The organism is Litchfieldia sinesaloumensis (assembly GCF_900156865.1).
In the GTDB taxonomy this organism is placed as follows: Bacteria; Bacillota; Bacilli; order Bacillales; family Bacillaceae_L; genus Ferdinandcohnia; species Ferdinandcohnia sinesaloumensis.
On the sequence record NZ_LT732529.1, the window covers coordinates 1151769 to 1208832 of the forward strand.

The 57064-nt window shown below is 37.4% G+C and carries 64 protein-coding genes, 1 tRNA gene and 2 riboswitches (2 of these 67 only partly in view); of the genes, 23 read left to right on the forward strand and 42 right to left on the reverse strand.

All coding sequences use genetic code 11. The features are described 5' to 3' along the window. The 4 genes from htpG to selB all read right to left on the reverse strand — a co-directional run. Nucleotides 1-750 carry the 5' end (the start) of a molecular chaperone HtpG gene (gene htpG, locus CZ490_RS05630; protein ID WP_077617980.1) on the reverse strand. It extends 1131 nt beyond the left edge of the window, so only the first 750 of its 1881 coding nucleotides appear in the window; its start codon is at nucleotides 748-750; the stop codon falls past the left edge of the window. A 114-nt stretch (nucleotides 751-864) separates the two neighbouring features. After that, the gene (locus tag CZ490_RS05635; protein WP_077617981.1) at nucleotides 865-1791 is read right to left on the reverse strand and encodes a CBASS cGAMP-activated phospholipase; all 927 of its coding nucleotides are present in this window, start codon (nucleotides 1789-1791) and stop codon (nucleotides 865-867) included. A gap of 94 nt (nucleotides 1792-1885) precedes the next feature. Continuing rightward, on the reverse strand, nucleotides 1886-2119 hold the full coding sequence (locus tag CZ490_RS22770) for a SelT/SelW/SelH family (seleno)protein (RefSeq protein ID WP_077617982.1): 234 nt from the start codon (nucleotides 2117-2119) through the stop codon (nucleotides 1886-1888). 13 nt (nucleotides 2120-2132) lie between these two features. Beyond that, on the reverse strand, nucleotides 2133-4004 hold the full coding sequence (selB, locus tag CZ490_RS05645) for a selenocysteine-specific translation elongation factor (protein WP_077617983.1): 1872 nt from the start codon (nucleotides 4002-4004) through the stop codon (nucleotides 2133-2135). Between the two features lie 130 nt (nucleotides 4005-4134). On the opposite strand from selB, the gene CZ490_RS22280 reads away from it, so the two are divergent. The 9 genes from CZ490_RS22280 (at nucleotide 4135) to CZ490_RS22775 (ending at nucleotide 10704) form a co-directional block, all read left to right on the forward strand. Then, nucleotides 4135-4231, forward strand: a tRNA-Sec gene (locus tag CZ490_RS22280). Between the two features lie 54 nt (nucleotides 4232-4285). Beyond that, nucleotides 4286-5338: a selenide, water dikinase SelD gene (gene selD / locus CZ490_RS05655; protein WP_077617985.1), complete on the forward strand. Its 1053-nt coding sequence runs from the start codon at nucleotides 4286-4288 to the stop codon at nucleotides 5336-5338. A 77-nt stretch (nucleotides 5339-5415) separates the two neighbouring features. Beyond that, entirely contained in the window at nucleotides 5416-6300 is an 885-nt protein-coding gene (gene phnD, locus CZ490_RS05660) for a phosphate/phosphite/phosphonate ABC transporter substrate-binding protein (protein WP_407639804.1), read from the forward strand. Between the two features lie 11 nt (nucleotides 6301-6311). Beyond that, entirely contained in the window at nucleotides 6312-7067 is a 756-nt protein-coding gene (gene phnE, locus CZ490_RS05665) for a phosphonate ABC transporter, permease protein PhnE (protein WP_077617986.1), read from the forward strand. 13 nt (nucleotides 7068-7080) lie between these two features. Then, the gene (gene phnC, locus CZ490_RS05670; RefSeq protein WP_077617987.1) at nucleotides 7081-7818 is read left to right on the forward strand and encodes a phosphonate ABC transporter ATP-binding protein; all 738 of its coding nucleotides are present in this window, start codon (nucleotides 7081-7083) and stop codon (nucleotides 7816-7818) included. An 86-nt stretch (nucleotides 7819-7904) separates the two neighbouring features. Next, entirely contained in the window at nucleotides 7905-9005 is a 1101-nt protein-coding gene (locus CZ490_RS05675; RefSeq protein ID WP_077617988.1) for an AI-2E family transporter, read from the forward strand. Between the two features lie 151 nt (nucleotides 9006-9156). Continuing rightward, complete coding sequence (locus CZ490_RS05680; protein WP_077620950.1) at nucleotides 9157-9588, forward strand: MarR family winged helix-turn-helix transcriptional regulator; 432 nt, start codon at nucleotides 9157-9159, stop codon at nucleotides 9586-9588. Nucleotides 9589-9644: 56 nt separating this feature from the next. Next, the gene (locus CZ490_RS05685; protein WP_077617989.1) at nucleotides 9645-10514 is read left to right on the forward strand and encodes a permease; all 870 of its coding nucleotides are present in this window, start codon (nucleotides 9645-9647) and stop codon (nucleotides 10512-10514) included. Between the two features lie 55 nt (nucleotides 10515-10569). After that, a complete protein-coding gene (locus CZ490_RS22775) occupies nucleotides 10570-10704 on the forward strand; it encodes a hypothetical protein (protein ID WP_268762020.1) in 135 nt (44 codons plus the stop codon). A gap of 45 nt (nucleotides 10705-10749) precedes the next feature. Here the strand turns inward: CZ490_RS22775 and CZ490_RS05690 are convergent, their stop codons facing one another. Continuing rightward, nucleotides 10750-11772, reverse strand: coding sequence for an LLM class flavin-dependent oxidoreductase (locus CZ490_RS05690; RefSeq protein WP_077617990.1), 1023 nt, complete (start codon nucleotides 11770-11772; stop codon nucleotides 10750-10752). 14 nt (nucleotides 11773-11786) lie between these two features. Further along, a complete protein-coding gene (locus tag CZ490_RS05695) occupies nucleotides 11787-12071 on the reverse strand; it encodes a DUF3219 family protein (RefSeq protein WP_077617991.1) in 285 nt (94 codons plus the stop codon). A gap of 198 nt (nucleotides 12072-12269) precedes the next feature. Between CZ490_RS05695 and CZ490_RS05700 the strand changes: the two genes are divergently transcribed. Further along, nucleotides 12270-12593, forward strand: coding sequence for a LapA family protein (locus CZ490_RS05700; protein WP_077617992.1), 324 nt, complete (start codon nucleotides 12270-12272; stop codon nucleotides 12591-12593). 32 nt (nucleotides 12594-12625) lie between these two features. On the opposite strand, the gene CZ490_RS05705 is transcribed toward CZ490_RS05700, so the two are convergent. Then, nucleotides 12626-14824 (reverse strand): ATP-dependent helicase, encoded by a 2199-nt coding sequence (locus CZ490_RS05705; protein WP_077617993.1) that lies wholly within the window; start codon nucleotides 14822-14824, stop codon nucleotides 12626-12628. A 146-nt stretch (nucleotides 14825-14970) separates the two neighbouring features. On the opposite strand from CZ490_RS05705, the gene fumC reads away from it, so the two are divergent. Next, nucleotides 14971-16359: a class II fumarate hydratase gene (gene fumC / locus CZ490_RS05710; protein ID WP_077617994.1), complete on the forward strand. Its 1389-nt coding sequence runs from the start codon at nucleotides 14971-14973 to the stop codon at nucleotides 16357-16359. 34 nt (nucleotides 16360-16393) lie between these two features. Here the strand turns inward: fumC and pepF are convergent, their stop codons facing one another. Beyond that, entirely contained in the window at nucleotides 16394-18184 is a 1791-nt protein-coding gene (gene pepF, locus CZ490_RS05715) for an oligoendopeptidase F (protein ID WP_077617995.1), read from the reverse strand. Nucleotides 18185-18320: 136 nt separating this feature from the next. On the opposite strand from pepF, the gene CZ490_RS05720 reads away from it, so the two are divergent. Further along, nucleotides 18321-19106, forward strand: a complete 786-nt coding sequence (locus CZ490_RS05720; RefSeq protein WP_077617996.1) for a hypothetical protein — start codon at nucleotides 18321-18323, stop codon at nucleotides 19104-19106. 27 nt (nucleotides 19107-19133) lie between these two features. Here the strand turns inward: CZ490_RS05720 and shc are convergent, their stop codons facing one another. Beyond that, nucleotides 19134-21014 (reverse strand): squalene--hopene cyclase, encoded by a 1881-nt coding sequence (gene shc, locus CZ490_RS05725; RefSeq protein ID WP_077617997.1) that lies wholly within the window; start codon nucleotides 21012-21014, stop codon nucleotides 19134-19136. Nucleotides 21015-21090: 76 nt separating this feature from the next. On the opposite strand from shc, the gene CZ490_RS05730 reads away from it, so the two are divergent. Both CZ490_RS05730 and CZ490_RS05735 read left to right on the forward strand, forming a co-directional pair. After that, nucleotides 21091-22233 (forward strand): DUF2515 domain-containing protein, encoded by a 1143-nt coding sequence (locus CZ490_RS05730; protein ID WP_234987173.1) that lies wholly within the window; start codon nucleotides 21091-21093, stop codon nucleotides 22231-22233. Next, nucleotides 22202-22618 carry a CBO0543 family protein gene (locus CZ490_RS05735; RefSeq protein WP_077620952.1) on the forward strand — a complete coding sequence of 139 codons (417 nt, stop codon included), beginning with the start codon at nucleotides 22202-22204 and terminating at the stop codon, nucleotides 22616-22618. The genes CZ490_RS05730 and CZ490_RS05735 overlap by 32 nt, the downstream gene beginning before the upstream one ends. A 16-nt stretch (nucleotides 22619-22634) precedes the next feature. Here CZ490_RS05735 and CZ490_RS22285 read toward each other — a convergent pair whose 3' ends face one another. From CZ490_RS22285 to CZ490_RS05755, 5 genes are all read right to left on the reverse strand, one after another. Continuing rightward, nucleotides 22635-22790 (reverse strand): hypothetical protein, encoded by a 156-nt coding sequence (locus tag CZ490_RS22285; protein ID WP_159439913.1) that lies wholly within the window; start codon nucleotides 22788-22790, stop codon nucleotides 22635-22637. 15 nt (nucleotides 22791-22805) lie between these two features. Next, nucleotides 22806-23252, reverse strand: coding sequence for a DUF5392 family protein (locus tag CZ490_RS05740; RefSeq protein WP_077617998.1), 447 nt, complete (start codon nucleotides 23250-23252; stop codon nucleotides 22806-22808). 252 nt (nucleotides 23253-23504) lie between these two features. Continuing rightward, on the reverse strand, nucleotides 23505-24086 hold the full coding sequence (locus CZ490_RS05745) for a DUF421 domain-containing protein (protein ID WP_077617999.1): 582 nt from the start codon (nucleotides 24084-24086) through the stop codon (nucleotides 23505-23507). A 120-nt stretch (nucleotides 24087-24206) separates the two neighbouring features. After that, entirely contained in the window at nucleotides 24207-24686 is a 480-nt protein-coding gene (ybaK, locus tag CZ490_RS05750; protein WP_077618000.1) for a Cys-tRNA(Pro) deacylase, read from the reverse strand. 45 nt (nucleotides 24687-24731) lie between these two features. Continuing rightward, complete coding sequence (locus CZ490_RS05755; RefSeq protein WP_077618001.1) at nucleotides 24732-25241, reverse strand: YfiT family bacillithiol transferase; 510 nt, start codon at nucleotides 25239-25241, stop codon at nucleotides 24732-24734. Nucleotides 25242-25369: 128 nt separating this feature from the next. Between CZ490_RS05755 and CZ490_RS05760 the strand changes: the two genes are divergently transcribed. Next, entirely contained in the window at nucleotides 25370-26617 is a 1248-nt protein-coding gene (locus tag CZ490_RS05760) for a TolB family protein (RefSeq protein ID WP_077618002.1), read from the forward strand. 24 nt (nucleotides 26618-26641) lie between these two features. Here the strand turns inward: CZ490_RS05760 and CZ490_RS05765 are convergent, their stop codons facing one another. The 5 genes from CZ490_RS05765 to CZ490_RS05785 form a co-directional block, all read right to left on the reverse strand. After that, nucleotides 26642-27037, reverse strand: coding sequence for a secondary thiamine-phosphate synthase enzyme YjbQ (locus CZ490_RS05765; protein WP_077618003.1), 396 nt, complete (start codon nucleotides 27035-27037; stop codon nucleotides 26642-26644). Nucleotides 27038-27060: 23 nt separating this feature from the next. Next, a complete protein-coding gene (locus tag CZ490_RS05770; RefSeq protein WP_077618004.1) occupies nucleotides 27061-27264 on the reverse strand; it encodes a zinc ribbon domain-containing protein in 204 nt (67 codons plus the stop codon). Between the two features lie 60 nt (nucleotides 27265-27324). Then, a complete protein-coding gene (locus tag CZ490_RS05775) occupies nucleotides 27325-28221 on the reverse strand; it encodes a TIGR01777 family oxidoreductase (RefSeq protein WP_077618005.1) in 897 nt (298 codons plus the stop codon). Nucleotides 28222-28362: 141 nt separating this feature from the next. Further along, the gene (locus CZ490_RS05780) at nucleotides 28363-28938 is read right to left on the reverse strand and encodes an ECF transporter S component (RefSeq protein WP_077618006.1); all 576 of its coding nucleotides are present in this window, start codon (nucleotides 28936-28938) and stop codon (nucleotides 28363-28365) included. A gap of 165 nt (nucleotides 28939-29103) precedes the next feature. Then, nucleotides 29104-29234, reverse strand: a riboswitch (FMN riboswitch). 118 nt (nucleotides 29235-29352) lie between these two features. After that, nucleotides 29353-30354, reverse strand: a complete 1002-nt coding sequence (locus CZ490_RS05785) for an LLM class flavin-dependent oxidoreductase (RefSeq protein ID WP_077618007.1) — start codon at nucleotides 30352-30354, stop codon at nucleotides 29353-29355. Between the two features lie 160 nt (nucleotides 30355-30514). Between CZ490_RS05785 and CZ490_RS05790 the strand changes: the two genes are divergently transcribed. Continuing rightward, a complete protein-coding gene (locus tag CZ490_RS05790) occupies nucleotides 30515-31930 on the forward strand; it encodes a Na+/H+ antiporter NhaC family protein (protein ID WP_077618008.1) in 1416 nt (471 codons plus the stop codon). A 39-nt stretch (nucleotides 31931-31969) separates the two neighbouring features. Here CZ490_RS05790 and thiW read toward each other — a convergent pair whose 3' ends face one another. The 6 genes from thiW to CZ490_RS05815 all read right to left on the reverse strand — a co-directional run bounded on the left by thiW (nucleotide 31970) and on the right by CZ490_RS05815 (nucleotide 35332). Further along, nucleotides 31970-32473, reverse strand: a complete 504-nt coding sequence (thiW, locus tag CZ490_RS05795; protein ID WP_077618009.1) for an energy coupling factor transporter S component ThiW — start codon at nucleotides 32471-32473, stop codon at nucleotides 31970-31972. Between the two features lie 17 nt (nucleotides 32474-32490). Further along, nucleotides 32491-33252, reverse strand: a complete 762-nt coding sequence (locus tag CZ490_RS05800; RefSeq protein ID WP_077618010.1) for a 3-oxoacyl-ACP reductase — start codon at nucleotides 33250-33252, stop codon at nucleotides 32491-32493. A gap of 88 nt (nucleotides 33253-33340) precedes the next feature. Next, a riboswitch (TPP riboswitch) is annotated at nucleotides 33341-33447 on the reverse strand. Nucleotides 33448-33533: 86 nt separating this feature from the next. After that, nucleotides 33534-34196, reverse strand: a complete 663-nt coding sequence (locus tag CZ490_RS05805) for a DNA alkylation repair protein (RefSeq protein WP_077618011.1) — start codon at nucleotides 34194-34196, stop codon at nucleotides 33534-33536. 112 nt (nucleotides 34197-34308) lie between these two features. Then, on the reverse strand, nucleotides 34309-34440 hold the full coding sequence (locus CZ490_RS22780; RefSeq protein WP_268762023.1) for a hypothetical protein: 132 nt from the start codon (nucleotides 34438-34440) through the stop codon (nucleotides 34309-34311). Nucleotides 34441-34538: 98 nt separating this feature from the next. After that, complete coding sequence (locus CZ490_RS05810; protein WP_077618012.1) at nucleotides 34539-34991, reverse strand: SRPBCC family protein; 453 nt, start codon at nucleotides 34989-34991, stop codon at nucleotides 34539-34541. Beyond that, on the reverse strand, nucleotides 34991-35332 hold the full coding sequence (locus CZ490_RS05815; protein ID WP_077618013.1) for a MerR family transcriptional regulator: 342 nt from the start codon (nucleotides 35330-35332) through the stop codon (nucleotides 34991-34993). Before CZ490_RS05815 ends, CZ490_RS05810 begins: the two co-directional genes overlap by 1 nt. Before the next feature lie 197 nt (nucleotides 35333-35529). Here CZ490_RS05815 and CZ490_RS22785 point away from each other — a divergent pair, with 197 nt between their 5' ends. Next, nucleotides 35530-35664 (forward strand): hypothetical protein, encoded by a 135-nt coding sequence (locus CZ490_RS22785; RefSeq protein ID WP_268762024.1) that lies wholly within the window; start codon nucleotides 35530-35532, stop codon nucleotides 35662-35664. Nucleotides 35665-35704: 40 nt separating this feature from the next. Here CZ490_RS22785 and CZ490_RS05820 read toward each other — a convergent pair whose 3' ends face one another. After that, nucleotides 35705-36154 carry an RlpA-like double-psi beta-barrel domain-containing protein gene (locus CZ490_RS05820; protein ID WP_077618014.1) on the reverse strand — a complete coding sequence of 150 codons (450 nt, stop codon included), beginning with the start codon at nucleotides 36152-36154 and terminating at the stop codon, nucleotides 35705-35707. Between the two features lie 115 nt (nucleotides 36155-36269). Beyond that, nucleotides 36270-36731 carry an RrF2 family transcriptional regulator gene (locus CZ490_RS05825; RefSeq protein WP_077618015.1) on the reverse strand — a complete coding sequence of 154 codons (462 nt, stop codon included), beginning with the start codon at nucleotides 36729-36731 and terminating at the stop codon, nucleotides 36270-36272. Between the two features lie 173 nt (nucleotides 36732-36904). Here CZ490_RS05825 and hmpA point away from each other — a divergent pair, with 173 nt between their 5' ends. Further along, nucleotides 36905-38125, forward strand: a complete 1221-nt coding sequence (gene hmpA / locus CZ490_RS05830; RefSeq protein ID WP_077618016.1) for an NO-inducible flavohemoprotein — start codon at nucleotides 36905-36907, stop codon at nucleotides 38123-38125. A gap of 44 nt (nucleotides 38126-38169) precedes the next feature. Here the strand turns inward: hmpA and CZ490_RS05835 are convergent, their stop codons facing one another. Next, complete coding sequence (locus CZ490_RS05835) at nucleotides 38170-39504, reverse strand: uracil-xanthine permease family protein (RefSeq protein ID WP_077618017.1); 1335 nt, start codon at nucleotides 39502-39504, stop codon at nucleotides 38170-38172. Nucleotides 39505-39766: 262 nt separating this feature from the next. Between CZ490_RS05835 and CZ490_RS05840 the strand changes: the two genes are divergently transcribed. Beyond that, nucleotides 39767-40744, forward strand: a complete 978-nt coding sequence (locus CZ490_RS05840) for an aromatic ring-hydroxylating oxygenase subunit alpha (protein WP_077618018.1) — start codon at nucleotides 39767-39769, stop codon at nucleotides 40742-40744. A gap of 86 nt (nucleotides 40745-40830) precedes the next feature. Here CZ490_RS05840 and CZ490_RS05845 read toward each other — a convergent pair whose 3' ends face one another. Beyond that, entirely contained in the window at nucleotides 40831-41097 is a 267-nt protein-coding gene (locus CZ490_RS05845; RefSeq protein WP_077618019.1) for a phospholipase A2 family protein, read from the reverse strand. Nucleotides 41098-41288: 191 nt separating this feature from the next. On the opposite strand from CZ490_RS05845, the gene CZ490_RS05850 reads away from it, so the two are divergent. Next, nucleotides 41289-42536 (forward strand): MFS transporter, encoded by a 1248-nt coding sequence (locus tag CZ490_RS05850; protein ID WP_077618020.1) that lies wholly within the window; start codon nucleotides 41289-41291, stop codon nucleotides 42534-42536. A 192-nt stretch (nucleotides 42537-42728) separates the two neighbouring features. Continuing rightward, the gene (locus CZ490_RS05855) at nucleotides 42729-42944 is read left to right on the forward strand and encodes a hypothetical protein (protein WP_077618021.1); all 216 of its coding nucleotides are present in this window, start codon (nucleotides 42729-42731) and stop codon (nucleotides 42942-42944) included. Between the two features lie 75 nt (nucleotides 42945-43019). Here CZ490_RS05855 and nadE read toward each other — a convergent pair whose 3' ends face one another. Genes nadE through CZ490_RS05870 form a run of 3 tightly spaced genes read right to left on the reverse strand, consistent with a single transcriptional unit; the run spans nucleotide 43020 to nucleotide 45936 of the window. Continuing rightward, nucleotides 43020-43838 carry an ammonia-dependent NAD(+) synthetase gene (gene nadE / locus CZ490_RS05860; protein ID WP_077618022.1) on the reverse strand — a complete coding sequence of 273 codons (819 nt, stop codon included), beginning with the start codon at nucleotides 43836-43838 and terminating at the stop codon, nucleotides 43020-43022. A 36-nt stretch (nucleotides 43839-43874) separates the two neighbouring features. Next, a complete protein-coding gene (locus CZ490_RS05865) occupies nucleotides 43875-45350 on the reverse strand; it encodes a nicotinate phosphoribosyltransferase (RefSeq protein ID WP_077618023.1) in 1476 nt (491 codons plus the stop codon). A 37-nt stretch (nucleotides 45351-45387) separates the two neighbouring features. Then, nucleotides 45388-45936: a cysteine hydrolase family protein gene (locus tag CZ490_RS05870; protein ID WP_077618024.1), complete on the reverse strand. Its 549-nt coding sequence runs from the start codon at nucleotides 45934-45936 to the stop codon at nucleotides 45388-45390. A gap of 198 nt (nucleotides 45937-46134) precedes the next feature. Here CZ490_RS05870 and CZ490_RS05875 point away from each other — a divergent pair, with 198 nt between their 5' ends. After that, nucleotides 46135-46419 carry a hypothetical protein gene (locus CZ490_RS05875; RefSeq protein WP_077618025.1) on the forward strand — a complete coding sequence of 95 codons (285 nt, stop codon included), beginning with the start codon at nucleotides 46135-46137 and terminating at the stop codon, nucleotides 46417-46419. A gap of 48 nt (nucleotides 46420-46467) precedes the next feature. Here the strand turns inward: CZ490_RS05875 and CZ490_RS05880 are convergent, their stop codons facing one another. The 4 genes from CZ490_RS05880 to CZ490_RS05895 all read right to left on the reverse strand — a co-directional run bounded on the left by CZ490_RS05880 (nucleotide 46468) and on the right by CZ490_RS05895 (nucleotide 50417). After that, the gene (locus CZ490_RS05880) at nucleotides 46468-46746 is read right to left on the reverse strand and encodes a DUF1292 domain-containing protein (RefSeq protein ID WP_077618026.1); all 279 of its coding nucleotides are present in this window, start codon (nucleotides 46744-46746) and stop codon (nucleotides 46468-46470) included. 358 nt (nucleotides 46747-47104) lie between these two features. Next, nucleotides 47105-48745, reverse strand: coding sequence for a long-chain-fatty-acid--CoA ligase (locus CZ490_RS05885; RefSeq protein WP_407639779.1), 1641 nt, complete (start codon nucleotides 48743-48745; stop codon nucleotides 47105-47107). A gap of 94 nt (nucleotides 48746-48839) precedes the next feature. Next, nucleotides 48840-49508 carry an N-acetylmuramoyl-L-alanine amidase gene (locus CZ490_RS05890; RefSeq protein WP_077618028.1) on the reverse strand — a complete coding sequence of 223 codons (669 nt, stop codon included), beginning with the start codon at nucleotides 49506-49508 and terminating at the stop codon, nucleotides 48840-48842. Between the two features lie 102 nt (nucleotides 49509-49610). Continuing rightward, nucleotides 49611-50417, reverse strand: a complete 807-nt coding sequence (locus CZ490_RS05895) for an RDD family protein (protein ID WP_077618029.1) — start codon at nucleotides 50415-50417, stop codon at nucleotides 49611-49613. Nucleotides 50418-50569: 152 nt separating this feature from the next. Between CZ490_RS05895 and CZ490_RS05900 the strand changes: the two genes are divergently transcribed. Further along, nucleotides 50570-51550, forward strand: a complete 981-nt coding sequence (locus CZ490_RS05900; RefSeq protein ID WP_077618030.1) for a stage II sporulation protein M — start codon at nucleotides 50570-50572, stop codon at nucleotides 51548-51550. On the opposite strand, the gene CZ490_RS05905 is transcribed toward CZ490_RS05900, so the two are convergent. From CZ490_RS05905 to CZ490_RS05930, 6 genes are all read right to left on the reverse strand, one after another. Beyond that, nucleotides 51528-52886, reverse strand: coding sequence for a DUF58 domain-containing protein (locus CZ490_RS05905; protein ID WP_077618031.1), 1359 nt, complete (start codon nucleotides 52884-52886; stop codon nucleotides 51528-51530). The genes CZ490_RS05900 and CZ490_RS05905 overlap by 23 nt on opposite strands. Next, nucleotides 52837-53766, reverse strand: a complete 930-nt coding sequence (locus CZ490_RS05910) for an AAA family ATPase (protein ID WP_077618032.1) — start codon at nucleotides 53764-53766, stop codon at nucleotides 52837-52839. The genes CZ490_RS05905 and CZ490_RS05910 overlap by 50 nt, the downstream gene beginning before the upstream one ends. Continuing rightward, entirely contained in the window at nucleotides 53763-54890 is a 1128-nt protein-coding gene (locus CZ490_RS05915; RefSeq protein ID WP_077618033.1) for a DUF4350 domain-containing protein, read from the reverse strand. Before CZ490_RS05915 ends, CZ490_RS05910 begins: the two co-directional genes overlap by 4 nt. After that, nucleotides 54877-55536, reverse strand: a complete 660-nt coding sequence (locus CZ490_RS05920) for a DUF4129 domain-containing protein (protein ID WP_234987292.1) — start codon at nucleotides 55534-55536, stop codon at nucleotides 54877-54879. The genes CZ490_RS05915 and CZ490_RS05920 overlap by 14 nt, the downstream gene beginning before the upstream one ends. Nucleotides 55537-55546: 10 nt before the next feature. Continuing rightward, a complete protein-coding gene (locus tag CZ490_RS05925; protein ID WP_077618035.1) occupies nucleotides 55547-56461 on the reverse strand; it encodes a hypothetical protein in 915 nt (304 codons plus the stop codon). A gap of 180 nt (nucleotides 56462-56641) precedes the next feature. Beyond that, nucleotides 56642-57064, reverse strand: the end of a protein-coding gene (locus tag CZ490_RS05930; RefSeq protein WP_077618036.1) for an NAD(P)/FAD-dependent oxidoreductase. 693 nt of this gene lie beyond the right edge of the window; only the last 423 of its 1116 coding nucleotides appear in the window; the start codon falls outside the window, past its right edge; its stop codon occupies nucleotides 56642-56644.

Consider the following 57064-nt stretch of genomic DNA (forward strand, 5'->3'; position numbering starts at 1 on the left):
GTCTTCATCTGTTAGCTCGCTTTTGTTCTTTCTCCAAATAGGAACCATACTGTTGATCGTCTCTTCTTCTGTAACCTGCTCATATTCGGAATCGCTGCCTTCTTTAAGCTTACTAGTCGTAACGTCCATCTTGATTGGATAGCGAATGAAATCAGAATACTTTTTAATAATAGATTTTAAGCGGTATTCCTCTAAAAACTCATCATATGATTCATCTTCTGTGTTCTCTTTGATTTGTAAAATAATCTCTGTTCCGACAGTGTCCTTATCAACAGTTTCAATGGTATAGCCATCTGCACCCTTTGATTCCCACTTATACGCTTCGTCGCTATCGAGGGCCTTACTAATAACGGTTACTACGTCAGCAACCATGAAGGCGGCATAAAATCCTACACCAAATTGTCCAATAATATCATGGCCATCTTTGATTTCTGTTTCTTTCTTAAAAGCTAATGAACCACTTTTGGCAATTGTTCCAAGGTTAGTCTCGAGCTCTTCCTTTGTCATCCCAATTCCAGTATCTGAAATGGTGAGCGTTCGATTCTCTTTATCAGCTGTGATTTTGATGAAATAGTGTTCTTTATTAAATTCATAACGCTCATCAGTTAATGCCTTGTAATAGATTTTATCAATTGCATCACTTGAGTTCGAGATAAGCTCTCGTAAAAAGACTTCTTTCTGCGAATAAATAGAGTTGATCATCATTTCTAATAACCTTTTAGACTCTGCTTTAAATTGTTTCTTTGCCATAGTAGATCTCCTTTCCGTTATATACGATGATTACAAAAGTAAATAGATTAGCACTCGCGACAACGGAGTGCTAATGCCCAATTTTTTAATACCATATATTTTTTACTCTGTCAATTAACTCGATATTTCTTTATTCAAAAAACTAGCTATTTCGTCTTTATGCTTTTGATAGGTTTGATTTCCAAGTTCGATAAGAAATTCGACATATTCAGGTGCGTCAAATGGAACCTCCTGTCCAAGGTCTTCGTTTATTCGCAAATAGTTCTCCTTAAGCAGATGCTGACAATGGTAAGTTACTGATTCAGATGATAAGTGTAGAGCGAGATCTAGTAGTTTAGGTTTCATTCTCATTGAAGGAAGATGAAATGGTAACCATTTGTTTACGCCCCATTCCTTCTTTGTTTCAATTGAAAAGTCAATCCTTTGCAGACCAGTCCCTATCGACATAATTTGAATAGAAGCTAAGTCCATTTCAAAATGGTTTTGGGCTTCTGTAATACAGACGAGTGATGGGTTATTTGCCCAAAGTCCTCCATCAATCGCTAAGTAGTGATTATTAACATTATTAGGTGGAAAAAAGACGGGTGCCGAACATGAAGACAGAACAGCGTCCCAAAGCTTTATGGAATGGTCGTTCTGTTTTTTTGCTTCCCCATAATTTGTTCGATGGACAAATGGGTTTCCATGTGTTACGTCAACGGTTGGAATTAGTAAGGGTTTTTCTATATCGTGAAGAGTTATGTCACCAAACGCCTCTTGGATGTAATGACGTAAATACCGATCACTGTAGACACTTTTCAAAAAGCCAAATGGTGATTGTTTTTTAAAAATCTTCCCGCCATATTTAATATAACTATCTTGAACATCTTCCATATCAATGTTTACAACTGCAGAAGCCGCTACAATTGAACCTGTGCTTGTCCCTGCTAACATATCAAACAAATTTGAGATAGGTTGCTTATATTCTTTTTCGATGGCTTGTAATATGGCAACAGCAAAGACTCCGCGAATTCCGCCCCCATCAATGCATAGGATTTTCATATTCTTCCCCTTTTAAAAATGTTTTTCTTATTAGTATTCCCTTGGGGGAATGTAGGTATAAGCAGTAAAAAAGATGCCCAAAAAGGACATCTTATTATGCTTGTTCCATCGATGAAATGATTTCTTCCGGTGTTGGGAATCTCCCAAGTTCTTTCTTTGAGAAAATCTTCTCCCCATTTACAGTTACTTCAAACACTCCGCCTGAGGCAGGGATAAGCTCGAAGGTAGTGATAGTTTGTCTGTAATGAGTTAATAGTTGTTCCGCAAGACCTGCGGCTTTAGGTGCATAGTTTCACTGCATGCAAAACTCGATTGATACGTTGTACATTTGTTAAAACCTCCTAATGTTTTATCCACACTCGATTCCCTTCTTCCCGTTTCGTTAATTTTAGATAATCAAGTAACTCTAAGAAAGGAATGAGGTATTTACGAGAAAGTCCTAGTATTTCTTTTGCCTCTGATACGCTAAAACGATTATTTGTTGTCTTTTTTAACTTGTTAATCGCATGATCAAAGGCTTCTTTATGTATCAACGTTTCTTCATTAAGTAAGTATGCTTGATTCGTTTTTAATAAATACGTTTTAAGCTCATTTGATGCTTGGTTCGAAATGGATGCTTCTTTTATATAATCTCCCCATTTTTGGGGTTGTATGCCGTCATTTATAAGTGATGAAACAATGGTCTTCATTTGTCCATCTAGAAGGCTTGGGATAAAGTTGTATAGCGATAAATACTGTTCTTCTTTCTTCATATCGTTATTTTGTAATCGTTCATTGATGCAATATTCAATCAGACCTTTCGGGTGACCAAGTACTTGAAGAAGTTCGGCTTTACTGATACCTATTCGTAATGGAAATTTGTTGTGATAATTCTGTACGGTTTTCAGGATATCCTCATTTACTTCAGAGATAGAGCGTTTTGAACTATAGGTATTCTCTTGAATATGGATATAATCACCCGTTGTTAAAATCTCTAGAACTTCATCCTCCTGAAGTGATGAAAGCTGGGTAAGTTGCAGCTTGGATAATAGCTGATGGGTTTCTAGCAAATCATCAATAATCTCGGATGGTGAACGTTCCATTTGTTTTTTGAGCCTATTAATAGTTTCGACACCGAAACGGTATTTTCCTGCAAGTGGCTGAATAATCCAGCCCCCACCTAGTGTTTCTACAGGTGTAGGCCTTCGTAAAATAAATCTGTCTCCTCGTCGAACGACAATTTCGTCTTCTAACTGAATCTGACAGACTATTTCCTCAGTAGTTTCTTGTACTTCATTCCGATCAAAGAAGACAATTTTACCGAAAGCCTCTGTGGTGCCAACATGTAACTTGACTGGTGAACGCTGTTTAAGCGGCATTGATAGTGGCGAAACAAGTTGAAGCGAAATATCAATGGTGCGAGTAACTTGAAAATTTTTGGAATCAACTAGCACGTCCCCTCTTTTTATTTCCTCTTTTGCAACTCCCGTAATATTTAGAGCAGTTCGCTGTCCTGCCTGCGCTTTTTCAGTGTCTTGATTATGTACCTGAATTTGTCTGACTTTCACCCTTTTACCTAATGGTAAGATTGTCAACTGACTTTCTTTAGAAACCCTACCCTCAAAAATCGTTCCCCTGACAATCGTTCCATGCCCCTGAACGGTAAAGGCCTGGTCAATTGGTAGGCGAAACGAGCCGTTAGTATCTTTTTGTGTTAGGTCCTCTATCTCCTTTTGAATAGCTAGTTTAAGTTCTGGTATACCTATTCCTGTTAGACTGTCTATAAATAGAATAGGTGCCTCCTTAAAGTCTGATTCAGCTAGTAGCTCTTTAATTTCTTCGACTGCAAGTTGTAGTAACTCATCCTCAACTCTTTCAATCTTTGAAACGACTACGAGACATTTTTTGATACCTAAGAAATTCAATATTTGGAGGTGTTCTTTTGTTTGTGGCATAACCCCTTCATCTCCTGCAATGACAAGCATGACAAGGTCAATACCGGCGACACCTGCAATCATTTGCCTAATAAAACGCTCATGTCCAGGCACATCGACAATGGAAGCATGAACCCCATTGTCTAGTAGTAGTGGTGCAAAACCAGGCTCAATCGAGATGTTTCGTTCCTTCTCTTCCTTTAACCGGTCGGTATCAACCCCTGTTAACGCCTTCGTAAGTGTCGTTTTACCATGATCAATATGTCCGGCCATTCCAATCGTATAAAAAACATCAGCCATAGTCTTCCCCCTCTCCTTTTCATTCCGTTATGTATATCTTCTACTTTACTAGGTAGCTTGAGATGAATTCAAGTTTGATGATAATTATTTGCCTATAAAAGAGATTCCTGTATATAATGATAGGTAGTTTGGGGTTGGCTGGGTGACTGGTGTCCCCCTGGGTCTTCAAAACCCTGAGGGAGGCGCGTGTCGTCTCCGGTGGGTTCGATTCCCACACAGTCCCGCCAATTAGTACTAAAGAACATACTGAACTGAAATCTAGTATGGAAGGAATGAAGTCGATGTCTAAAAAGGAAGAAATCATTAAATTGACCTCCCTTTCTACAAAAGCTGGCTGAGGATGCAAAATCGGTCCTGAGGACCTGACGCAGGTTCTGCGTCATTTACCAAAAGCTACGCCAAATCCAAATTTATTAGTTGGTCTTGATACGCCTGATGATGCGGGTGTTTATAAAATTAATGATGAAATTGCGCTTGTACAAACATTGGACTTTTTCACCCCAATCGTTGATGACCCGTATATGTTCGGTCAGATTGCGGCTGCTAATGCTTTGAGTGATGTCTATGCTATGGGCGGAAAACCGATTACGGTAATGAACATCGTCGCCTTCCCTATTAATACATTAGACAAAAGTATTTTAGCCGAAATTCTAGCGGGTGCTGCTGAAAAAGTAAGTGAATCAGGTGCTTCACTAGTTGGTGGTCACTCCATCGATGACAAAGAACCAAAATTCGGGTTATCTGTAACCGGTACGGTTCATCCATCACGAATTAGGGCTAATGCGGGAGCGAAGCCTGGTGATCGTCTCATTCTCACAAAACCTATCGGAGTTGGGATTTTGACAACTGCGATTAAAAGAGATCTTCTAGATCAAGAGGATATCAAGAAAGTAACTGACGTTATGGCAACATTGAATAAAAAAGCAGCTGAGGTAATGGAACATTATCATGTTCATGCCTGTACAGATGTAACGGGGTTCGGTCTCCTTGGGCATGCAATGGAGATGGCTGAAGGTAGTCATGTCGGAATCACGATTCATTATGAAAATGTCCCAGTTCTCCCAAAAACAAAAGAACTGGCTGAACAAAAGGTAGTTCCCGGTGGTACAAAGAAAAATCATGCATGGTTAGCAGATCGAGTGGAGTATAGTTCCAATTTAGATGAATTGGATCAACTCATTCTATGTGATGCGATCACATCTGGTGGACTTCTACTATCAATTCCGGAAAATGAAGTTGAGAAAATGCTACAAGAGCTACATAAAAACAATGTAGACGCTCGTATAATTGGTGAAGTAACTAGTGAAAATCCTGGATTCATTATGGTTATTTAAGGACTCTCGTTTGAGTCCTTTTTAGATTGTTGGGAAATAATAACTTTTATAAAATAAACAAACGAGGTGTTTTTTTGATTACTAGAAATATACGTTCACTCTTATTCGTTCTTATCCTAGTTCTTGCGGGATGTGGTTCGAATACTACTGACGAGAATAATGAGAGTGAAACTTTTACAATTGGAGTCATTCCTGTGCAAACTGTCGGCGAAATGGAGACAGCTATGGATAAACTTCAATCCCTCTTAACAACTGAATTAGAACGTGAAGTTTCTGTCGATGTCTACCCTGATTATAACGGTGTAGTAGAGGCAATGAATTATGACAAGATTGATATGGCATACTTTGGTCCATTAACGTATGTCGTGGCTAATGAAAAAAGTGGCGCAAAAGCCATTATAACGCAATTGATTGATGGTGAACCCTTTTATCATTCGTATATCATTACACATAAAGATAGTCCTTTAGATTCACTAGAAGATCTGGTAGCACATTCAGGTGAAATTGACTTTGCTTTTGGAGATATCAATTCAACATCAGGCTCCCTCATCCCAGCTATTGAATTACAGGATCAGGGTGTTTTTACATCCGAGGATGAACATGAGTTTAAATCTGTTCGGTATACCGGATCTCATGATGCAACTGCATTGGCAGTTCAGAATCAACAAGTAAGTGCTGGTGCCATCGATAGTGCAATCTATAATCAGCTAGTTGAAGCTGGAAAAGTAGACGGTACCCTCTTTAAAACAATCTGGCAATCGGAAAAATTATTCCAATATCCATGGGCAGTACATAAGAATACAGACGATGAAACCATCCAAAAACTAAAAAGTGCTTTCTTAGCGATTGATGATGAAGAAATACTATCGGCATTTGGAGCAAATGGCTTCACAGAAGCAAGTGATAAGGATTACGAAAGCATTAGACAAGCGGCAATCAAACAAGGAATTATCAATGAATAGAGCTGATTTTCATGTGGTTTAAACGAACTACCCTAACAATTGTAGTTCTATTAGGTATTGCGATTTACTTTAGTATGAGATTAACTGAATTTGATTTATCAAAATTCCGTGATTTTCGAAATATGATTGATTTTCTATCCCAATGGTTTCCTATGGATTTTTCAGCATTGCCCCGGATGCTTATAGATAGTGCTGAAACACTTGCGATGGCGTTTTTAGGAAGCTTATTTGGATTAATCATTGCATTACCAATCAGCTTTCTTGCTGCAAAAAACACATCGCCATCTCGCATTATTTTTAATGTAGTTCGTATTATTATGAGCTTTGTTCGGTCAATTCCGGAAATTGTATTCGGATTAATTTTATTAACGGCTCTAGGGTTAGGCCCTTTCCCTGCTGTCTTAGCCATTATGTTTCATAATATTGGGGTACTAGGAAAACTCATTTCTGAACTGATTGAATCAGCTGATTCTGGTCCACATGAAGCAATGAAAGCGGTCGGTTCAAAGAATTGGTTGGCATCCTTGTTTAGCATCCTTCCACAGATATGGCCTAATGTGTTATCCCAATATTTTTATCGTTTTGAGGTTGCCATTCGAACCTCCCTCATTCTTGGTTTTATTGGTGGCGGTGGAATTGGACAGCGTCTATTTAATGATTTTAAAAGCTTTCAATACTCATCTGTTTCATTGGACGTTTTACTGATTATGTTGATAGTCATCATAGTAGACTCGTTTGGAAGCTTTGTTCGGAATAAAGTGATTTAATGGGGGTTGTTTCATGATTCAATTAAAGGATGTTTCGGTCTATTATCCGAATACAGAAATTCCGGCTCTACATTCAATAAATCTCAGCTTTGATGAGGGTGAATTTATTTGTGTACTAGGCAAAAGTGGTGCCGGTAAATCCACTCTTATTAGATGTATGAATGGCCTACAACAACCATCAACAGGCGAAGTGTATTGGGATGGTCAACCATTGGCCCAAAAAAATAATGAACAACAGCGTCTTGTTCGAAGAGAAATCGGAATGATTTTTCAGCATTTTAACCTTATCCCCCGCTTGACGGTTTTACAGAACGCATTAACAGGCATGTTTGGCTATCGGAGTTCCCTGAAAAATCTCCTTGGGATATTTTCTAGAGAGGAAATTGAAACCGCCAAACGTATTTTGGGTGTGGTCGGTCTTACAGAATTAGAGCATCGTCGAGTTGAATATTTAAGTGGTGGTCAAAAGCAACGTGTTGGAATTGCACGTGCTTTATTGCAAAGGCCTCGTGTTTTCTTAGGCGATGAACCTGTTGCAAGCTTAGATCCAGGCACTTCAAATCGCATCATATCATTATTAAAGGAATTACATGAACGTCATAACCTCTTATCTGTGATGAATCTGCATGATGTGGAACTTGCGAAACGATTTGCCTCAAGAATCATTGCATTAAAAGATGGGGTCGTTATCTTTGACGGGAATCCGCAGGAGTTTACAACAGATTTGTTTGAAGAAACGTATAACAAATGAAATAAATCCCTAACAAGGAAGGAATTGTTTTCTTTTTATGGAATTGTTATACTTCTTGTATATTAATAGAAAAGAAGGTACATGCTTTGTCGAAAAAGAAATTACAATATTGGCTCATTCAAATCCTTTTAATTTTAACAATTATCTATGTTTCAACGAAAATTACCTTTTTGTTTCAACCAATCGGCGTATTTTTCTCGACGATCTTCTTTCCGATTTTGATTACTGGATTTCTGTTTTTTCTTTTGAATCCAATCGTCAAATTCCTCCAACGTCGGAAAGTGCCTAAAATCCTAGGCATAATCATCATTTATGTTTTATTTATAGGGTTGATTGTATTAGCGGTTGGTAATTTAGTTCCTATGATCACGAAACAATTTACAGCTCTTGGAAATGCTCTGCCTGGTTATGCGAATCAAGCGATGGATTTCTTCGAGGAGTTCTCCAAATCCTCCGAATTTAAATGGATTCAGGATGAACAACAAGATCTTTTGAATACAATCGAAGAAAAACTAATTGCTTTTGCAAATACACTACCTAATCGTATAACCGGTGGGATTACTCAAATCATTAGTGTTGTAACTAGTATTGCAATTATATTAGTGACTGTCCCCTTCCTATTGTTTTATTTACTAAAGGATGGTCATCGCTTCCCACAAGCAATAGTTCGGTTTTTCCCAAGCGCATACCGAGATGAAGCTCTTACTATTTTAAAAGAAACCGGGGAAACACTTTCGGCTTATATTCAAGGACAGTTTACTGTAGCATTAGCCGTCGGAACCCTTTCTTTTATTGGGTATTTAATCATTGATTTACCGTTTGCGCTTGTTATGGCATTGATTGTAGCGGTCACGAATATTATTCCATACGTTGGACCTATTCTTGGAGGTGCTCCAGCGGTTATTGTTGGTTTATTCGACTCTCCTTTTAAAGCCTTACTAGTCGTAGTCGTAATAGTTATTGCCCAACAGTTAGAGGGTAATGTTCTCTCCCCTCTTATTCTTGGGAAGTCACTTGATACTCATCCAGCAACAATTATTATTCTATTACTTGCAGCGGGTAATCTTGCAGGAGTGTTGGGGATGATATTAGCCATCCCAACCTATGCGGTTGTCAAAACGATTGTTATTAATATCGTAAAGTTTCTTAAAGCAAAGAAAAAGGTCGAACTTACAGCAGATGGTTGATTAGTTAAACCATCACAGAAGGCGCAGATCCTGAATCTGCGCCTTTTTCTTCATCAAAAGAATTTTGTTGTTAAATAGTTGCAAATTGCAAGTATATATAGTATAAATAAACCAAGAGGTGAAAATAGTGGAAAATAATAACGTAAGAAGTATGTTTCAAATTCTTGTTAGACGATTTGGTTTCTTAAATGAACAATGCTGTGAAAACTGTTGTGGTGAAAATATTAGCCTTCTTCAAAGTCATATCTTATACGAAATAAAGAGACAAAATTCTCCTTCTATGCAGGAGGTGGCCGGTGCTCTAGGTATTGATATTACGACATTTAGTAGACAAATAAAAACACTAGTTGATAAAGATATTGTCAAGAAAACACCTCATCCAAACGATAACAGAGTTAATATTCTTTCACTCACTGAAAAAGGTAAAACGATGGAAAACAATATTGATGAAGAAATGAATCATTATTTACAACAGATCCTGTCCCACCTTAGTGAATATGAAAGAGAATCCGTGATTAGGTCCATAAATTTACTAAATGACGCCATGAAAAAATCAGAAAGTTACTGTTGTCCTCCTAAATAGGAGGACATAGTTCGAACTAATACTTGCATATTGCAAATAATAAAGGAGTGTTCATGATGTGGAGGGATGTGTTACTAGATTTTTTATCAATTGCCCTTGAATTGACTTTATTATTTTTTATCATTTCATTTGTTATAAGTATTGTTCAAGGATTAATCCCTTATGAGAAGCTTGAGAAGTATTTATTTAACTCAAATAGAGTGACAGGTGCAACTGTTGCTATATTACTAGCGTTCATAACACCCTTTTGTTCCTGTTCGACTATTCCGATTGTTTTGGGGATGCTTCAGAAAAAAATGAGATTCGGTTTTGTAATGGTATTTTTATTTGCATCGCCAGTTCTTGACCCAACCATCCTTACACTTATGGGTGCGCTTTTAGGCTGGAAGGTTGCGATTCTTTATACAATTCTTACCACTGTCCTATCAATTGTGATTGGATTCACGATTGAAGCACTAGGGTTTGAAAGTGCTGTTAAAAACGTAATAGTCAAAGGCTTGAACGAGGAGAAATCAAATAAATTTAATATGAAAAAAGCATGGGCTGAGACAGTTTCCCTTATGAAGACAGTCTATCCATACCTTATAGTTGGAGCATTAATTGGTTCTTTAATTCACGGGGCTGTGCCAACAGAATTTATTTCAAGCTATTTTGGTGGAAATGAATGGTGGTTAATACCCTTGGCAGCCATTATCGGTATTCCACTCTATGTTCGACTTTCAACGATGATTCCAATTGCTCACATTATGATTGCAAAAGGTATGGCATTAGCCCCCGTTATGGCGATTATGATTAGTTCGACAGGTGCTAGTTTGCCAGAAGTGGCTTTACTAAATTCAATCTTTCATAAACGTTTGGTTATAGCCTTCTTAATTTCAGTTTTCACGATGGCAACATTATCTGGAACACTTTTCTACTTTATTTAGGTATTTACCTTTTTAAGAGGTTTATATAATGATAGAAACTTAGGAGGAGATTTTGATGTTTAGAATGTTCAAATTAGGTAATTCAAAAAAGGATTGTTGCTTGATTACAATTGAAGAGGTTAAAGACGAGAAAAAGCAGAATGAAGAAACAGCTTCACCCCTTCAAAATCATAAATCATGTTGTAGTTAAGTAAAAGAATGCCCCACTTCTGTAGAATGGGGCACTATTTTATTCTTATATTACATCAAGGACATTCCCATTTAACCCTACTTCTCTAGCGATTAATTCATAGGATTTGATTCGGTCCTCAGGTGAGTGTGTGATTGTGACAATCATAATCTCATCAGCTTGGTATGCCTTTTCCAGTTCGAATAGTTGAGCCTTTACTTCCTTTGGACATCCAATCAAAACCTTTTGTTTCATTTTTTTAAAGTCCTCTTGGAGATTTTCTTTTTGTACGTATTCTTTTGCATCTGAAATCGAGGGAACACCTATCTTCCCCTCCCTCTTCTCTCTTTGCTTACCCCATACATAAGAACTTAAGGCAATCTCTTCTGCTTGCTCCTTGGAGTCAGCACAAATAGCAGAAACCGTTAAAATCACTTGAGGCTTGTCCTCTTTATTACGTGAGGTATACTTTTTTCTATATTCCTTAACGATTTCTTCCCCATCATTGTCGCTCATAAATAGACCAAATGTGTAGGCTAAACCTTTTTCCGCAGCAAGAATCGCACTCTTCTTACTCGTTCCCAGTAACCATGGGATTGGAGGTGTTTCGGGAATTGGTGCTGCCTTGACTTTGAAAAATTCATGATTATCTGGAAAATCATTATAAATAAAGTGAAGCAATGTATCAATGGATTCAGGCATTTTCCAAACCTGTTGTAAGAAGTTATCGGATAATGCATTGGTAGCTTCGGCAGATCCTCCAGGTGCTCTACCGATTCCTATGTCAATCCGATTTGGAAATAAGGTTGCAAGCATGTTATAGACTTCTGCGACCTTATACGGTTTATAATGTGGCAATAATACGGCCCCCGCACCGATACGGATCGAGTTGGTTTGTGCCCCAATATAACCAAGCATGACTTCAGGTGCCGGACAGGCCAATCCCGCTAAATCATGATGTTCTGCAATCCAATATCTTGTGTAGCCTAACCGCTCTCCTGCTTGAGCGAGTTTCATTGACTCTATTAATGCTTCTTGTGGGGTTTGGTGATCAGAAATAGGCGCTTGATCTAAAATACTTAATCGCATCCGCTATACTCCTTTTAATCTTTAATTTCACGAAGTGTAAGTGTAAAATCCCCAACCTGGTCTTTTTTATAAAGATTCGTAATTGAGGTTGAGTATTCCTTGATCATTACTTTACATTCAATGTTCCGCTCAGGAACCACTAAACTAAATTTGCCTTTATATAATTGAGTCGTAACATCATGATATTCTTCACTTGTTACTTTAAAACGGACAGTAATGACTAATAAGTCGTCTACTTGCTTTTCTTGGTATTCTGTAACCTTCAGCGAATAATTGTCTAAGATTATTTCATGTACCATATTTAACATTCCTCTTTTCGTATTATGTATGATCATCCTAATCGTTGTCAGTTTATTAATTATATAACAGTTATGTAGAGGATTTCGAACGATTGATTTGCAGCAGGAACTTGTCATGCTAAAATGGGTAAGATAATAGAAGTATTTTTTTCGCTTTTTAATGATTGAGAAATTCAGTAACGCAAGGAGTTGTCTATTTTGAGGTTCCAGTGGAATTTAATTTTAGGACTTTTGTTTGCCCTAATTGTAGCTATTTTCGCCGTAGTCAATGTAGATTCTGTAAGAGTTAATTATGTATTTGGTAATTCGGATATCCCGTTAATTTTGATTATTTTAGGCTCTGCCCTACTTGGTGGATTAATTGTGGGGATGTTCGGGATTCTCCGTCAATACAAGCAACAAAGACAAATTAAAAGGTTGGAAAAAGAGATCGCTACTCTTAAAAACGAAAAGGCAGAACCATTTGAAAGTGAAACCAAAACGGATGTAGAAAAAACTGAAACAGTAGAAAGTGAAAAATAAGGAAAGGTCTTTTTCCCTTTCCTTATTTATAATTATGTTACCACTACCCCATCTACCGGTTCTAATAACCCCATTTCCAAACATGTCTCAAGTAGCAAAGCCTTTTTTTCTTTTTGAAATTGAATTTCGATTTTATCTTCAGTGACTGAAACAATGGACCCATGACCAAAAACACGATGCTTTACAAGTTGTCCTATTTGAATCTCTTTTTCATGCTTAATGGCATTAGGATTATATGGAACTGCTGGCTTTCTTGCTAATTGCTTCTTCTCTGGATCGGCAGTCTGAATTCGAATCGGTGGCGAGATAAGATTTTTTACATTGGTCATAAACCGGGACTGGACAAGATCTTTTCCATTTTGTTTTTTATATGATAAAAGTTCTAACTCTTGTTCAGCTCGAGTCATTCCAACATAGAATAACCGAACTGCCTCTTCCATCAAGTCACGATTGCCCTCTTTGTATTTTTGAATCTCATCGTGCGTGGGAATAACTCCTTCAATCAAATCAATCATATATACTTTTCTAAACTCAAGTCCCTTTGAACTATGAAAAGTGGTTAGTGTGATTGCATCTTGATTCTTATTGTGTCTTGAGTTTTTTAGCAATTGTTCAAGATGCTTTAGTCGGTTTGCGAATTGTTCCATCGAATCAAGTGTATCTGCGATTTCCTCAAGTGTTTGAAGTACACCGAAAAGGTAATCCGTTTTAAATCCTAATCTCTTGCTCATTTCCTTAATGGTTTTGTCATAGCCTAGTTGATCTCTGATTAACTGAATAACCTTAAGTGGCTTAGCTCCCTTCATCTGTTGAAAGGTTTCCTGACAATGTTTAATTTGCTTAATTTGATAGTCCTTTAAATTCTTATTTTGAAGAAGTCTATCAAAAATAGACTGTGTTGGCTGCTTTTTTGCCACATCGAACAATTGTTCTTTTGATAGATAAAAGCCACATTTCGTATAAACTTGTTCAAATATATCAAAACGTTTGTCCGTAAAGGTCATTCTCATAAAGTTCAACACATCTTTAACAACCCAATGTGAGAAAAAGCGGTTATCAGAATCCTTGATATAAAATGGGATTTGATTCCGGTCAAGTTCATTAATTAACAAAATAGAAGAAGAGTTATTTCGATATAAAATAGCAACATCTTTTTTCTTTTCTACCCTATTAATCTCTTGGACAAGGTATTTTGCTTGAAAACGAAAATCTTCAAATTGTTTAGTTTGTATAGGTTTGTGATTAGGGTTTTCAGTGAACATATTTTTAGCATAACGGTCTTTGTTCCGCTTAATGAATCGATTCGCGATGTCGACAATATCATTTGACGACCGGTAATTCTGTTCCATCTTAAGAATGACTGCGTCCGAATAAACTTGTTTAAAATCTAACAAATACTTTGGCTCTGCCCCTCGCCAGGAGTAAATGGATTGATCATCATCCGCGACAACATAAAGATTTTGATTAGGCTTAACAAGTTTTTCAATGATCATATGCTGCACGAGTGATGTATCTTGGCTTTCATCGGTAAGGACAAAATCATAGCGGTTTTGATACTTACGGAGAATACTCTCATCTTGACTAAATACATCATTTGCAATCGTAAGCATATCATCATAATCAAGTAACAGAATGTTAGGATTGGCATTTTTTATATTCTCATATTCTTCTACAATCGACTCGATATGTGGGATATCACTTTCAATTTTCTTCCACTCATTACGAGGAAGTAGTTTGTTTTTGATGTAACTAATATAGGTTGATACCTCTTCAAGTTGCTCTTCTGTAATATTCTCACCATTTAATGATTTGAAAATTTTTCGTAATAGCAACTTTTTATTGGGGCCCCCATCTTGATTTCCTTCAATTAATTGGTAGGTGGCACCTTGCTTATTATAATAATCTCGTACAATTTGGAATGCCAAACTGTGAATAGTTGAAAAATCAACGCAATCTATTGGATAAGCCGGAAAGAATCGGACAAATCTTTCTTTCATATCAGCAGCTGAAGCACGACTAAATGTAACGGCCTTAATGCGTGAAGGGTCAACCCCTTCTTCTTCTATTAAATAACCAATTCTCATAATTGTAGTTGTAGTCTTTCCCGAACCGGGTGAAGCTAATAAGAGTAGAGGTCCTTTTGTGTGGAGAACGGCTTTTTTCTGGACGCTATTTAATTGCACACCAAGCTGTTCTTTCTTACGAGTAAAGAAGCTATTCCCTTTATCCATGTTAGCCCACCTCCTTTTTCGTTCAAATATCCATTATAAATTCTTTTTTTTTGAATAACAAGGAAGATAATCTTCCAACTTAATCTAACATAAATCAAGGTAATTACTGGTAGGTTATATAGAGAAGAAAAGTTGAGGTGATCATTTTGGACTTTCGAATTGAGAAAGATACGATGGGTGAGGTTAAAGTTCCAGCAGATGCGTACTGGGGGGCACAAACACAACGAAGTAAGGAAAATTTCGCAATTGGTACGGAAAAGATGCCTCTGGAAGTGATTGAGGCTTTTGCCATTTTAAAAAGAAGCGCTGCTATCACAAACAAAAAACTAGGTAAACTGAATGCAATTAAAGCTAAAGCAATAATCCATGCATGTGATGGAATAGGATCAGGAAGATTGTATGATCATTTTCCCCTTGTCGTGTGGCAAACGGGCAGCGGTACACAAACCAACATGAATGTAAATGAAGTCATCGCAACCATCGCTAACCAATTCTTACAAGATAATGAGAGTGCAGAATCAATACATCCGAATGACGATGTCAATATGAGTCAAAGCTCAAATGATACATTTCCAACTGCGATGCATCTTGCTGCTGTAAAAGCTGTAAACGAACGACTTCTTCCTGCAATTCAGCGTTTGCAGACTACTCTAGAGAAAAAGGAAGATGAATTTGCCAACATCGTGAAAATTGGAAGAACGCATCTACAGGATGCCACACCACTAACACTCGGTCAGGAAATCAGTGGCTGGGTTCATATGTTAAGGCGCTCTAGAGAGATGATTAAGGAGTCAATTGAAAAAATGCTTTCTCTTGCGATTGGTGGCACGGCAGTTGGTACAGGCATAAATGCTCATCCGAAATTTGGGGAGAGTGTATCAAAGGAAATCTCAGCGTATATGCATTATCCCTTCTATTCATCCGAAAATAAATTTCATGCATTAACGAGTCATGATGAAATCGTTTTTGCCCACGGGGCGATAAAAGGACTGGCTGCTGATTTAATGAAGATGGCCAATGACGTAAGATGGCTAGCGAGTGGACCACGTTGTGGCATTGGAGAGATTAAGATACCGGAAAATGAACCAGGAAGCTCCATTATGCCAGGGAAAGTAAACCCAACCCAAAGTGAGGCACTTACGATGGTCGCGGTACAGGTGATGGGAAATGATGCGACAATCGGCTTTGCTGCGAGCCAAGGAAATTTTGAGCTTAATGTGTTCAAGCCAGTTATCATTTATAATTTTCTACAGTCTGTTCGACTTCTAACTGATTCAATAGACTCTTTCAACAAACACTGTGCGGTAGGAATCCAGGCAAACGAAGCGGTAATTTCCAAGTACCTACAAGAGTCCTTAATGCTGGTAACGGCATTGAACCCGTATATTGGCTATGAGAAAGCGGCTACTATCGCAAAGCATGCTCATAAAAATAATCTGTCATTAAAAGAGGCTGCTCTTCTACTAGGTATATTAACTGAAGCTGAATTTGAACGATATGTAAAGCCTGAGGACATGGTACATCCTAAGGAATAGAAAAAAGCCTTCCATTACAGGAAGGCTTTTGTCATTAGAGTTTAGAAAACTCCTCTACCAATTCATTAAATTTCTTCATTGAGTTTTCAATGGGGTATGGTGTTGTAAGGTCTACCCCTGTCTTTTTCAACAGTTCAAGCGGGTAGTCTGCACTACCACTTTTTAAGAATTCAAGATAGGACTCAAGTGTTGATTCGTCCCCGTCTAAAATCTTGGTTGCGATATGAATCGCTGATGCGAATCCAGTGGCATACTTATAAACGTAGAATGGGCGGTAGAAATGTGGAATCCGTGCCCAACCATATTTTACTTCATCATCAAATACGAGTTCCTCACCATGATATTCTCTAAACAACCCTTCATACACTTCACTAAAGGATTCGACATTTAACGGCTGACCTTGTTCAGCCATTTCATGTGTTTTCTTCTCAAATTCAGCAAACATCACTTGTGTAAAGAAAGTGCCCTTAAATTTATCAATGAAATGATTAATTAAAAACTTCTTCACATTTTCATTTTCTTCATTATTCAATAAATAATTAATAAGAAGTACTTCATTTACCGTAGATGCAACTTCAGCAACAAAAATGCTGTAACGAGCAGTGATTTGTGGCTGATGTTCGGAACTCAATTTACTGTGAACACCATGACCACATTCATGAACTAAAGTAAAGAGACTATCTAGGTCATCCTGATGATTTAATAGTATGTATGGATGAACACCATATACACCTAAATTATAAGCACCGGAACGTTTTCCTGGCGTCTCCCTTACATCAAAATAGCGTGCTTTCCGAAATTCCTTTAGTGTCTCAATATAGTCATTACCTAATGGAGCAAGCGCTTTACACATGATTTCGAACGCTTCATCATACGAAATATCTTTCTTCGCTCCACTTACTAGCGGAACACTCAAATCATATTGGCGCAACTCATCAAGACCTAATTTCTCTTTTCGAATACTTGTGTATTTGTGCATCGCACTAATATTCTTCTTAGTTGTCTCAATTAAATTTTCATAGACGTCTTTTGGAACATTGTCCCCAAATAATGCTTTTTCAAGTGCAGATGGATAATGACGTAATTTCGAAATGGTAACATTATTCTTAATTGCTGCCGACAAAGTAGATGCGATTGAATTCTTTAAGTGAACATAAGGTTCGTAATAGGCCTTATAAGCTTCCCTACGCTTTTCACGATCCTCATCTTCAATCAGTTTCGCATACATCCCTCTTGTTAATTCTACCTTTTCACCATTTTCCTTCGTAACTTTTCCAAAACGAATATCTGCGTTATTGATCATCCCATATGTCGTACTCGGTGCAGAAAGGGCTTCACCAAGTCGAGATAGTATTTCTTCTTGGTCCTTATTTAGAACATGTGGTTTATATCGAAAAGATTCCAATAGGTCCTTTTCAAAGTATTGAAGTCCTTTCTCTTCGGCAATATACCCTTTTAATGTAGCTTCATCTAAACTTAATAAAAAAGGCATGAAAAAAGAATTAGCAGAGCTTACCTTAACACTTAACTGTTTGGCTCGATCCATGTAAGATTGTGAGTTCGTTACTCGTGTATCTTCATCGACCTTTAACATGGCATAAGCAAAGAGTTTGTTAAAATGAAACGAAAGCTTTTCACTCAATGTTAAATATTCACATAACGAATGACCGTCATGAATATTTCCATCAAATCTAGCGAGCTCCTCCCCCATTTTGTCAATGAGCTTATAATCTTCCTCCCATTTCGTGAGATCTGAATAGAGATCATCCAAGTTCCATTTTTCTTGCTCAGGCACTTCATTTCGAGACTTATACGTAGTGGTCATAAGTGATTCTCCTTTGTTCTTAAATTAAAAGCCTTTTATTATGTAAGAAATAAATATATGATATGGAATATAGAACTATTTCATTTCATTGTATATGAATTACATAAATTTGTAAAAAACGAAAGGATGTTCATACATGGTGAACAAATTGCCTCATGTAGAGGACTCAGTCGGGACAATGTATCTACCTCCAAAAGGAGAGTATGAACGATTTGTTGATGACGCTCATTATGAAGAGAAGATACGAGAATGGGGTCTTTCTGTTAAAAAGGAATACTGGTACAAAGAAAGAACTCATCAACGAGCTGTGACGATAAAAGGATTTGAGGTCTACGGCAAAACGCAAGAACACAATACAATTGTACTCGAATTTCAAGATGGCAGTCTTACTTGTATTCACCCTGCCTATTTAAAAGAAATGCAATCGCCAAACTTCACAAAATCAGCTATATCAGATACATCGGTCACACCAGCAAAGAAAAAGGAAAAACCGAGTGAGGTTCCAGTACAAAAAACGGAGCCAACTGAATCAAAACCAGCTGTGAAGGCGGAACAACCTGAGAAAAAGACGAAGAATACAAGAGCACCAAAAATAGAGTTACCAACCGATAAGGTCCATTTTACAGCAACAGTTAAACAAATGGCGTTAACATGGAACCATTTTAACGAGGATAACGATGAAGTTGTTGTACTTGAGAATGTGGTTATTCAACAAGAAGAACCTGTTGAAATCGGACTGGCTTGGTGCTCCCATTCAAAGACACTCAAAAAACTAGAGCTTGAACCTGGGAATTCCCTCGAGTTTGACGCAAAGATTGTAAAAAAGAAACTCGCAAAAGGCAAAGATGTTGACGAGGAATTCCTTATTGAGGAACCCGTTCACTTTAAAATCAATAACCCATCAAAGCTACAGAAGAGCTAAAAGAGCAGATTTGTTCTTTTAGCTCTTTTATTTAGTGAACTTCCTTTTGTAGTGTGCGAGTGCTACTAGCGGGAAAATATACCGATAACTGTGGTAATGAATGTAGAAGTCTCCTGCCATCCCTTGCCCCTTTGGATAGTCTGTTGTCCAGTCATCTCGATCTATGTTAGAAACGAGAAACCTAATTCCATGCTCTATCGCGTTTGTGGGTATTTCACTAGCTGCGATAAGGGCATCTAGTGCCCATGCGGTATGTGTTATAGTACTTGTTTTTAATGGTACGTATTGATCCTCACTGTCACTTTTATTTGATTCTCCCCAACCTCCATCTGGATTTTGAATAGATTCGAGCCAGTTGACAGCATTTTTTATGGATGAATGTGTTGACAACACCCCAACTGCCTTTAAGCCTGTAACAGCTCCCCACGTTCCATAGATATAACAAATACCCCAACGTCCATACCATGAACCATCGTCTTTTTGATTTTTAATAAGCCATTTTATTGCTGCTTTAACAGAATCATGTTTATTTGGAAGTTTCGTATAGTGACCTAGATATTCAAGCGTTCGCCCTGTTACATCTGCTGAGGATGGATCAGTTAAAATAAAATCTGCTTTTTCAATAGGTAAGTAGCTTAGTAGTTTACTATCCGTATTTTTTTCAAATGCTGGCCAACCGCCATCATCGTTTTGCATGGTAAGGAGCCAGTGTAATCCTCTATCCCAAGCTTGTCGATAGATGGGTTGTTGTTTCACCATTCGAGCAATCGCACGCAAGGAAGCAGTAGTGTCATCTACATCTGGATGTATCGTATTCACATCTGCAAAGCCCCACCCACCCGGAAGCCCCGTTGGGTTTTGGACCGCCCAATCCCCGTATTTGATGTGCTGGCGTCTCAATAAATAGTGATTTGCTTTTTTTATCATCGAGTCGGTTGTCGAAACTCCTGCTTCTTGTAATGCATAACTAAGTAAAGAAGTATTCCAAATAGCAGCAGTGGTGTACTGCATATGTGGTTGTCCGTCTATTTCTGTTTTCATTGCTCTCAATCCGTTAATGGCATTAATAATAAATGGATCCCTCTTAGAATAGCCCAAAGAGAGCAAAGCAAATATCATTAAGAATGTCGAACTAAAATAACCTAGAAAGGTTCCGTCAGGTTCAATCCGACGTAACATATATTGTTTGGCTTGTTCGGTTGCTAATTGGTGGAGATACGTTGGTAGCCCAATTAGGTTATTAACGCTCTGTTTAATTTCTGAATAGAATGACCTCCATTCATTCGAATTTCGAAAGTCAAATAAATCTTCCGCCCTTTTGATATTTAGATTAGATAAATTAGGCCTATTTTTTGGTTTTAGACTAAATTTCTTATCAGCCAGAATCATAATTGGTACGAGATTTGCCCTTCCAAATTCTGAAAAACTATAAAAATGAATGGGGAATGAGGTAGGCAATAAAATTAATTCCAGTGGCAGCGGGAAAAAGGTCGGCCACTTCTGTTGTCCTGTTAAGGCAAGCATAAATTTTGTGAACATATGAGCTTTCTTAATTCCACCATTATTAACGACAAATGTTCTCGCCCGTTTCATCTTGTAATCTGTTTCTTTCATATATCCGGAATACAGCAGCGCATAGTAAGCCTCTAAAGTTGCTGTAACATTCCCTTCTCCTTCATCATAATAAAGCTTCCATGCCCCATTCTCTTCCTGCTTGCTTAATATTCTATCGGATAATTGTCGAATCAGTTTTTCATCATTTATTTCAAGGGTTCTTAATAAGATAATCATATAACAATCAGTGGAAATCCCTGTTTCGAAGGGGTACTGCCATGATCCATTTGAAGATTGCCCTTTTCTAACGATATCAATGAGTTTGTGCATCCCGTCCTCAACCATATCTAACATATGTCACCTCCAAGTAAGGCCTTCTTCTATACATATTCAAAATAAAGCATGAGCATTCATTGAGGAGGTCTTCTCGGTGTGCAAACTTTTAAAAAAGAAAATCGTACCACTTCCTGAATCTCTTTTACAAATCAAAAGAGATCTTAAGAAAAGACAGAGAAGGCAGAAAGTAATGTCGCCCCTCTCTCCCGAAGAGAGGTTACTCATTCAACACATTAATTGGATGACACAAAAGCTTAACAAAAACAATCTTACAAGGACAAAAGCTTATCTAGATTTCTACCAAGCTCACCCCGAAATTCATTGGGCATTACTCGGGCATATGGTATCGCGCAATGGTGGTTGGAATATGACAGATTTAAAAGGTGGGCAGCTTTCACGTTTATTAACAGAGCAAGAAGCTGAATTCTATTTTTCATTCTTAGAACGGGGGAATTGGCTGATTTTTCAAGATGCCTTTCCTCAATTTTTACTCTATGAAGCAAGTAAACAATATCGCAAGAATTTATTTTATCTACTTCCGTATTTTCATGTGTCCATCTTCATGGAGACCATCTGGAATTACTTTTGGGAAAAGCGGGATACATATATACTTACAGTTGGACAAATTATCAATGAACAGAAGTATCTTGAATTACGTATTCTTTCAAATCCGACCTATAAAAAGGAGGTTTTGAATACATTACAATTCAAGCTTCAGGATTTATTTGACTTAAATCATATTCTATTTCCATTTGAAGATAAGGGAAAAGTTCATTTTATTGGTCAAACCCTCCATCACTTTAAACAAGTGCAGGAGAGGATATTGTTAGGTAAACGGTTGTATTTCATTTTATTCAGTGACATAACGAGGTTGAATTCAGTGGAAGCTTGGGCAATGAGGGTCCCGCATTCTGGATCTAGAAAGGATTACTGGCCGCATATATTTAATAATGTAGATGAAGGACTGCCAGGCACTTTACTAAAATCCCGTGTAAAATCATGTGAACTTACGAAAGGATCACCTCGAATATATAGCCCCAGATTAGATATGGCCTGGAAAAACAGAAAACATAGGCCTCCTGAAACAGAGGATTGGTTCAAGGATTGGCAAGTAATTCGTTACCTTGTAGATGATATAGAAAATGTGGATGGTGAGATTCTTCATGAATATTGTAAAACTCTTGAAAAATTCGAGCTCGCAGCAATTGCAAAAAAAGCCATTTCAATTCTGGACTAATCCAGGTGTAATAGTTACGGTACTTGTAGCTACTCTTATTGGCACATATCTTGACTTATATTTTGTTGGAAAAGGCCTATACTCGTTTCCAGCACGTCCGTTTTCTGATAGTTTTACCATTCATGTTGGGTTTACATTAATAGGTTTGCCACTTATGGTTATTGTATTTCTGTTGATCTGCCAAAAGTTAAACGTTATCGGGAAGTGTTTTGCTGTAATAGTACTTGCGGCGATTATGTCAGTATTCGAAAAACTATCAGAACTTTTTGGGTTGTTTGTTCATGACCCATCATGGATGCATGTTTATTCATTTTTTGGCTATGCAATTTACTTATCTTTGATATTAATAGTTTATGAACTTACAAAAAAACCTGACTCTTGTTAAGTCAGGTTTCCTTTATTTATGATCCTAATACAAGCTTGCTTCGTTTTTTACTTAGCGTTGCATTGACTCCTTGGCTTTGTAATTGCCTAAGAATTTGGTGAATTGTTTTTTTGGGACGTGCTTTTTGGGGACCTAACTCTTTTGGCTTTGCTTCGTAAATTGGTTGCTTCATGATAAGAAAACTCCTTTAGGAATAAAGATTTCGTTGTTCTTTCTGTTTTTCCTCATTTAGAAATTCTATGAAAAAATGCAAAGCAAGTTTTGGTTGGCTTTTAAGACGTGTTATATAATCTTGCTGTCGCCCTTCCGTTACTACGTCACTCTTCGTAATTCGGTCGATGATATAAGTTGAAGAAATGCTCTCTATTTCCTTTTTCTTAAATCTAGCTTCTTTAGCTAAAGCAAAACCGATTGCACCAACAATTGAATAGATCACAAGTGAAGGAATCGACTCACTTGTAAATGGCATGAAAAATAGTAAAAAACCTAAGTTAAAAAGAGAAATCGTGATTAATGGAAAAGACCAAAATAGATACTTAGAGGTTTTCACCATAATCGGTCCTATTGTTTTATGTAGTTGTTCAAGTTCCTTTGTGATAAATAATGGTAAATTCTTTGTTGTAAAAATATTCATATTGAACTCCCTTCCTAATTTAGTGGATGAGAAAAGGCCTATATCTTTTGTGATATAGGCCGAAAAAAACAAAAGAGACCTATACCGTTTGCTGGTAAGGTCTTGCTAACAACGTAATAGTTGCCAACAAAGCCGAGAGAATCCTTCTCTGTATTGACGACTTTGCTGTAAAAGCTACTCCCCTTAAGGAAAAAACATCGTAAATAAAATTGTATGTATATTATATCACAAAGAAAAGTTACTCACAAGCGGTTAATGCAGTTGACTAGGATTATTCTGTTCATTTTTATTTTTTATTTCAGTAAATATGTTATGTTGATCTTTAGTAGTATTCTGTTCAGAGCCCTCTTGAATAAGCCCCATCAGCCTTTTGAATTCACCCACTGTCAGTGGTTTTGCATCATCTTTTAACTCATAGCCAATTTGTCCATTGGGCTCTAATGTCACATATTTTACATTATTTATGTTTGTAATTCCGTTTTGACGAAGTCGCATTTCTAATTGATCGACAGTAAATCTAAGTTTTTTCATATTCTTTAAATTAAGGTCACCGTTATCAATAATAATTTTTGATTTGCCGGTAATGAATTTTTCAATAAAATTAAACTTTACCTGCAGGTACTCCATTAAAATGAGTGCTCCAACGAAAATAGCTGCGACTGCTATTGTCCTCCATACCCCATCGGTTATAATCGGCTGGATTATGACAGATCCAATTGAAATCATGACAACAGTCTGTGCTAATGTCATTTGAGAGATTGACTTTCTACCGGCAACTCTTAATAATAAAATGCCAGCTAATACCATTAATATGGAGTTCCAAACAAATTCCATAAAAAACATCCTTTCTATTGCTAATTGGGTTAGATATAAAAAGCAAGTGGTCCTTCTTATATATCTTTGCCCATACATTGAAAGGATGATTACAATATTAGCTGAAAAGGCGATAGTCGATTAATCTTTAACGATGTCAAAAATCTTGCCATCAGTCGCATTTTGTAGATCATCTACCTTTAGTTCTACCTGCATACCAATCTTTCCAGCACTTACAATGATCGTTTCAAAATTAGTGGCTTGTTTCTCGATAAATGTTGGATATGCTTTTTTCATACCTATTGGAGAGCATCCGCCTCTTATGTAACCAGTGTGTTTTTGAATATCTTTTACAGGAATCATTTCGACTTTCTTAACTTCAGCAACTTTTGCGGCCTTTTTAAGATCAAGCTCTTCTTCCACTGGTATGACAAACACAAAGATATTCTTATTGTTACCTTGGGCCACGAGTGTTTTGTAGACTTTCTTTGGATCTTTTCCGACCTTGTTTGCAACAGACACCCCGTCAATTTGCCCGTCATTGCTTTCGTACGTGTAGGTCTCATATGATATTTTTTTAGAATCTAAAATCCTTAGTGCATTTGTCTTGCCATTAGCCATCGGAATCCTCCCTATTTACCTGAGATGCTTTTTACCAATTTCGCTTTATTTTTTTTCTAGAGAAGTGATATGTGCTAAATGGTGATTGCCATGCCATGCACAAAACCCTAGAAATACACCTAATTTCATTTCTCCACCCTCTGGATGTACAAAGGTTAATTCAAAATCCTGCAATGAAAAGTTTTGTAAGAGTGTAACCCATCGTTTGTGAACGCCATCAATTATGGCTAGTGAGGCATCTACAGGTAGTGTCGAATCTGTTAGTTCAGCCCACTTCGATTCATCATATGGTTTAATTAATGGATTGTCTTCTGTTAATGCTAATTTAAAACGAATATATGAATTCATCGAGGCGTCTGCAATATGGTGAACAACTTGTCGAAGTGTCCATCCACCATTACGGTAAGGCGTGTCCAGTTGCTCATTTGTTAAACCTACGACAACATCTCTTACTAAAGATGGTAAAGCCTCAATCTCTTTTCTCCATTTAGTCACTACTTCCTCTGTCACTTCTCCCTCAAAATGAAATTCTCCAATCGGATAACGTTCATCCATCCTATTCTCCTCCTAAAATAAATCAGTGTTACTTTCATTTTAACAAAAGTTAGAAGAATTTTCTGTATACATATTCCAGTTATATTTGATAGACATTAACGATATAAACGACAATTGGAGGTTTTAGGGTGTATCGATCAATCATAATAACGCTTATTTTATGCCTGCTATGTCCACCACTTACCTATTTTGCAGAAAAACAAGAAACTGTTAAAGCAAGCTTCTTACGGGCAGGAGACCTTTGGTTACTTCAAGGTGATAAAGAAATCCAAATTACAAACTCAAAAAATGTATACGAAAAGCCTTTATGGTCCCATGATGGGAAATGGCTTGTATACCAGCTCTCAACTCCATCAGAGTTTACTCAGAATGAAAACCAATCAGAGGTCTGGGTTTATCATATTGAAACTCAAGAGAAGAAAAAGCTCTTCTATGATGGACATGCACCAACCTGGTCACCTACAAAAAATGTCGTCTCTTTTAACTCGAATGGCATCCTCAATATTTCTGATTTTACCAAGTTCTATAATATCGCTACTGGAGTCGATGGCTATACCTGGCTTCCTGATGGAAGTGGATTTCTCCTCTCCACTCCTGGAGTTTTGCGGCCGGATGGTTGGTCAAGTGCTACCATTTATACGAAAAAAGTGAATGAAAACTACAGTGATATCGTCTTGTTTGGTGGTGTTGAAGAGTTCTTCCAGCTTCCCCGTGAAATCGGCACAACAAAGGACAATCAATTAATAGCCGTTTATGCGGATGAATTTGAATATTCACCTAGTGAAAAGTGGATCTCATTCATTGTTTCTCCAACCGCTTCCTGGTCGATGGATAGTAATATGCTTTGTGTAATTGATCGCGATGGAAAAAACTTTGAGGTTTTGGATGAGGTTATTTTTGGTGTTGGAAAACCAAAATGGGCACCAAGTACAGATACACTTGCGTTTATTGCAGGTGGTGGGAGAATTGTTTTCGGCTTTAAAAACAAAGATATAAAGGTACGTGAAATGCCAGCTTCAGGCAGCTATACCCCAGCAAACTATGCAGATTTAGATTTCGATTGGTTGTCAAACGAGGAGATTGTTGCTTCACGAGTTCATGAGCAAGAATGGAATAATGATTTTGCTCAGCATCCACGCCCGTTTTTGGTTTTAATAAATCTAAAAGACAATAAACAAACAAAAATAACAAGTCCGCCAGAAGGCTCTGGGGATTATAGTCCGCAATTTGTTCCTACCATCAATAAATTAGTATGGATTAGGGGGAAATCATTACTTGAGCGTACAGGTTCCCTTTGGAAGTCAAATTTGGATGGGTCTAAAGCTGAGAAATGGATTGAAAATGTCGATGAAATTGTTTTTTACAATGAAAAATAGGCGAATAATAATCGGTATTCGCCTCTAGATTATTTTTACATAAAAACTGCGTGTTCGAGGACCATCAAATTCACAGAAATAGATTCCCTGCCACGTACCTAATAATAACCTGCCATCTGTGATGATAATATGTTGTGAAGAACCCACCGTACTAGCTTTCATATGTGCAGCCGTATTACCCTCTATATGAAGGTCTAGTTCGTGATGCCATGGATATACCTCATCAAATCGACGTAGCATATCACGTTTTACATCAGGATCTGCATTTTCGTTAATGGTAATCCCTGCTGTTGTATGGGGGCAGTACACAATTACGGCTCCGCCACTTGTTCCACTTTCATCAATAACTCGCTGTACTTTATCGGTTACATCAATCATTTGATCACGATTACTTGTGTGTATCGTAAATTGTTTCAACATGAAAGCTCTTCTCCTTTTTGCAATTATCCAAAGAATAGGTCAAGAATGTTTGATGCAGTTGAAGAATTTTTATTATAAAATTCAGAGTACCCACAGTTCTTACAGAATACAACGGTAAAACGATTATTTTGAATATCCAACATTTTCGTTAGCCCAGATCCTGTCATCGAAACATCCTTAGTCCCAGCATTTGTACTTCCGCACTTCACACAGCCCTTATCTTTCATTTACATTCCCTCCAATTTTGTAAGTAATATTATTGTTTACGGATTTATAAGAAAATAGTTTCAAAAGTTTTTATTTGTAATTTGGGAAAGTGCCTGATCAATCGTAGGATACGTAAAAACAAAGCCCTCATTTACAAGGCGTTCTGGTAGTACCCATCTACTTTTCAAGATTAATTCCGTTTCTGTCCTTATAAAAATAGCACCAAGTTTAAGTAACCATGATGGTGCAGGTAAATCTAATTTACGATTATACGCTTTTCGAAGACTAGCCATTAGTTCGCGATTCGTTAGTGGATTTGGTGTGGAACAGTTAAAAATCCCTGATAAATGCGGATGTTTATGAATGTACATCACAATATCGAACAAATCCTCGATATGGATCCAGCTAAACATCTGAGTTCCTGGTCCTTGAATTCCACCAAGTCCAAAACGGACAAGGTTTTGGTATGGAATCATCACACCACCATCAGCTCCGAGTACAATTGAAATCCGCAGTGCTACTTGTCTCACTTCTGGAAATTGAAATGAGAAAAAGGTTTCCTCCCACTTCTTCGCGACATCTACGGAAAAGCCGGTACCGATCTCCCCTGTTTCCTCGGTCATCGGTCTATCTTCGGCATGTCGATAGATGGTAGCAGTACTTGAGTTAATCCACAACTTGGGTGGGTGCTGACATTCTTTGATTGCATCACCAAGTAGAGTAGTGGTCTCTATTCGAGAGTGTAAAATTTCATGCTTGTTCTTTTCATTATATCTACAATTCACAGATTTTCCCGCAAGATTTATAAGCATCTCTGTACCTTCAAGTGCTTGAATAATACCCTCTGTATCTTCCCAAGTGATACTAGGTGCATTTCTCGAAATAACGATAACTTCATAACCTAATTCAGAAAACCGTTTCTTAAAATATGTACCAACAAAACCTGTCCCTCCCGCAAGGACGATCTTCTTTTTCATCGTTCCATCCCCTTCGATAATTCTATTATCAGTTTACCATTTTGTGGATGGATTTGTGATGTTTCTTTGGGGTTAATGTATAATATAATGCCAATTAACCAAAACAGGCACCCACTACTGGGTGCCTGTCATTATAGATATTTATATCGAAGAAGCTTGTTTATTAATCCACGGATGTAAACGAGCGTACAGTAACATGAAGATGGTTGCGACAATCAATCCTTTTAATAAGTTAAATGGAAGGATTGCGTAAACTACCATTTTGAGTGTTTCCGGTGATGACATCGCTGGGATGTTTAAGAAAAAGTTGAATGCCGGTAAGAAAACATAATAGTTAAGAACACTCATGATAATTGCCATCATAGCTGTGCCGCCAATTAGTCCGATGGTTAAGCCTAATTTCGTTTTTAATAGTTTAAAGATATAGTAGGTTGTTAGAACGAAAATAATCCCTGCTAAAAAGTTTGAGATATGTCCAATTGGAATTGGTGTCTCGCTGCCTGTTAATGCAAAGTCAATTAGGTTTTTAAACAACTCCACTAAGATTCCGGCTATCGGTCCAAAAATAAGTGCTGCAAGTAATGCTGGAACATCGCTAAAATCGACATTCAAAAAGCTTGGGAATGTTGGCAAGGGAAAGTTGAAAAACATTAGGATGTACGAAATCGTACTCAACATTGCAATTGCAACAAACTGACGTAAAGGTATTTTCTTCATTTTCTTTTCTCTCCTCTTTTGCGATCTACTTCAAAAGAAGAAAGTTCAGCTTTCTTAAGGCATACCCAAATAAAAACCCCCAAGAATTAGCTTCTTGAGGGAGTTAATGTCAAAGGCATGCTTAATAAACGTCCAAGCAATATAAATTTTTTGAACGCGCAGAACCTCCATCTTCTCCCATCCAGACTATACTGTCGGCTTTGGAATCGCACCAAATCCTGCCTTGCGGCTCGCGGGCTTAGAGAAATAATCTCATCACCGCCGGTCGGGATTTTCACCCGGCCCCGAAGATAGATCAATATTTAGTTTCACTTTATTTTATCAAGTTTAAGGGATATTGTGAAGTAATTTGTTTTAAATCGTCTAATCATCAAACAATACCCCTACTAACCAATGAAAATGGGCAGCAAATACTTATTTTCCATCGACTACTTCTTTTAGGATTTCGTATGAACGTTTTTGCTTTTCTTGATTATAAATATACGAAACGGCCATGAGTTCATCGACATTGTATTTTTCCTGGAAGCTCGTTAATTGACTACGAATGGAATCCTTACTTCCTAATAATGTAACACTCGACATGGAGTTTGCCATTTCCTTTTCAGCTTGTCTCCAAAGTTCGTCCATATTATCAACTGGTGGCTGTAAAGGATTTTGCGACCCACGAACAACGTTTAGGAAAAACTGCTGCATGGTTGTAATTTCCCTTTGTGCCTCTTCGTCTGTTTCAGTCGCGATGACATTCAAGCAAACCATCATGTATGGTGAGCTTAAATATTCGGATGGCTCAAAACGATTTCTGTAAATCGAAATCGCTTCTTCCATGTATCTTGGCGCGAAATGCGAGGCGAAAACATAAGGAAGTCCAAGTTTTGCTGCTAAGTATGCAGAATCTGTTGAAGAACCAAGGATGTAGATTGGTATGTTCGTACCGACTCCTGGATATGCCTTTACATAGCCCTGGCTTTCCAGTGGCCCAAAATATGTGAGTAAAGCATCTACATCATTTGGAAATGTATACACAGAGTCATTTTTTGAACGTCGTAAGGCACTAGCTGTCATCATGTCAGTCCCTGGTGCCCGGCCAAGCCCTAAATCAAGACGATCTGGATAGATGGTAGCCATTGTTCCAAACTGTTCTGCAACAACAAGTGGTGAATGGTTCGGCAACATAATACCACCGGAGCCTACTCTAATTTTTTCAGTGTGCTCCAAGGTGTGTTTAATTAAAATGGATGTGGCTGAACTAACTAGCGTTGGTGAATTATGGTGTTCAGCAATCCAATAACGTGTGTATCCCATTTTTTCAGTTGCTTGGGCTAAGTCAACCATAGCATCTATTGCGTCTTTCCCATTCTGTCCCATGCGGATTGGAGCAAGATTTAGAACGGAAACAGGTATATTTATATTTGTCATATTTATTTTCCTTTCTTTTCAAGTATCACAATACTATCTTATCAATTGAATGAAAAGAAACAAACTTTCTTGCTTGAGTCATTTATCATGTATCAAATACTCCCCTACCGAATTGGTCATACTATCCAAATGAACTATTTTTATATTGGAGGATTTTAGTTTGGAACATTCATGGCTATCGCTTATCCCATTTATTATTGTGATTGGGATGGCGGTTTGGTTAAAGGATATTTTACCCGGACTTGTTTTAGGATTAGTAGTTGGTTCAATTCTAGTTACTTCCGATTTATTAGGCGGAATTCAGCAATCAATTACATACATTGTGACAACCTTATCAGATCCAACGAATATAAAAATCGTAAGTTTCCTATATGTTTTTGGTGGTTTAGTTGGGATGATGAATATAGCCGGGGGAATTAAAGGATTTACGGAATGGATAGAAAAGAAAATTAAAAGCGAACGAGGATTACTTGGATTAATTTGGCTTACCCTGCCGTTTACTTTTATGATGCCGATGTTTCGGATTATGATGATTGGCCCCATCATTAAACAACTCATTAAAAAAATGAACCTTTCAAAGCAAAAGGTTGGCATGACACTTGATATTTCGACGGAGTCGGTTATTGTTCTATTACCCGTAGCAACTGCTTTCGTAGGGTTCATGGTATCACTAGTTGAAGGCGGTATTAGGGGGCTTGATTTAGGAATGTCTGCCTACCAAGTGTTTTTATTAAGTATCTTATTTAATTTTTATGCAATTGTAATGTTGTTAATTGGTATCATTCAGACATTTTGGCCTTCAAAAAAAGGGGCCAAACCTGTAACGAATCATGAAAAAGAAGATCATGAACATGAATATCATCGAATTGGCATTAAGAAAGAGCTTTCCCTTGTAAAAGCACAGCCTTGGCATTTAATTGTCCCAGTGTTTTTACTTTTAGGTTTATCTCTTTATCTATTATGGGAAAATGGTCGTTCTCTGGGGGCTCGAACGGTATTTGAGGCGTTTTCAATGGCAGATGCTACTTTTGTTATGCTGTTGGCTGTATTTATAACGCTTATTTTTACATTTGTTTTTTATGTAATTCGAAAGCAGAAGTTGCATGAAATTATGTATCATTTTTACGATGGTGGAAATCAAATGATGCAAGCGGTTAGCCTTCTTATTCTTATATGGGCACTTACTTTATCCGCTGAAGAGCTTGGGTTTTCCGCATTTATTAGTTCAACTCTTGGCTCATTTCTACCGGGCTTTTTAACACCTGCGACGATCTTCTTGATTGGTTCTGTTGTTGGGTACTTCATCGGGTCTTCGTGGGGAACCTGGGGGTTATTTATGCCACTTGGAATCGCATTGGCCTTGTCAACCGGTGCCTCTATCCCACTTACAGTCGGCGCTGTATTTGCAAGCGGCGCATTCGGTGCGTTAACATCTCCACTGGGCGATACCACAATTACAACAGCTTCTATTTTGGATTTAGAGCTTGTGGAGTATGCCCAATATAAATTAAAACTTTCAGCAGTTGGTGGTGTCATCGCAATTGCCCTCTACGTCGTCGGAGGTTTACTCATTTAAGAAGAGACTAAACAGTTCTTGTTTAGTCTCTTTAACATACTAAAAGTTACGCTGTTGGAATGTTTTAAAGGCTGAGCTTTTTAAAACGAAACCAACAATGATAAATCCGAACATGGATCCAGCAATGGAGCTGAAAATAAAGGAAGGTACGAATCCGAATAAAGCCACATCTTGACCAAGAATAAGCGTAGCAATCGGATAACAGGCCACTGCGCCCAAAATTCCTGTTCCGATAATTTCACCTGTCATTGCCATCGAAGCTTTCTTTGTTTTTGAATACAAATATGCAGCTAAAAATGCTCCAATCATACTTCCTGGAAAGGCAAATAATGAGCCAGTTCCAATCATGTTTCGAAGAAGTGACACTGAAAAGGCTTGTAAAACGGCATATGCTGGCCCTAAGATTACGGCTGATAATACATTAATGAAATGCTGCATTGGAAAAACCCTAGTAAACCCCAGTGGAATCGAAAATAGATGGCTCGTAATTGTACCTATGGCTACGAACATTGCTGTCATTGTTAATTTTAGTGTTTTATTCATGATGAATTCTCCTCTATTTAGTCCATTACCAAACCGCCATCAACAACAAGGTTCTGACCGGTCACTCCACTACTCCAAGGTGAAGCAAAGAAAAGAACAGCATTGGCTACGTCCTCTGGAGTCGTTACTTTTTGTAGTGGTGTAGAATCTTTTATCAATTGAAATACCTCTTCAGATGTCGCTGAGCTTGCATCAGTTGTTTGAAGTAAGCCACCTGAAATCATGTTCACGTTTATACCATATGCCCCGAGGTCTTTAGCTATGTTTCGAGTGAATCCTAATAGTGCTGCTTTACTTGTGTTGTAATCATGATAAGCTACGACTGGATTTTGAACGAGATTTGTACCAATCATGATCATACGGCCAAATCCAATTTCCTTCATATCCGGAATAGCTGTTTGTGTTGTATGTAATGCACCTTTTATTGCACCTTCAAGCTGATTGTGATAATCCTCCCACGAGATGTCTTCAGCGTTTTTACGTGCGACCGGGTCAAACCGGAAGTTGATTAATGCATTATTAACAACGGTAGTGATTGGTTGATCAAAATGCTTCTTAGCCTCAACGAATAAGTTCTGTATTTGTCCCTTATCCCTTATATCTGCTTGAATTGCTATTGCTTTTTCACCAATCTCTTCTTTAAGTGAAAGTGCTTTTTCTTCACTTTGAAAGTAATTGATGACAACTCTTGCTCCTTCATTAGCAAATGCTTTTACAATTTCTTTTCCTAAACCGCGTGCACCACCTGTTACAAGTACAACCTGATTTTCTAGCTTCATTCTAATAGCCTCCTAAAATAGTAATTGGAACAACGCAAAAAAGCCAAGTCCACAAAATGGACCTGGCTTAGGTATCAAGAAAAAATGGAAGGTTTCCACTCTACTTTCCTCCGCCGGTATTAGCCGGATCAGGTCCAAAGGGTTAAAAAACGTCCGTTTTTCTCTCAGCCCAATTGGGCACCCCTAGTAGTTTGCGAATATTCTATTTATAAGCATAGTCTGTTCTTATCTAATTGTAAAGAAATTTAATTAGTAGACTTCTCATATGTAGTGTCCTAGCCTCAAATATATTTACTACCCTCTCTTATACTGAGCTTTGGTAATGGTGTTTCATTAATAAAATCCCTGACTGAACTAGGGTTGGTCTTTGAGTATTCTCGTAAAGCCCAGCCGATTGCCTTTTGGATAAAAAACTCCTTACTTTCGGCATTAGCGATTATGTATTTATAGAGGATTGCCTCTTTGGTTTCTTCTTTATATTTTAATTGAAAAAGGATTGAAGAACGCTTTAACCATAAGTTGTCACTCTTTGCCCATTTTTCAATACTCTCTTCAATAACACTTGGTGTTTCTTTTGCAATTTTCCCAACGAGGTGGGGTGCAAGTACGTCCACTGTATCCCACCATGATTTTGTAGTGATGAGATTTTCAATGAATGGTAGGTGGTCTTTACTGATTTTTTTAATCGATTTTACCAAATAGTCCTGTGCTGCATATTGGTATTCTCGCTCATCCATCTCCCACAATTGAGTGACAAATTCAAGGTTTATTCCTTGTTTTAAAATCCCTGTTTCTTTATAAAAACTACTTGTTAGTTGTCTTCTTAAAGGTGTTTTGATTCCAAGGAATGCAAATTTATTTTTCATATATTTTTGCATAGGAACTGCATTCTCTTGATTCCTATTTTCTTCAAATAACGCTACGATATGGTTTAATTCCTTCATGTCCTGCTCCCTATAAAAATCATTTCCTTTATTGTACCTATTTTCGTTACAAAATAAAAATACTATCTTTCCTATGTAAGATTACTACGAAAAGATAGTATTTTTGATTGATTTATTGATGTTTAATTGGAGTTACAACTGCAAAAAGGTTTTCTGTTGGGTTATTAAGGTTAACCTCAATGATTTTGTATCCTTCATAGTCCTTGTAGTCATTTGTAACTGGTGTTTTAATCTCGTTGCTCATTCTCTCGTACTTCCCTTCTACCTAATTAATTTCTCACACAATAAGTAGTATATGAGGAGGTTTTGAAAATGTGCTAACTTGTTAGAAATTTTTTTGTTTTACATTTTTAAGGCCTCGTTAGAAACGCGGTCCATAAATTCCTTTACTACGTCATGATTTGCATTTTTACTGCTTAATTTTAGCATTGCTCTTCCGACAAAGTTTACCCCTTTATTCTGCCCCTCATAGATGAGCTTGGTGTGGGAATCATCTACTTTCAAAAGTGTATAAGTCGTTGTGATTTGGAATGCTTTCCCTAGTACAAAACTTGTTTCTTTCACCTTTTTATTTTCGGTATTCACATAATTTTTCGTTTCAACAATATAGGTTTCTACTCGTTTTCCTTCTCGATAGGTTTGCTGATGCTTAGCCCCAACCTCTTCTTCCGTTTTTTCTATTAAGGTATGTTCCTCGACTTTCGGCATAATTCTTTTTATATTTTTATCAGAAAATAGTTCCCATACTTTTTCGATATTGGCCTCAATTATCGTTTCGTTCTTCCATTCAATCATTATTTTTCCTCCTTACCAGATGCGAGAAATTCATCTATCTCCTCAATTTGAAGACGAAGTTCTGCAATTTGGTTCTCAATTTTAGTTCTTTTCTGGATCATTAATTGTTCTAGATTGCCAAAAGATTCATCATTCATGATAGATTTCATTTCTTGGATTGAAAAGCCAAGGTTTCTAAGTTTAACAAGCAGCACTGCAAGAAAAAAACTACCGTCATCATAGTATCGGTATTTGTTTTTAGGATTAATATAGGCAGGCTCCAGGAGTTTAACGTCCTCATAGTATCTTAACGTTTCCTTGCTTAGCCCTGTCATTTCAGCAAATTCACTAATCTTGTACATTCTCATCCTCCGATAATATCTTAAAGTATGGGGTACACCACAGAGTCAATACATATGAAGAATTTAATTATAGGGTTGTCCAATGTTTTGTAAGAGTTAAATCTAGATGGATTTTTTTGTTAATAATCATGTGTAAAATAACGCCTATATAGCCATATTATTAGAAACATAATCAATAAGAAAGGACGTGTTAGCGTATGGAAAAGCAAGAACATCTGAAAAACCAGGTTCTTTATATTACAAATCCCGCTTACGATGTATTACATTCAGAAAAACTAGTAGATACAAGCGACCAACAAAATCAAGAGGAACAGTCGGAAACAGACCAATAAAAAAAGGAGGACAATTTGAGCATTGTTCTCCTTTGGTCTTTTAATCGATTGGTGTAATTTCTACATTTAACACGCCAACGCTAGGTGCTGCCCCTAAGGCTTCAAAAGCTTTACGATGAAGATTGATGCGATTAGCTGGAAATTTCTTTACTTCGTCGACTACAGTTACAATAATGTCTTGGTTCGGTACAAATGAAACATTTCGAATTCGTAATCGTTGCCCACATTTAAATGGGCTATTCTCTCCAACAGCCACAGTCATGTTATTATCGTAGGACCATCCAATCTCACACTTCGTTGGCGTTCCGCCCCAAGTCCAAGTGGCTTTTCCTAGGATTGTATCTGGATTTCGATTCCAATTCCAATCCCATTCGTAATATGGCCCAGTGTACTGTGGCGCATATTGTTGGAAATAATAATCATAATTCATATTCCGTGGTTCTAAGTATCCGTGACAGTAAGGGCAATAAAAACCAGACGTATGTCTCATAATCTCACTTCTTCTCCTTTGAAACCAATATTTTCTAATTACATCGTCTATTTAAATGTATGTTAAACGACTAGTATTGGTTCCTATAGGTTATTTACATGAAGTTGAGAGTTTTTTATTTGCCCTGTTCTAGTTCCTGTTCCTGCATACGAAATAAATCAATCAAGTCTGATTTATTCGTAACAAGATCTTCGAGTGTATAGCCATTTAATACATTGATGAACGCCTTTAAAGCTTCATTTAGGGCGTGTTTTAGTTTGCATGATGGTGAAATTGAGCAATAGCCCCCACCTTCCTTAAAACATTCAACGATATTGAAATCGTCTTCCGTATTCGAAACTACTTCCCCGATATTAATATCTTTTGGTTGCTTAGCAAGTTTAAAGCCTCCATTACGACCACGAATCGTTTTGATATATTCCAATTTCCCTAGGTGATGAATAATCTTCATCAAATGATTTTTTGAAATATGATAAGCATCTGCAATTTCTTGAATCGTTGTTAATTCATCTTCCTTTTTTAGGGCTAGGTACATTAATACTCGTAGAGCATAATCTGTGTAATTTGTTAATTTCATACGTATAAAACTCCTCGCATTATGAGTTCAAACTAAGTATAGCATGGAAGTCTTTGTTTTTTCGTAAATGTGACAACTTTTCAAAAGATGTATTATAAAGGTATCTTTTATTTGCACTGTTATTATATTATAAACATGTATTTAAACTATTTGTTTTAGAAAGGACGTTATAAATGCTAAGTCAAAAAACAATTGATATCGTGAAAAGTACAGTCCCAGTTCTAGAAAAATACGGAAAAGACATTACATCTCATTTCTACAAGCGTATGTTTACGAATAACCCAGAATTATTAAATATTTTTAACCACGCTAACCAAAGACAAGGTCGACAACAAACTGCTTTAGCTAATGCGGTTTACGCTGCAGCAGCTAATATCGACAATCTAGGAGCGATTATTCCTGTTGTTAAACAAATTGGTCAAAAACACCGTGCACTTGGTATTCAGCCAGAGCATTATCCAATCGTTGGTGAGAATCTTTTAGGTGCCATTAAAGAAGTTTTAGGCGATGCGGCTACAGACGATATTATTAATGCATGGGCGGAAAGCTATGGTGTCATTGCTGACGCATTTATCGGTGTCGAAAAAGAAATGTATAAGGAAGCAAAAGAACAGCCTGGTGGCTGGGAAGGCTTCAGAAACTTTGTTGTTGAACGAAAAGTAAAAGAAAGTGATGTCATTACATCCTTCTACTTAAAACCAGAGGATGGTAAAGAAATTGCGTCTTATCGAGCTGGTCAATACTTAACAGTTAAAGTTCAGCCTGAAGGTGATGAATATACACATATCCGCCACTATAGTCTTTCAGATGCACCTGGAAAAGATTATTATCGCATCAGTGTAAAACGTGAAGAACATGGTGTTGTCTCAAATTACTTACATCAAGAAATTAGCGAAGGTGATGTGATTACAGTTAGTGCGCCTGCTGGTGACTTTGTGCTAGAAGAAAAAGCAACACCTGCTATTTTAATTAGCGGAGGTGTTGGTTTAACTCCTATGGTGAGTATGTTAAACACGATTGTTGAGCAACAGCCTGAGCGTGAAGTTATGTTTATCCACGGTGCTCTTAACAGTGAGGTGCATGCGTTAAAGGATGAGGTAGCAGCTCTTGCGGCGAAACATGAGAATGTGAAGAATTTCGTTGCGTACTCTGCCCCAACTGACAAGGACCGACAAGAAATGAATTTTGACAGAGAAGGATTTATTGACCTTGATTGGTTAAAATCAACGATCAATACAAAAGATGCAGACTTCTACTTCTGTGGCCCAGTACCATTTATGAAAATGATGTATCGCTCATTAAAAGAATGGGGAATTGTATCCGAGAATATCCACTTTGAGTTCTTTGGACCAGCCGATGAATTAGAAGAGCCAACTGAAGTAGTAACTGCATAAGATTAATAGAGCCATCTAGTTAAATACTAGATGGCTTTTCTTTGTTAGGATAAGGAAGCTGGTTTTGAATTATTTTTAACTTCTGGAATAATCAAGTTTAGTACCAATACTGCGATTGCCCCGACAGCAGTACCAGAAGAAAGAATGTAGTTTGCGAAATCAGGGACACTGTAAAGTATCTCTTTAGGTAAAACAATTGTTCCAACAGTTAATAGGATGGGAACGCCGACAACAATCATGTTGCGGTCATCAATCGTTATACGTTGAATAACTTTAAGACCATTCATTACGATTGCCACACAGACAACACCAAAAATACCTTGGATTACAGGTTGAGGAATACAAGTAATAATTGCGGAGAGCTTTGGAATCAAGCCTAAAACAATCAAGATAATCCCCGCTGCAATTATAGCCATACGACTTGCAACCCCAGTAATTGCAAGAATACCAGCATTAGAAGAATAACCAGTCACCGGTGTTCCGCCAACTAAAGATCCTACAAAACAGCCAATCCCCTCGCCTACTGACCCACGATTTAGACGTTTATCATCCAACTCTTCACCTGTAACTGTCGATACAACAAACCAAGTTCCTGTTGTTTCAATTAGTATAATCATATAAATAAATACCATTGTTAAGATTGCTTGAAGATCAAAAACAGGTTTTCCAAATGGGAAGAAGCTTGGTAATGAAATCCACTTTGCATCCTTAACAACTGAAAAATCTACGGTTCCAAAAAATGATGCTGTAATTGTACCAATTACAATCGCTAGAATAACAGATACTAAACGGAAAAATGTGCCATATCCATTTTTCTTACGACCAAGTAGCATAAATACCAATAAAACTCCTGCAGAGATAGCAGCGACAATTACATTATGACCAACGTTTCCTGGTGACGTGTAAATACTGTTGAAGGCACTTGGCATTAATGAAATTCCAACTATTACAATTACTGTTCCACCAACTAATGGAGGGATTATTTTCCTGACAGTTTTTGCAAATATTTTTAGCGGATATCCTAAAATCGCAATTAACAGCGCACCAGGTATTAAACTACCGAAGACAGCCCCTAGACCTAGTTTACCGCCGATGGCTGCAAGGGCACCGATTGGTACATACGATGGACCTTGAACAACAGGTAATTTTAACCCCCCGATTGTTTGCAGGAGTGTAGCAATACCAGCTGCTAGGAAGCACATTTGAATAAAGTAAGTTGTGTCCATAGTGTTTAATGCGAGTAGTCCCGCAATAATAATGGGTGCAATATAAAGATCCATTGCAAGTACATGTTGAAATCCTAAGAGAAGAGATTTACCAATACTAATTTTGTCATTAACTCCGATGGATAAGTTCGGATTTTGTGAATTTTGTTCCACTTTTATTCCCCCAATATTATGAAATAAGTAATGAATAAATGGATGTTTCTTCAGAGTGTGAACTCCTGATAATTAACATTGGTTAAAATACACTACTATCGTGTTCTTTAATATATTTGAATTATAAAGAAGGTTTTTAAAAATGTAAACAAAAAATACGAATATTTTACATTGATTACTTTTTATTGTTCGGTTTTTGTTGACTAACTAGCTTGATATAATTAAAATGTAAGGAGGAATAATGAATTAAGGAGGATTGGTCATGTTAGTTGAGGACCAGGTTTTGAGAAATCAATGGGTTGTTGCAGCTAGAGCTGAAGATATTAAAGATGACCCACAACAAGTAATCGTATTAGGTGAAAGAATCGTTTTATTTAGAACTGAAGAAGGTATTCATGCTTTTAAAGATCTTTGTATTCACCGAGGTGCTGCCCTTTCACAAGGTTGTGTAAAAGACGGACAATTGGTTTGTCCTTATCATGGGTGGGAATATGATTCAGAAGGTACATGTACCAAAATTCCTCAATTGCCTGAAGGAAGAAAAATCCCTTTAAAAGCGAAGGCAATTAAATTTTCATGTAGAGAAGAATATGGTTATGTGTGGGTTAATCTAAATAACAATAATCCTGAGATGTTTACATATCAGCCATTTATTGATAAAAGCTATCACAATGTTTTATGGGGACAAACTGAGGTTAATGCAAATCCCCCAAGAATTGTTGAGAATTTTCTAGATGTTGGCCACCTTGCATTTGTCCATGAGGGATTCTTAGGAGTTCAAGAAAAACCGGTGATTAGTGATTATCAAGTTCATCAAGTTGAAGAGCGTATTTATTCAGATGAGATCGCAATCTTCCAACCCGACCCTGATGGTACTGGAGTATCAAAGGATGTATATTATACGTACGAAGTCTTCAACCCGCTGGTTGTTCAATTTACAAAGAGAGATCCTGATTCTGATAATAAGATGACAATAGTCCTTATGATACAACCTATCACAGAAGGAAAATCCATTGCTCATGGAATCATCTCCTTTAACTATGAAACTGGTACAACTGATGAAGAAACGATTCAGTTCCAAGACATGATTTTTGCACAGGACAAGCCAATTGTTGAAAATCAAAAGCCTGAAGATCTGCCATTAGATTTACAAGTTGAGCTTTCATTAAAATCAGACCGTATGAGTATTGCATATCGTCAATACTTGAAAAAATTAGGTGTTACATTAGGAACTGCTTAATAAACATAGATTCAGGAAGCCTGTAGCCGCAACATACACAAAGAGTGCCAATCAAATCCAATCTAACAGATTTGACTGGCACTCTTTTATAGTCGAAAAATATTCCTAAGTCTCATTACATTATAAAAAAGTGCTGCATCTCTTCCCTCTTTTGAGTACCGATTCCTTTGTTGCCGTAAACACTCCATGAAAGCTAAATCACACTCTCGTGATGGGCCAAAACGTTGATAGCATAAATCATGCCTCATACAACATGAATCAACACGATTTGTTGGTGGACCAGTACCTCCACATCCTGGTCCACACCACCTATAGCCAGGCATGCAAAATCCCAATCCTCTTCTCCCGCTCATCTACTCCCTCCTTTTTACCGAACTATACTACTAAAATATGTTTTTATTCCTTGAAAGGAAGGGCAATTGTCTTATTACTCTAGTAGGTCAATAAATAATGATTGAAAAATCTGATAAACATTTGGTACCATTACTCTAATGTATTAACGTACTACAGGGTTATTTCACTCATCAGGAAGAAGGAGATTAATTTGAAGGGTAAACTTCATTATGCGTGGATGATTGTATTTGTTACATTCCTCGCCTTTTTAGCGGTTCAAGGAGGCAGACTTGCATTCGGGGCTTTCGTCGAACCTTGGGAAAATGATTTACATATGGATAGGGCAACAACTTCCCTTATTTCGACTTTAAGTTTTGTCATTTATGGTGTATCTCAGCCATTTATAGGTAGTTTGATAGATAGGTATGGTGCTCGATTTATATTGTCGGTTAGTACATTCATAGTTGGGATAAGCTTCCTATTAATCAGCTTTGTAACTCAACCTTGGCAACTGTTCCTCCTCTATTCATTTGTTTCGATTGGTGTCGGTGGGGCTTCTAACGTTGCAGGGACGGTTCTTATTACGAACTGGTTTAATAAAAAACGCGGACTTGCACTAGGTATTATGGAAGCAGGCTTTGGGTTTGGACAAATGCTTCTTGTTCCTGGATCATTAATATTGATTCATTGGTTTGATTGGAGAATAACTATTTTAATTCTTGGGGCATTGTTAATTGTTATTGTGTTCCCTGTCATTCTATTCTTTTTACGAAATCATCCAAATGACAAGGCAATGGAACCTCTTGGTGGGAACGTAATCGAGGAAGGTGCAACAAACAAATCTGTAAAGAAATCCGTTTCCTTAAAAGCCCTTTTTAAAATGCGCCAATTTTGGTTCTTAATGCTACCTTTCGCCATTTGTGGGTTCACCACGACGGGATTGATGGATACTCACCTTATTCCTTTATCCCACCATCATGGTTTTTCCGTTACTGTGACCGGTACAGCAGTCAGCATTTTAGCGGCTTGTAATATCGTAGGAATCTTACTATCTGGAATTATTATCGATTATTGGAGTAGCCGTAAGTTATTAGTATTTATCTATTTTACACGTGCATTATCAATTGTGATTCTTGTATATTCGCACGATACATTGTTACTGTTACTCTTTGCGGCCGTTTTTGGATTTGTAGATTTCGCAACAGTTGCACCTACTTCATTACTGTTAACTCAATATTTTAAAGAGTATTCACTTGGGGTAATAGTGGGTTGCCTGTCTTTAAGTCATCAAATCGGCTCTGCATTGGGTGCATATATCCCTGGTTTTTTATTTAGTCAATTCGGCAATTACAATTTTTCTCTTTATATTTCCATAGTTATCGTACTCGCTGCAGCAATAATGAACCTATTATTACCGGAACCAAATCGGAACAAAATGACCGAAAAAAGGGCTAGCTAGGATTTTATAGCTACCCCTTTTTTGTTTATGCTAATTAATAATTTAGGACAAAGTTTACATAATATCATTATGCTCAACTTATTGAGTTTTTTCCAACAAAAATGTTGTATTATTATGGACCATTTTAATTTTCATACATATAGTATTTAGTGATATTTGGGCTCTTATCATTACATTATTGAGGTGATCCGTATGTATGTTGTTCATTACTTTGAGAATAAAAATCTATTGTTAACTCGACTGGTCGAGAGTCTACCTGCGGTTGATGAAGCAATTAAAGTTAAAGGACGTAAAGGCAAGGTTATAAAGATTACAGAAGTTGATGAAAAAAATGTTCATATTCAAGTTGAAGTAGATCGGATTGTGAAGAAAAAGGTAATAGATGACTCGAAAAAACGAAGAAGATAATCGTTATTGAGGTTATTTTCTATAAATAAGAAGGCCTACTTCTAATGCTTAAATACATAAGAAGTAGGCCCTATTTTATTTCCACCAACTATCAAACATACTTGCTGGTACATGGCGTTTATGTTGGGAAATGATATATCGTTTTTCTATTTTTTCAGCTTCATCCGCTGGTATTTGTTTACCTTCTAAATAGTCATCAAGAAGGTCGTATGTGATTCCAAGCTCGGTTTCATCAGCTTGCTGAGGAGTATTGTCTAATAAATCTGCAGTAGGTACTTTCAAATACAAACGTTCATCAGCGCCTAATTCTTTTAGTAGCAAACGGCCTTGGCGCTTTGTTAACCCGGTTAAAGGGAGTACGTCTGCTCCTCCATCACCATACTTCGTAAAGAAACCAGTGACTGCTTCAGCGGCGTGATCTGTTCCAACCACTAATAAATTGTGCATGCCACCAACCGCATATTGAGCAATCATTCTTGCTCGAGCTTTCACATTCCCTTTATTAAAATCGCTTAATTCTTGTGATGTCGAATCTTTATACTCATTTGCAAATGCATCAACAGTGCTAGCAATATCAAATGTAAGAGAACGGTCTGGTTTGATAAAGGATAGTGCAGTCTGAGCATCATCCTCATCCTTCTGTATACGATATGGCAAGCGAATTGCGACAAAGGATGCTTTGTGCCCTTCATTGCGTAACTCCTCAACCGCCAGTTGACAAAGCCTTCCTGCTAATGTTGAGTCTTGACCGCCACTAATTCCTAACACAAAGCCTTCTGTCCTACTTTTCAAAAGATATTCTTTGAGAAAATCGACCCTTAATTTGATTTCCTCTTTCGGATTTATAGTTGGCTTTACATTTAGGTCTTTCATGATTTGTTGCTGAATACTCATGAAAATATCCCTCCCAGGTTTGTTTCGCAATAAACATTATTCGTTTATTTTGCCTATCATTTCCTCGATATTCAATTTTACCTCTTCAATGCGTTTCATTTTGTTATCCCAGCATGCTTGACTGAGATCAACAGGATATTCTTCTGGCATTTGAGTACGCTTGTACTCGTCCCAAAGAAGCTCTAGGTTTTCATTTAAATATTCACGAATTTCCTGTAAGCTTGGAATCTCGTATACGAGTTTTCCGTTTTCGAAAATTGTATGTTGCAATTCTCTAGCTTCGAAATTGGTAACAAACTTGCTTATAAACGTATGAACTGGATGGAACATTTTAATTCGTTTTTCGTTTTGAGGGTCTTCATGCTCAAGCGTGATATAATCCCCTTCAGATTTTTGACTGCTTTTATTAATGATTCTATACACTTTCTTTAATCCTGGTGTTGAAACTTTTTCAGGGTTACCGCTTATTTTGATAGTGTCTACCATATTTCCGTTTTTATCTTCAATTGACACTAACTTATAAACAGCCCCCAGTGCCGGTTGGTCATATGCAGTAATAAGCTTTGTTCCAATACCCCATGAATCAATTTTTGCTCCTTGGGATTTCAAGTTGATAATCGTATGTTCATCTAGGTCGTTGGATGCTACGATTTTAGCGTCTTTAAATCCTGCGTCATCGAGCATTTTTCGGGCTTCTTTAGATAGATAGGACAAATCACCACTATCTAAGCGAATTCCGATAAAGTTAATATTGTCTCCTTCTTCCTTTGCAACTCTAATTGCATTTGGAACTCCAGATTTCAACGTATCATATGTATCAACGAGGAACACACAATTTTTGTGAGTCTTTGCATAGTGCTTGAAAGCTCGATATTCATCTCGAAAAGCTTGTATCATCGAGTGTGCATGTGTACCTGAAATTGGTATGTCAAATAATTTACCTGCTCTAACATTAGAGGTAGAATCAAACCCAGCAATATAGGCTGCTCTTGTTCCCCAAATGGCTGCATCAAGTTCGTGAGCTCGTCTTGTCCCGAATTCCATTGCAATTTGATCCCCAACAACTTGTTTAATCCGTGATGCTTTAGTTGCGATTAGAGTCTGGTAATTGATTATATTTAGGATTGGAGTCTCTAAGAGCACTACCTCACAAATCGGTCCCTCAATACGAAGGAGTGGTTCATTTGCAAATACCACTTCCCCTTCTTTTACTGAACGAAGAGTTCCAGTAAAGCGAAGGTCTTTCAGGTAATTTAAAAAGTCATCATCATAGCCTTCTTCCCTCAAATAGGCAATATCAGTTTCGCTGAATGAGAAATTTTCTAGGAAGTGAATAATTCTCTCAAGTCCAGCGAAAACTGCATAGCCATTGCCAAAGGGTAGTTTACGGAAATTCACTTCAAATACAGCTCTCTGGTTATGTAATCCATCCCTCCAATATGTTTCTGTCATATTTATTTGATAAAGATCTGTATGTAATGCAAAGCTGTCGTCCTTACTATATTTGTTCATTAAAATAAACCTCCAATAATATAAACCGTGTCTGTCATTAAATTACTTCTGCGCCTATTGAATCTTTAAAATGCCCTAGTGCCCAATCATGCCCCGCCGGATTAAAGCTTGCAACGGCCGAACTATGAATGACAATTTTGAATCCACGGTTGTACGCATCTACAGCAGTGTGAAGTACACAGATATCTGTACATACTCCAACGATATGGACCTCTGTGATCCCACGCTCGCGTAATTTGATATCTAGATCAGTTCCTGCAAATGCAGAGTATCTTGTTTTATCCAACCAATAAACATTCGAATTTGTTTGTTGCTCGTTGAACACTCTTTGTAAATCTCCATAGAGTAATCTTCCCGACGTATCCTCTAGATTATGAGGAGGGAATAATTTTGTTTCAGGATGTAATTCATCGCCTTCTTTGTGAAGGTCAATTGCGAATACGACAAAGTCCCCATTTTTTATAAATTCTTCAGTGATACGTACAATTTCTTTTTCAATTTGTTGACCTGGTTCTCCACAAGTCAGTGCCCCATCACTAGCTACAAAATCATTTGTATAATCTACATTTAGTAAAGCCTTTTTCATAGCATTTCCTCCTCTTTAAGATGATTATTCTGTAAAGAATTCATATCCATAACGACTAGCTTAATTTAAACTGATTTTATGTAGAGTGAAACATTTTAGGCTATAACGTCCATTTTATATGAAATTTGACTGTTTTTGAATAGAATTGAATTTTTTTGTTAAATCTTAAGGATGCAAAATAGATGTGGAGTTGTGTAAATGTTTAAAACTGTAACTGAGCAGGATTGGGTTGATGAATACATAAAAAGTAAGAAAAACCCGTCCCCTGTCGTTTTAGGTACAAGAGGTACTTGGACTGGAAACAGGAAGCCAATGATTATATTAGGATTTTCAATGGTGGATGTTTTAGTCCTTGGAGATATATATGGGGTATCCCATCATCCAGTCAGGAAAATGAAAAGTAAAAACATTACCTACTATGCAATTAACATCATTGAAAAAAAGAAGGTAAAAGAAATTATTGAAGAGTGGAAGGTTAAATAATGATAAGAACCCCAACGTAGGTTACGTGGGGGCTCCTTATTTGGGAAATTATTCGTCTTCTAACTCTTCATCAAAGATTTCATCAAATGCAGCTGATACCTTGTCGAACTCCTCATCGCTTTCAATTGCCGAGAAATCCCCTTCTTCATCAATTTTCAAGAAGAAAATATCAATATCATCTTCAGATTCCTCATCCAAATCTTCGATAAAGCTTACTGCTGCATATTCAATCCCTTCAATTGATACAACGCCAAGCACTTCAACTTCTTGTTCTTCACCTGTCTCATCACTAATCGAAAAAACTTCACCGACTTTTACGGACTCCATGCTTTTCCCTCCCCAAAAGATATGTACGATTTTATCTTTCCAATGTTTGGATTAAAACATACCTTTTACACATTAATAATTCGCCGTTTGGACAACATAATCCTGTGAAAGAATATACTTTCACTAAAATCAATGTGGAGGGATATACATTGAATATTCTATTTCGCTTATTTCCTGAGTTGTTTTATCCATTCGTAAAGATCACGTTGTTCATAAGAAGACTTGTTTTTAGACTTCAGTATTTGTTACGAAACCCAGCTCTTGCGTAAATGAATATTCAAGTGGAGATGTCAATTCTCATTGATGAAAAAAAGGCGAGCATTAGGTTGCTTGCCTTTTTCATTGGTACTAATCCTTATTAGTTTATAAACTTTTCTTTTGCTTGCCAGTATTCTTTACGAAGATGTACTTTTTGAATTTTGCCGGATGCTGTTTTGGGTAATTCATTTTTAAAGACAACCTTAGTGGGTGCTTTAAAATGAGCTAGGCGACTACGTGCAAAGGTGATCAATTCTTCTTCTGTTATCTCAAATCCCTCTCGTTTTACTACGATTGCCTGAGGTGTTTCGCCCCATTTTTCATGTGGAATGGAAATCACTGCTACCTCTAAAACGGCAGGATGATCGTATAATACACTTTCAACCTCAATGGAGGATATATTCTCTCCACCACTGATGATAATATCTTTTTTCCGATCTGCAACTTCGATATTGCCCTGTTCATCCACAACCGCCATATCGCCAGTATGGTAAAAACCATTTCGAATTACTTCGTCAGTTCCCTCTTGATTGTTTAAATAACCATCCATTACAGTGTTACTTCGGACGATGACCTCACCAATTTCTTTTCCATTTTGAGCGACATCCTCCCCAAATTCATTAACTACACGAACCTCTGCCCCTATAAATTCATAGCCAGCTTTTGCCTTAACGCGATATTTCTCTTCATTTGAGAGTGCACTCTGAGTATCACGAAGAATGGAAGTCGTAATGAGTGGTGCAGCTTCTGTCATACCATAAACTTGGATAAACTCCCATTGTAGCTCCTCTTCTACACGTTTTACAAATGCTGGTGGAGGTGCTGAGCCGGCGACGACGATACGAATGTCTTGGTCTTGTTTCTTATAGCCAGAGGATGCTGCGTATTGTAGTAAAGAGTTAAGTACAGTTGGTGCCATATGCATGACGGAGACATTATACATGTTAATTTTTCTAAAGATTTCTTCAGGTTTTACGTGTCGTAAACAAACCTGTGTTGCTCCGTTAGCTGTATAGTAGAAAGGTGAACCCCAGCCATTTACATGGAACATGGGAAGGATATGTAGAAGTGTATCACGGTCTGATACCCTTAGATGATGCATAGTTGTTAACGCATGGAGGTAATTGCTTCGATGTGACAGCATAACCCCCTTTGGTTTACCAGTTGTTCCACTCGTATATAAAAGAGTTGCAATATCTGTTTCATCCATTTCTGGTCGGGAAATCGGTGCCTTTTCAAAACGTTCGAGCCACTCCTCATAGGAAATCGCCCATTCGATGTCCCCTTTTTGCCCATGGACAATGATTTTTTCAACCGTATGTAGTTTTTCGCGAATTGGCTCTATGTGACCAATAAGTTCATAATCGACAAATAAAGTCTTTGTTTCACTATGATTAAGAATGTATTCATAGTCAGTGGGAATCAATCTTGTATTCAATGGAACTATGATAGCTCCAATTTGAAATACCCCGTAAAAGCCCTCAAACATCTCAGACGTATTCGGTGCTAAATATGCGACACGGTCTCCTTTTTTCACACCAAGATGGGTTAAGCCTCGTGACAACTGATTTACGCGTTCATTTACTTGGGCATACGTAAAACGTTTGTGTTCATCAATTAGAGCTATTTTTTCTCCGTAAAGCTTGACCGCTCGATCTAAAAATTGTGATAAAATCATTGGTACGTACAAGTAGATTCCCCCTTTATAAGAATAAAGAAAAATTCGTGTATACGTTTTCATTATAAGTAAAATTATCATATTTTTCAAACTATTTCAAAATAGAAAAAAACATCTACCTATTATAGGAGGCCTTCCTAAATAGTAGATGTTTTTGTTAATAGCCGATTCGTTTCCAATCAAAAAGTGATCCAGGATCTGTTTTTCGTCCGGGTGCATACTCATCATGACCTATGATATGTTGCCTGTCATTTTTAATGGTTGGATTTCTTTGGATAATATTTGTTATCAATCGATGGAGTGACTCATATTGAGCATCCGTGTACCCTGTCAATGAGGTATCAATTTCGTTATATGTATCTTCCGGTATCATTGATAACATTTCTTCTTTTGTTCCGATTGCAAGTAGTTCAATCCCAATCGAAAACTCATTCAGTTTGTTTTCATACCCAGGAAGATTTGGTAAACTCCCTTTTCCTGCATGATAGGCTACCCTGTTCTCTGGAACGAGATTAAAGATTTGTCCATCTCGGTCAATGATATAATGCACAGACAGACCATATTCCTTAAAGATGAAATAAACATCGTCTAAGTTATACGGATCTTTTGGATTCACTGCTGCATTACTAGTAAAATGAATCATTAAATGCGTGATATCTTCCGTCCGCTCCTTTGAATTCTCAGGCGGCAAGGCTTTCTCGATAGTCGGGATTACTTCTACTTCTGCGACTCCTTTTACCTCAACTGTTTCGACTTTATCCTGTTTTGAACATCCAAATAATAGGCCTAATGCGAGTAGGTATATCGTACCATTTCTCCATTTCATTTTACAATCTCCTAATTAAGATCTAACACACCATATATTGCTTGTCTAATACGATATTTATTATACATTTGTTTATATAGAATGTCAGTCTAAAGTAGGGGATTATAGTTCGAATTCCCATTCATCTTTTAGAATCAAATATAGGACTAATAGCTCATTTTCTAATTGTTGATAGGTTTTTCCTGTAACTTCTAGTCCGATCTTTGGTAGCAATATTTCTGCAATCTGTTTTGTTCGTCTATCCTTCACCTCATCCTTTAAGTGTAAAAAACGATTGCAATACGTTTGTAGTAGCTTCCATTCCTTATTCCCAATCGATTTTAAAGACCACTGGTCGATTGGAAGGGAGTCACTTGAAAGGCCACGCATTTGAATTTCTTTTTCAAGGGGACTCGACTTTTTAGTGTTTTTTGCTCGCCTTTCATGAATAACAATGGTCCCTGCAACTAAGTCTCCCACACGCTTATGTTTTGAATGAAAAAAGACCATTATGATACCTAAGAAATAGGATGCTGGTAAGGAATCGATAATCCTTAGGAAATTACGGATAAAGCTAGATAGCAAAGTGATACTATGACCGTTTTCTTGAATTACTCGAATCCCTACCACTTTTTTACCAATTGTCCTCCCCCCGGCAAAAAACTCCATAAGGAAGAAATAGCACCAGTTTAATAAAAACAAGAGAACAATGGTGATTGCGACTGGACCGGAGGACAACGTATCTGATAAAAACCAAAATTCGGAACCTGCGTATAGAATGAGAAATAACGTAAGTAAAATTAGGAAACTAGCCGTCGTTAAGATCAAAGTATCGAGAAAAAAAGCAGCGGCCCTACTACCTACCCCTGCTAGCTGAAACTGGATCGAGACAAACTCCGGAGTTTTAATATTTGTTTGTTCTTGATTCAAAAGGATCCCCCTTTTCTTCGTTGTTCGCTTTGTTGAGTTTATGCTCACTAAATTGGGTATTCATACCACCCGGCGAATTTTATAATATGCTATTTCTATTTTTCTCTAAAATTACTATAATAAGGATATTGCGAGTGTTAGAGGTGATGAGATTGAATATAAAACAATTTGTAAAACAGCATCGAGACGAATGGAAGCAACTTGAGCAGTTGATTTCCAGTCTACATAAACGAAAAAAATTACGTAGCGCTTCTGATATAAATGAGTTTCATAGCCTTTATCAAAAGTGCGCACAGCATCTTTCCTATAGTCAGACGTATTTTCCAGACGAAGAAATTACTCCCTATTTGAACGGCCTAGTTTCTAAGGCTCATAATCTCCTTTACAAAGATCAAGTGTCGAGTTTTCAGCAAATCCGTTACTTTTTTAGCACAAAATTTATTGGACTCTTGCTTGAACAATGGAAGTTTGTGGTTATCGCTATGATTTTGTTTACATTAGGTGGAGTAGGGAGCTTTTTCTCAGTCGTTCAGGATCCTCTCCATATGTTTTCCATTCTACCTGCCGATATCGCACAAGGCGTAGACCCTGATTATTTAGGTAGTTCAGATGGTGCAGTCGATTCTTCCCTTATGTCTGCGACAATCATGACCAACAATATTCAAGTTGCCATTCTTGCATTTGCAAGCGGAATAACCTTTGGACTCTTAACCGTATATATCTTAATTTATAACGGTATTATTATTGGTGCGTTAGCAGGGTTGTTTTGGCATTCTGGAAAAACATATGATTTTTGGGCATACATTGTCCCACATGGGATGATTGAGCTTACTGCGATCTTCATAGCAGGTGGAGCCGGACTCTTAATGGGATATAAACTTCTTGTACCAGGTTCTTATACAAGAGGCTACCAGCTAAAATACCAGGCGAAACGCTCTGTGCAGCTTTTATTAGGTACAATTCCACTATTTATTATTGCTGGTATTATTGAGGGCTTCATTACCCCTGCTACCATTTCACTTGAAGCCAAATACGCAGTCGCATTCATTACAGTCATTGGATTAGTGCTTTATGTTGTTACAGGGAAATTATTCTTAAATAAAAAAGAAGCTACAGCAAATTCCGATTCATAATATCAATGTAATAAGATACTGCCGTGACGGCTAATTTATCCTCTTTGGCCTCTATCATCAGGAGGCCTTGTTTTTCCCATTTACGTTTCCTACTGTTTTTCATCATCATTTGCTGCTGTGCCATACTTTTTAACATAGCACTTTGAACATTTGAAGGATTATCATTTATTCGTTTATGCAGTGTCTCATCCTCTACGCCAATCATTAGGAAGTAATGTCGTTGTCTAAGTTTTCGTAAATAAATCAGTGCACTCTCTTCCCTTACAAATGTATGTACATCACTGAACAATAAAAGAAGGCTTCGTTTTTTCTGTATCGTTTCCAAATAAGAGAAAACCGCTCCATAATTGGACTCCGCTGCATCAACCTTAAGATTATAAATGGCATGCAAAATCGTTTGAAGGTGAGCCATCCCTTTACCGGCAGGCACAAACACTTTTACATCCGTAGAAAATGCTAAAATCGAAACATAATCTCCATTTTCAAGGGCTGCGGTTGCCACAGTAATAGCGGACTCAATCGCTCTTTCAAGGCGATTCCCTTTTTCTAATTCAGCACCCATCATTCTCCCACAATCTAGTAAAATCGTAATGTATTTTCCATGCTCTGGTTCATACTCATTTGTCATTACTTCATGGAGTTTCGCAGTCTGTCTCCAATTTATCGTACGTGGGTCATCACCCACTACATAGCTTCTAATTTTAGAAAATTCCCCAGCACCTGTTTGTTGCTTTCGGATTTTGACACCTTCATATAATAAAAACTTTTGGGCGTTCTCTAGATACTGTCTTGTTTCGGATAAGTCGGGTATAACCCTTACCTTGCTACTCATTTGAAATGTCAGTTGTTTTTCCCATAGCCCAAGAAAACTTTTGTACCGAAAATAGAGCTTGGTAATTTGAAAATCTCCCCGCTCCAACGGTTCGGTTAGATACGTAATACTTGAGGTGGTCTCTTTGTGAATCCTCCCCTTGATTGGAAAAGAGTTAGTGAAAGAACTTGGAATGTCGTCCACTAAACGGTAATTTAAACCATATTCTGAATGATTTGTTACTTCAATTACAATTGAAGATGAGACCCCTCTTTCCATTTCATCCTGAGCGATGCGTTTTACAGAAAGATGTTTCTTTCGTGGTGAAAACATAAGGTCTAGTAAACTACCAGCGATAACAATTACATTTAAGCCAATAATCATTGGCCACGAAAGTTCTAACAAGAGGCCAATAACTAAACCAATCGAAAGGATGAATAAACAAAAAATCAAACGTGTTGTGGGTAGAATTCCTCTATCTAGGAACAGGAACCGATCCCACAAGCTCTTCAATGATTTCGTCAACGGTGATACCCTCCAATTCTGCATGTGGGGATAGCTGGATTCTGTGTCTAAGTGCAGGCTTTGATACCATTTTTACATCATCAGGAGTTACATAGTCTCGGCCGGCTAAATATGCCCAAGCTTGTGCTGCCTTAGCTATAGAGATACCTGCTCTTGTGCTTGCCCCAAAACGAATGGTTTCCGATTCTCTCGATTTTCTAATAATTTGCATGATATAATCAAGTACCCCATCTCCCACTGTAACTTGTTCAATCTCCTTTCGGATTGTTAAAAAAGTCGTAAGATCAAGTACACTTGAATGATCCTCTGAAGAAAAGCTTTGCTCAATTACATGTTTTACAACATTCTTCTCTTCATCGAAACTAGGAAAATCAATCTGAAGCTTGAATAAAAAACGGTCCTGCTGTGCTTCCGGTAAGCGATAGGTACCCTCAAATTCAATCGGATTCTGAGTGGCAACAACAAAAAATACCTCTGGTAGGCTGTAAGTCTCACCTTGAATAGTAACCTGTTTTTCCTCCATCGCTTCTAGTAAAGCAGCTTGTGTCTTTGCCGGTGTTCGGTTTATTTCATCAGCCAGTAGGATGTTGGTGAAAACAGGACCTTTTAATGTTTCAAAGCTCCCTTCCTTCATGTTGTATATCATACTTCCAGTTATGTCGCTTGGTAATAGGTCGGGAGTGAACTGAATTCTAGTAAAATCTCCGCCAAGCAACGTTGCAAGTGTGCGTACAGTCTGTGTTTTTCCGGTTCCTGGTACACCTTCAATTAATACATGACCACCTGCCAGAATAGCAGATAATAGAAGCCGTAAATTTGTATGTTGACCTAAGATTCGTTGTTCGTATTTTTCAAGTAAGGATGCTAGTTCTTGTCTCATCCTTTCTCCACCTCTTTTCGTAATTCATCTAAGTTCTTCGACCATTGTAAATAATCTCGTTTTGAAATCTGCTCATTTTGCAAAGCATTTGTAAGATTACGTAAGTATCTCTTTATATCATCATCTCTTTGGCCAGACCATCGTCCGGCAAGCTTTTTTGATAGCACGGTCCAATCTTTATGAGAAGGTGTCCCCCATTTTTCCTGTATCACCTGCTTAACAAAGTCGGCTTGGATATTTAATGATTCATGATAATACCTTCCTTTTATATACCAAGCACTTAATGCACGTATACCCTCATCGCTAAAACGAACTGTTTCCTCACGGAGTACACTAACAGGGCCAAACCGTTTTCCTTTGTACCAAAGCCACAATAGAACTAATAAACCACTTTGCAAAAGGAGAAGTAGAAACCAACTAGGATACAATGTAGTGAATCCAGAAGCGTTTTTAGTACTATGGACATATTCATCAAAATAATAAATGGACGCTTCGTTATTTGTGATTAACGATAGCACAAGCGATAGATGATCATAGTTTAAGAGATTATGATTTGTGAGCCACTCTGGTGTAAGTGCAATTATTAATTCCCCTTCACCGATCTTTCGACTGGTTGCAATAACACCTGCATCATCTTCAAGTAAGATGGTCTCGTTTTCAGTTGGAATGATTCGATTTGGTGTTTGTACATTTGCATCATATACTGTTCCCTGATTATCTTTTAGTGAAGTTGTTTCTTCTATGAAGGGTTCGGTGTAAGCAGGAAGTGTTTTCGCTTCAAACATTCCCCTTGGGTTTTCTTTAAATAGTATAAGCTTGTTACCAGCTTGTATAAAATCAAGATATCCACGCGCTTCTTCTTGTTCTGGTGTAAAATAAGGCTCCACCATAATTAGAACTTGATTATCTTCTTTATTAGTAAGAAGGTTAGGTGAATGCGACCATCTTTTCGCCTTATTTTCATCGTTTAAGTAGGTATATAAAGCCTTAACACCAGTTGGTGCAGGAGATTCAGAAACGTATCGCGGATACACTTTTGGATTATGTGATTCAATAAAATACGTTAAAAATAGGAGGAGTGTAATCAGTCCAATTAAAATCATCCATACTTTAGGTTTGCGCATGTTCGTTCACCACTCCCCCTTTTATGTCACTTAGCCACGTAAAGGCTTTATCCCGAAATTGTAAGTATTCAAGCTTATCAATCTCATATTCTCCATATGTTACTTCATCAAACACCAATGCTAAGTCATAAAACTCATGTGCCCAAGACTGATTGACCTTACGAAGCTCATCATAATATTCCCAGTTTGTTTTCCATGCTCTTGCTTCCAACCATTCTTTTTCGTGAAAGTAGAGGAGGAGTGCAAGGAATAGATGTCTCGTAGCAGCAGTAAAATCCTGATTTTCTTCTTGCTTTTTAGCTTCTCGCAAGTGTTTTTGATAGGTCCAGCTTAATTCCTTATCCGAATGAAGAGGTTTCTGTTTGCTAAGCTTTTTACTTCTTGTATTTCGTACTAGGTAAAATACTGCAATCCCTAATAGCAGAAGAGCACCAAAAATAATCAAAAGAAGTACTAGTTCAGCAGCACCATTTGCAGAGCCGATTGATGGAAATAAATTCTCCAATAAGTCAGCTAACCATTTCTTTAATTGATTCCACCATTCTTCAAACAAATTCCGAGATTCATCATAGTAAATCCGATATTCTTTTTCGTTTAAAATGTCTTCTATTCGGTCCCTCGCATCATTCATTTGTCCCATTGTCATCACCACTTATCTATCTTGGTTCATTGAACCCCTCAATCATTTCATCTAAATCCTCTGCATCATGCCTTACTTTTGCGTCAAGATACATAACCCCATAGCCTACAGCAAACAACAAGGTCGTAAAAATTGTTGTAAGGTTTACAATTAAAGTTAGTAAAACACTGTTTCCTAAAAAGATTCCGAAGGTTGCTTCAACAGCAAAACTAATCGCACTTATTATTAAAAAGAAAATAACATAAAGGCTAAAAAGAACCCAACCACGTTGTTTAGTTAATTGCCAACTACGAGAAAATCCAGGAGATTCATAGTCTAATACAACTGAACCAAAATAAAAGCCCCAACGTGTTAATAAATAACCGACTCCAACAAATAAGCCAAGAGCTAACCCAATGATAAAAAGTATTCCGACAAGTGGCATACCAATGGCACCAACTATTCCTACTGGAACCAATATCATAACCGCCACAAAGAAGAAACCAAATACAATCAGACTAAACAAAATATTACTTCCGAGCATTGCCCAAAACCGTGTAAATGCTCTTTTAATGACTGAACTAATTGTATACTCCTCATTTTTACGGATATGGTTTAAAGCAATTAGGATTGCAGCTTCAGCAACTGGAAATAAAACGAGCCCTATAAGTCCGATAAATAAAGTACCAATGGCACCACCAAGGCCAATATTTTCAGCAACCACTGTTTCATCAAAGCTCGCAAGTACTTGGCTGAACCAGTCCTCACCAGGTCCAACCTGTCTAAAAAAACTTGTTCCAGACGCTAACAAGATTAACGCCTCGAGTATGTATACCGGTCCCATGAAGATAAGTAAAATTGTGAAAAAGTCTCGAAAGCGATTTTTACTTAAACTAAATGTGTGATCAAGGATTTCCCCAAACCCCTTTGGACGTGAAAATTTTGTATTCAATCTGTCATCCCCCTGTCATTCGCTGTTAATTATTTGATTGTCAATATCGCCTATTTTAACATTATTCTGGAAGTTTTTCTGTATTAATTTTGAAATAATTTCTAGTAACTGCTAGGTAAAGTGTAAAAGCCTGATTCCCATCGTGGAATCAGGCTGAATAGGTTATGATTTTTTGAAGGGTCATGATTTTATAGCACCTGTAATGTCATATAAGCCTAAATCGATTTCAAGTGGTTGTCCCATGGCAAGCTTTGCTAGTTCTCCTCCTAAATAAGGACCAACGGTTAACCCAGAAGCACCTAGTCCGTTAGCGGCAAAAAGATTATCAATATCAGGTATCTTACCAATAACGGGTAGAAAGTCTGGTGTGAAAGGTCTAAACCCTACTCGTGTTTCTAATACCGTTGCTTCTGATAAACCAGGTGCAATTGCAAGGGCTTTATCAATAACTTCATGAAGCCCGCCTGCTGTAATTCTATTATCAAGACCTCTGTCATTTTCATGTGTTGCACCTACAACCACTCTTCCCCCATCAAATGCCAAAATATACTGGTCATTCGGCGGCATAACAACTGGCCAGTTACCTGTGACGGAATCCTCTAA

What these genes read in the sequence shown, in the direction of transcription:
- CZ490_RS05635 (WP_077617981.1), bottom strand. Translation starts at nt 1,791, where the DNA reads ATGAAAATCCTATGCATTGATGGGGGCGGAATTCGCGGAGTCTTTGCT.
- selB (WP_077617983.1), bottom strand. Translation starts at nt 4,004, where the DNA reads ATGGCTGATGTTTTTTATACGATTGGAATGGCCGGACATATTGATCAT.
- phnE (WP_077617986.1), top strand. Translation starts at nt 6,312, where the DNA reads ATGTGGTTTAAACGAACTACCCTAACAATTGTAGTTCTATTAGGTATT.
- phnC (WP_077617987.1), top strand. Translation starts at nt 7,081, where the DNA reads ATGATTCAATTAAAGGATGTTTCGGTCTATTATCCGAATACAGAAATT.
- CZ490_RS05680 (WP_077620950.1), top strand. Translation starts at nt 9,157, where the DNA reads ATGTTTCAAATTCTTGTTAGACGATTTGGTTTCTTAAATGAACAATGC.
- CZ490_RS05685 (WP_077617989.1), top strand. Translation starts at nt 9,645, where the DNA reads ATGTGGAGGGATGTGTTACTAGATTTTTTATCAATTGCCCTTGAATTG.
- CZ490_RS22775 (WP_268762020.1), top strand. Translation starts at nt 10,570, where the DNA reads ATGTTTAGAATGTTCAAATTAGGTAATTCAAAAAAGGATTGTTGCTTG.
- CZ490_RS05690 (WP_077617990.1), bottom strand. Translation starts at nt 11,772, where the DNA reads ATGCGATTAAGTATTTTAGATCAAGCGCCTATTTCTGATCACCAAACC.
- CZ490_RS05695 (WP_077617991.1), bottom strand. Translation starts at nt 12,071, where the DNA reads ATGGTACATGAAATAATCTTAGACAATTATTCGCTGAAGGTTACAGAA.
- CZ490_RS05705 (WP_077617993.1), bottom strand. Translation starts at nt 14,824, where the DNA reads ATGGATAAAGGGAATAGCTTCTTTACTCGTAAGAAAGAACAGCTTGGT.
- pepF (WP_077617995.1), bottom strand. Translation starts at nt 18,184, where the DNA reads ATGACCACTACGTATAAGTCTCGAAATGAAGTGCCTGAGCAAGAAAAA.
- CZ490_RS05720 (WP_077617996.1), top strand. Translation starts at nt 18,321, where the DNA reads ATGGTGAACAAATTGCCTCATGTAGAGGACTCAGTCGGGACAATGTAT.
- shc (WP_077617997.1), bottom strand. Translation starts at nt 21,014, where the DNA reads ATGTTAGATATGGTTGAGGACGGGATGCACAAACTCATTGATATCGTT.
- CZ490_RS22285 (WP_159439913.1), bottom strand. Translation starts at nt 22,790, where the DNA reads ATGAAGCAACCAATTTACGAAGCAAAGCCAAAAGAGTTAGGTCCCCAA.
- CZ490_RS05740 (WP_077617998.1), bottom strand. Translation starts at nt 23,252, where the DNA reads ATGAATATTTTTACAACAAAGAATTTACCATTATTTATCACAAAGGAA.
- CZ490_RS05745 (WP_077617999.1), bottom strand. Translation starts at nt 24,086, where the DNA reads ATGGAATTTGTTTGGAACTCCATATTAATGGTATTAGCTGGCATTTTA.
- ybaK (WP_077618000.1), bottom strand. Translation starts at nt 24,686, where the DNA reads ATGGCTAATGGCAAGACAAATGCACTAAGGATTTTAGATTCTAAAAAA.
- CZ490_RS05755 (WP_077618001.1), bottom strand. Translation starts at nt 25,241, where the DNA reads ATGGATGAACGTTATCCGATTGGAGAATTTCATTTTGAGGGAGAAGTG.
- CZ490_RS05765 (WP_077618003.1), bottom strand. Translation starts at nt 27,037, where the DNA reads ATGTTGAAACAATTTACGATACACACAAGTAATCGTGATCAAATGATT.
- CZ490_RS05770 (WP_077618004.1), bottom strand. Translation starts at nt 27,264, where the DNA reads ATGAAAGATAAGGGCTGTGTGAAGTGCGGAAGTACAAATGCTGGGACT.
- CZ490_RS05775 (WP_077618005.1), bottom strand. Translation starts at nt 28,221, where the DNA reads ATGAAAAAGAAGATCGTCCTTGCGGGAGGGACAGGTTTTGTTGGTACA.
- CZ490_RS05780 (WP_077618006.1), bottom strand. Translation starts at nt 28,938, where the DNA reads ATGAAGAAAATACCTTTACGTCAGTTTGTTGCAATTGCAATGTTGAGT.
- CZ490_RS05785 (WP_077618007.1), bottom strand. Translation starts at nt 30,354, where the DNA reads ATGACAAATATAAATATACCTGTTTCCGTTCTAAATCTTGCTCCAATC.
- thiW (WP_077618009.1), bottom strand. Translation starts at nt 32,473, where the DNA reads ATGAATAAAACACTAAAATTAACAATGACAGCAATGTTCGTAGCCATA.
- CZ490_RS05800 (WP_077618010.1), bottom strand. Translation starts at nt 33,252, where the DNA reads ATGAAGCTAGAAAATCAGGTTGTACTTGTAACAGGTGGTGCACGCGGT.
- CZ490_RS05805 (WP_077618011.1), bottom strand. Translation starts at nt 34,196, where the DNA reads ATGAAGGAATTAAACCATATCGTAGCGTTATTTGAAGAAAATAGGAAT.
- CZ490_RS22780 (WP_268762023.1), bottom strand. Translation starts at nt 34,440, where the DNA reads ATGAGCAACGAGATTAAAACACCAGTTACAAATGACTACAAGGACTAT.
- CZ490_RS05810 (WP_077618012.1), bottom strand. Translation starts at nt 34,991, where the DNA reads ATGATTGAATGGAAGAACGAAACGATAATTGAGGCCAATATCGAAAAA.
- CZ490_RS05815 (WP_077618013.1), bottom strand. Translation starts at nt 35,332, where the DNA reads ATGTACAAGATTAGTGAATTTGCTGAAATGACAGGGCTAAGCAAGGAA.
- CZ490_RS22785 (WP_268762024.1), top strand. Translation starts at nt 35,530, where the DNA reads ATGGAAAAGCAAGAACATCTGAAAAACCAGGTTCTTTATATTACAAAT.
- CZ490_RS05820 (WP_077618014.1), bottom strand. Translation starts at nt 36,154, where the DNA reads ATGAGACATACGTCTGGTTTTTATTGCCCTTACTGTCACGGATACTTA.
- CZ490_RS05825 (WP_077618015.1), bottom strand. Translation starts at nt 36,731, where the DNA reads ATGAAATTAACAAATTACACAGATTATGCTCTACGAGTATTAATGTAC.
- hmpA (WP_077618016.1), top strand. Translation starts at nt 36,905, where the DNA reads ATGCTAAGTCAAAAAACAATTGATATCGTGAAAAGTACAGTCCCAGTT.
- CZ490_RS05840 (WP_077618018.1), top strand. Translation starts at nt 39,767, where the DNA reads ATGTTAGTTGAGGACCAGGTTTTGAGAAATCAATGGGTTGTTGCAGCT.
- CZ490_RS05845 (WP_077618019.1), bottom strand. Translation starts at nt 41,097, where the DNA reads ATGAGCGGGAGAAGAGGATTGGGATTTTGCATGCCTGGCTATAGGTGG.
- CZ490_RS05855 (WP_077618021.1), top strand. Translation starts at nt 42,729, where the DNA reads ATGTATGTTGTTCATTACTTTGAGAATAAAAATCTATTGTTAACTCGA.
- nadE (WP_077618022.1), bottom strand. Translation starts at nt 43,838, where the DNA reads ATGAGTATTCAGCAACAAATCATGAAAGACCTAAATGTAAAGCCAACT.
- CZ490_RS05865 (WP_077618023.1), bottom strand. Translation starts at nt 45,350, where the DNA reads ATGAACAAATATAGTAAGGACGACAGCTTTGCATTACATACAGATCTT.
- CZ490_RS05870 (WP_077618024.1), bottom strand. Translation starts at nt 45,936, where the DNA reads ATGAAAAAGGCTTTACTAAATGTAGATTATACAAATGATTTTGTAGCT.
- CZ490_RS05875 (WP_077618025.1), top strand. Translation starts at nt 46,135, where the DNA reads ATGTTTAAAACTGTAACTGAGCAGGATTGGGTTGATGAATACATAAAA.
- CZ490_RS05880 (WP_077618026.1), bottom strand. Translation starts at nt 46,746, where the DNA reads ATGGAGTCCGTAAAAGTCGGTGAAGTTTTTTCGATTAGTGATGAGACA.
- CZ490_RS05885 (WP_407639779.1), bottom strand. Translation starts at nt 48,745, where the DNA reads ATGAAAACGTATACACGAATTTTTCTTTATTCTTATAAAGGGGGAATC.
- CZ490_RS05890 (WP_077618028.1), bottom strand. Translation starts at nt 49,508, where the DNA reads ATGAAATGGAGAAATGGTACGATATACCTACTCGCATTAGGCCTATTA.
- CZ490_RS05910 (WP_077618032.1), bottom strand. Translation starts at nt 53,766, where the DNA reads ATGAGACAAGAACTAGCATCCTTACTTGAAAAATACGAACAACGAATC.
- CZ490_RS05915 (WP_077618033.1), bottom strand. Translation starts at nt 54,890, where the DNA reads ATGCGCAAACCTAAAGTATGGATGATTTTAATTGGACTGATTACACTC.
- CZ490_RS05920 (WP_234987292.1), bottom strand. Translation starts at nt 55,536, where the DNA reads ATGACAATGGGACAAATGAATGATGCGAGGGACCGAATAGAAGACATT.